55 protein-coding genes, 1 pseudogene and 1 riboswitch (2 of these 57 only partly in view) are annotated in these 55,089 nt (G+C 73.9%); of the genes and pseudogenes, 18 read left to right on the forward strand and 38 right to left on the reverse strand.

The window, feature by feature from the left end; genetic code table 11:
* A protein-coding gene (locus tag ACF068_RS03070; protein WP_392272393.1) for a methylmalonyl-CoA mutase crosses the window boundary here: on the reverse strand, positions 1-593 show its start. It extends 988 nt beyond the left edge of the window; only the first 593 of its 1,581 coding nucleotides appear in the window; it begins with the start codon at positions 591-593; the stop codon falls past the left edge of the window.
* 183 nt (positions 594-776) lie between these two features.
* Here ACF068_RS03070 and ACF068_RS03075 point away from each other — a divergent pair, with 183 nt between their 5' ends.
* Positions 777-1,619 (forward strand): L,D-transpeptidase family protein, encoded by an 843-nt coding sequence (locus tag ACF068_RS03075; RefSeq protein WP_392272394.1) that lies wholly within the window; start codon positions 777-779, stop codon positions 1,617-1,619.
* A gap of 241 nt (positions 1,620-1,860) precedes the next feature.
* Here the strand turns inward: ACF068_RS03075 and ACF068_RS03080 are convergent, their stop codons facing one another.
* From ACF068_RS03080 to ACF068_RS03130, 11 genes are all read right to left on the reverse strand, one after another.
* Positions 1,861-2,982 carry a hypothetical protein gene (locus tag ACF068_RS03080; protein WP_392272395.1) on the reverse strand — a complete coding sequence of 374 codons (1,122 nt, stop codon included), beginning with the start codon at positions 2,980-2,982 and terminating at the stop codon, positions 1,861-1,863.
* Positions 2,982-3,668, reverse strand: a complete 687-nt coding sequence (locus ACF068_RS03085) for an RNA polymerase sigma factor (protein ID WP_392272686.1) — start codon at positions 3,666-3,668, stop codon at positions 2,982-2,984. The genes ACF068_RS03080 and ACF068_RS03085 overlap by 1 nt, the downstream gene beginning before the upstream one ends.
* Before the next feature lie 263 nt (positions 3,669-3,931).
* Positions 3,932-4,945, reverse strand: coding sequence for a hypothetical protein (locus ACF068_RS03090; RefSeq protein WP_392272396.1), 1,014 nt, complete (start codon positions 4,943-4,945; stop codon positions 3,932-3,934).
* A complete protein-coding gene (locus tag ACF068_RS03095; protein ID WP_392272397.1) occupies positions 4,942-5,502 on the reverse strand; it encodes an RNA polymerase sigma factor in 561 nt (186 codons plus the stop codon). Before ACF068_RS03095 ends, ACF068_RS03090 begins: the two co-directional genes overlap by 4 nt.
* Before the next feature lie 76 nt (positions 5,503-5,578).
* Complete coding sequence (locus ACF068_RS03100) at positions 5,579-6,241, reverse strand: hypothetical protein (RefSeq protein ID WP_392272398.1); 663 nt, start codon at positions 6,239-6,241, stop codon at positions 5,579-5,581.
* Between the two features lie 148 nt (positions 6,242-6,389).
* The gene (locus ACF068_RS03105) at positions 6,390-6,671 is read right to left on the reverse strand and encodes a hypothetical protein (RefSeq protein ID WP_392272399.1); all 282 of its coding nucleotides are present in this window, start codon (positions 6,669-6,671) and stop codon (positions 6,390-6,392) included.
* 99 nt (positions 6,672-6,770) lie between these two features.
* Positions 6,771-7,793, reverse strand: coding sequence for a hypothetical protein (locus ACF068_RS03110; RefSeq protein ID WP_392272400.1), 1,023 nt, complete (start codon positions 7,791-7,793; stop codon positions 6,771-6,773).
* Between the two features lie 168 nt (positions 7,794-7,961).
* Positions 7,962-8,642 carry an SMI1/KNR4 family protein gene (locus tag ACF068_RS03115; RefSeq protein ID WP_392272401.1) on the reverse strand — a complete coding sequence of 227 codons (681 nt, stop codon included), beginning with the start codon at positions 8,640-8,642 and terminating at the stop codon, positions 7,962-7,964.
* A gap of 64 nt (positions 8,643-8,706) precedes the next feature.
* Positions 8,707-9,213 carry a hypothetical protein gene (locus tag ACF068_RS03120; RefSeq protein WP_392272402.1) on the reverse strand — a complete coding sequence of 169 codons (507 nt, stop codon included), beginning with the start codon at positions 9,211-9,213 and terminating at the stop codon, positions 8,707-8,709.
* Positions 9,214-9,271: 58 nt separating this feature from the next.
* Positions 9,272-10,000 carry a DUF4328 domain-containing protein gene (locus ACF068_RS03125; protein WP_392272403.1) on the reverse strand — a complete coding sequence of 243 codons (729 nt, stop codon included), beginning with the start codon at positions 9,998-10,000 and terminating at the stop codon, positions 9,272-9,274.
* A 208-nt stretch (positions 10,001-10,208) separates the two neighbouring features.
* A complete protein-coding gene (locus tag ACF068_RS03130; protein WP_392272404.1) occupies positions 10,209-11,852 on the reverse strand; it encodes a glycoside hydrolase family 20 protein in 1,644 nt (547 codons plus the stop codon).
* Positions 11,853-11,996: 144 nt separating this feature from the next.
* Between ACF068_RS03130 and ACF068_RS03135 the strand changes: the two genes are divergently transcribed.
* The 7 genes from ACF068_RS03135 (at position 11,997) to ACF068_RS03165 (ending at position 17,734) form a co-directional block, all read left to right on the forward strand.
* Positions 11,997-12,638, forward strand: a complete 642-nt coding sequence (locus ACF068_RS03135) for a 2-oxo-4-hydroxy-4-carboxy-5-ureidoimidazoline decarboxylase (RefSeq protein WP_392272405.1) — start codon at positions 11,997-11,999, stop codon at positions 12,636-12,638.
* Positions 12,639-12,773: 135 nt separating this feature from the next.
* The gene (gene sdhC / locus ACF068_RS03140) at positions 12,774-13,154 is read left to right on the forward strand and encodes a succinate dehydrogenase, cytochrome b556 subunit (protein WP_005313117.1); all 381 of its coding nucleotides are present in this window, start codon (positions 12,774-12,776) and stop codon (positions 13,152-13,154) included.
* A gap of 8 nt (positions 13,155-13,162) precedes the next feature.
* Positions 13,163-13,642, forward strand: coding sequence for a succinate dehydrogenase hydrophobic membrane anchor subunit (locus tag ACF068_RS03145; RefSeq protein WP_392272406.1), 480 nt, complete (start codon positions 13,163-13,165; stop codon positions 13,640-13,642).
* Between the two features lie 22 nt (positions 13,643-13,664).
* Complete coding sequence (sdhA, locus tag ACF068_RS03150) at positions 13,665-15,419, forward strand: succinate dehydrogenase flavoprotein subunit (protein WP_392272407.1); 1,755 nt, start codon at positions 13,665-13,667, stop codon at positions 15,417-15,419.
* Entirely contained in the window at positions 15,419-16,177 is a 759-nt protein-coding gene (locus ACF068_RS03155; protein ID WP_392272408.1) for a succinate dehydrogenase iron-sulfur subunit, read from the forward strand. Before sdhA ends, ACF068_RS03155 begins: the two co-directional genes overlap by 1 nt.
* Before the next feature lie 163 nt (positions 16,178-16,340).
* Positions 16,341-17,531, forward strand: coding sequence for a cytochrome P450 (locus ACF068_RS03160; RefSeq protein WP_392272409.1), 1,191 nt, complete (start codon positions 16,341-16,343; stop codon positions 17,529-17,531).
* A gap of 11 nt (positions 17,532-17,542) precedes the next feature.
* Entirely contained in the window at positions 17,543-17,734 is a 192-nt protein-coding gene (locus ACF068_RS03165) for a ferredoxin (protein WP_392272410.1), read from the forward strand.
* Positions 17,735-18,006: 272 nt separating this feature from the next.
* On the opposite strand, the gene ACF068_RS03170 is transcribed toward ACF068_RS03165, so the two are convergent.
* Positions 18,007-19,278, reverse strand: a complete 1,272-nt coding sequence (locus ACF068_RS03170; RefSeq protein WP_392272411.1) for a metallophosphoesterase — start codon at positions 19,276-19,278, stop codon at positions 18,007-18,009.
* 14 nt (positions 19,279-19,292) lie between these two features.
* Positions 19,293-19,544: an SCO4848 family membrane protein gene (locus ACF068_RS03175; RefSeq protein WP_392272412.1), complete on the reverse strand. Its 252-nt coding sequence runs from the start codon at positions 19,542-19,544 to the stop codon at positions 19,293-19,295.
* Between the two features lie 85 nt (positions 19,545-19,629).
* Here ACF068_RS03175 and ACF068_RS03180 point away from each other — a divergent pair, with 85 nt between their 5' ends.
* On the forward strand, positions 19,630-20,910 hold the full coding sequence (locus ACF068_RS03180) for a D-alanyl-D-alanine carboxypeptidase family protein (protein WP_392272413.1): 1,281 nt from the start codon (positions 19,630-19,632) through the stop codon (positions 20,908-20,910).
* On the opposite strand, the gene ACF068_RS03185 is transcribed toward ACF068_RS03180, so the two are convergent.
* The 4 genes and pseudogenes from ACF068_RS03185 to ACF068_RS03200 all read right to left on the reverse strand — a co-directional run bounded on the left by ACF068_RS03185 (position 20,843) and on the right by ACF068_RS03200 (position 23,701).
* Positions 20,843-21,745: a YihY/virulence factor BrkB family protein gene (locus ACF068_RS03185; RefSeq protein ID WP_392272414.1), complete on the reverse strand. Its 903-nt coding sequence runs from the start codon at positions 21,743-21,745 to the stop codon at positions 20,843-20,845. The genes ACF068_RS03180 and ACF068_RS03185 overlap by 68 nt on opposite strands.
* Positions 21,733-22,177 (reverse strand): annotated as a pseudogene (locus ACF068_RS03190) (GtrA family protein). The gene ACF068_RS03185 and the pseudogene ACF068_RS03190 overlap by 13 nt, the downstream one beginning before the upstream one ends.
* Positions 22,138-23,094: a decaprenyl-phosphate phosphoribosyltransferase gene (locus ACF068_RS03195; RefSeq protein ID WP_392272415.1), complete on the reverse strand. Its 957-nt coding sequence runs from the start codon at positions 23,092-23,094 to the stop codon at positions 22,138-22,140. Before ACF068_RS03195 ends, ACF068_RS03190 begins: the two are co-directional and overlap by 40 nt.
* Positions 23,045-23,701: a phosphatase PAP2 family protein gene (locus ACF068_RS03200; RefSeq protein WP_392272416.1), complete on the reverse strand. Its 657-nt coding sequence runs from the start codon at positions 23,699-23,701 to the stop codon at positions 23,045-23,047. Before ACF068_RS03200 ends, ACF068_RS03195 begins: the two co-directional genes overlap by 50 nt.
* Positions 23,702-23,888: 187 nt before the next feature.
* On the opposite strand from ACF068_RS03200, the gene ACF068_RS03205 reads away from it, so the two are divergent.
* Both ACF068_RS03205 and ACF068_RS03210 read left to right on the forward strand, forming a co-directional pair.
* Positions 23,889-25,283 carry an FAD-binding protein gene (locus ACF068_RS03205; RefSeq protein ID WP_392272687.1) on the forward strand — a complete coding sequence of 465 codons (1,395 nt, stop codon included), beginning with the start codon at positions 23,889-23,891 and terminating at the stop codon, positions 25,281-25,283.
* Between the two features lie 15 nt (positions 25,284-25,298).
* On the forward strand, positions 25,299-26,060 hold the full coding sequence (locus tag ACF068_RS03210; RefSeq protein ID WP_392272417.1) for a decaprenylphospho-beta-D-erythro-pentofuranosid-2-ulose 2-reductase: 762 nt from the start codon (positions 25,299-25,301) through the stop codon (positions 26,058-26,060).
* A gap of 87 nt (positions 26,061-26,147) precedes the next feature.
* On the opposite strand, the gene ACF068_RS03215 is transcribed toward ACF068_RS03210, so the two are convergent.
* From ACF068_RS03215 to glyA, 3 genes are all read right to left on the reverse strand, one after another.
* Positions 26,148-26,738 carry a 2'-5' RNA ligase family protein gene (locus ACF068_RS03215; protein ID WP_392272418.1) on the reverse strand — a complete coding sequence of 197 codons (591 nt, stop codon included), beginning with the start codon at positions 26,736-26,738 and terminating at the stop codon, positions 26,148-26,150.
* A gap of 124 nt (positions 26,739-26,862) precedes the next feature.
* A complete protein-coding gene (trpS, locus tag ACF068_RS03220) occupies positions 26,863-27,876 on the reverse strand; it encodes a tryptophan--tRNA ligase (protein WP_392272419.1) in 1,014 nt (337 codons plus the stop codon).
* A 163-nt stretch (positions 27,877-28,039) separates the two neighbouring features.
* Positions 28,040-29,317 carry a serine hydroxymethyltransferase gene (gene glyA / locus ACF068_RS03225; RefSeq protein WP_392272420.1) on the reverse strand — a complete coding sequence of 426 codons (1,278 nt, stop codon included), beginning with the start codon at positions 29,315-29,317 and terminating at the stop codon, positions 28,040-28,042.
* A 36-nt stretch (positions 29,318-29,353) separates the two neighbouring features.
* Positions 29,354-29,445, reverse strand: a riboswitch (ZMP/ZTP riboswitch).
* 107 nt (positions 29,446-29,552) lie between these two features.
* Between glyA and rocD the strand changes: the two genes are divergently transcribed.
* Positions 29,553-30,755, forward strand: coding sequence for an ornithine--oxo-acid transaminase (rocD, locus tag ACF068_RS03230; protein ID WP_392272421.1), 1,203 nt, complete (start codon positions 29,553-29,555; stop codon positions 30,753-30,755).
* 89 nt (positions 30,756-30,844) lie between these two features.
* Here the strand turns inward: rocD and ACF068_RS03235 are convergent, their stop codons facing one another.
* Positions 30,845-32,281 (reverse strand): PLP-dependent aminotransferase family protein, encoded by a 1,437-nt coding sequence (locus ACF068_RS03235; RefSeq protein WP_392272422.1) that lies wholly within the window; start codon positions 32,279-32,281, stop codon positions 30,845-30,847.
* 47 nt (positions 32,282-32,328) lie between these two features.
* Between ACF068_RS03235 and ACF068_RS03240 the strand changes: the two genes are divergently transcribed.
* Together ACF068_RS03240 and ACF068_RS03245 are read left to right on the forward strand one after the other, a co-directional pair.
* Positions 32,329-32,841 carry a carboxymuconolactone decarboxylase family protein gene (locus ACF068_RS03240; protein ID WP_392272423.1) on the forward strand — a complete coding sequence of 171 codons (513 nt, stop codon included), beginning with the start codon at positions 32,329-32,331 and terminating at the stop codon, positions 32,839-32,841.
* A complete protein-coding gene (locus tag ACF068_RS03245) occupies positions 32,838-33,563 on the forward strand; it encodes an isocitrate lyase/phosphoenolpyruvate mutase family protein (protein ID WP_392272424.1) in 726 nt (241 codons plus the stop codon). Before ACF068_RS03240 ends, ACF068_RS03245 begins: the two co-directional genes overlap by 4 nt.
* Here the strand turns inward: ACF068_RS03245 and ACF068_RS03250 are convergent.
* Together ACF068_RS03250 and ACF068_RS03255 are read right to left on the reverse strand one after the other, a co-directional pair.
* Entirely contained in the window at positions 33,542-34,621 is a 1,080-nt protein-coding gene (locus ACF068_RS03250; protein WP_392272425.1) for a GNAT family N-acetyltransferase, read from the reverse strand. The genes ACF068_RS03245 and ACF068_RS03250 overlap by 22 nt on opposite strands.
* A complete protein-coding gene (locus ACF068_RS03255) occupies positions 34,618-35,220 on the reverse strand; it encodes a GNAT family N-acetyltransferase (protein WP_392272426.1) in 603 nt (200 codons plus the stop codon). The genes ACF068_RS03250 and ACF068_RS03255 overlap by 4 nt, the downstream gene beginning before the upstream one ends.
* 184 nt (positions 35,221-35,404) lie before the next feature.
* Here ACF068_RS03255 and ACF068_RS03260 point away from each other — a divergent pair, with 184 nt between their 5' ends.
* Both ACF068_RS03260 and ACF068_RS03265 read left to right on the forward strand, forming a co-directional pair.
* Positions 35,405-35,902, forward strand: a complete 498-nt coding sequence (locus ACF068_RS03260; RefSeq protein ID WP_392272427.1) for an SgcJ/EcaC family oxidoreductase — start codon at positions 35,405-35,407, stop codon at positions 35,900-35,902.
* A gap of 44 nt (positions 35,903-35,946) precedes the next feature.
* Positions 35,947-38,871 (forward strand): SpoIIE family protein phosphatase, encoded by a 2,925-nt coding sequence (locus ACF068_RS03265; protein WP_392272428.1) that lies wholly within the window; start codon positions 35,947-35,949, stop codon positions 38,869-38,871.
* A gap of 69 nt (positions 38,872-38,940) precedes the next feature.
* Here ACF068_RS03265 and ACF068_RS03270 read toward each other — a convergent pair whose 3' ends face one another.
* Positions 38,941-39,420, reverse strand: a complete 480-nt coding sequence (locus ACF068_RS03270) for a hypothetical protein (RefSeq protein WP_392272429.1) — start codon at positions 39,418-39,420, stop codon at positions 38,941-38,943.
* Entirely contained in the window at positions 39,410-40,021 is a 612-nt protein-coding gene (locus ACF068_RS03275; RefSeq protein ID WP_392272430.1) for a DUF2867 domain-containing protein, read from the reverse strand. The genes ACF068_RS03270 and ACF068_RS03275 overlap by 11 nt, the downstream gene beginning before the upstream one ends.
* Before the next feature lie 105 nt (positions 40,022-40,126).
* On the opposite strand from ACF068_RS03275, the gene ACF068_RS03280 reads away from it, so the two are divergent.
* Entirely contained in the window at positions 40,127-40,687 is a 561-nt protein-coding gene (locus ACF068_RS03280; RefSeq protein ID WP_392272431.1) for a TetR/AcrR family transcriptional regulator, read from the forward strand.
* 76 nt (positions 40,688-40,763) lie between these two features.
* On the opposite strand, the gene ACF068_RS03285 is transcribed toward ACF068_RS03280, so the two are convergent.
* The 7 genes from ACF068_RS03285 to ACF068_RS03315 form a co-directional block, all read right to left on the reverse strand.
* Positions 40,764-41,726, reverse strand: a complete 963-nt coding sequence (locus ACF068_RS03285; RefSeq protein ID WP_392272432.1) for an ABC transporter substrate-binding protein — start codon at positions 41,724-41,726, stop codon at positions 40,764-40,766.
* Position 41,727: 1 nt separating this feature from the next.
* Positions 41,728-43,629: an ABC transporter permease subunit gene (locus ACF068_RS03290; RefSeq protein WP_392272433.1), complete on the reverse strand. Its 1,902-nt coding sequence runs from the start codon at positions 43,627-43,629 to the stop codon at positions 41,728-41,730.
* On the reverse strand, positions 43,626-44,726 hold the full coding sequence (locus ACF068_RS03295) for a glycine betaine/L-proline ABC transporter ATP-binding protein (RefSeq protein ID WP_392272434.1): 1,101 nt from the start codon (positions 44,724-44,726) through the stop codon (positions 43,626-43,628). Before ACF068_RS03295 ends, ACF068_RS03290 begins: the two co-directional genes overlap by 4 nt.
* Positions 44,726-46,288, reverse strand: coding sequence for a GMC family oxidoreductase (locus ACF068_RS03300; protein ID WP_392272435.1), 1,563 nt, complete (start codon positions 46,286-46,288; stop codon positions 44,726-44,728). The genes ACF068_RS03295 and ACF068_RS03300 overlap by 1 nt, the downstream gene beginning before the upstream one ends.
* Before the next feature lie 22 nt (positions 46,289-46,310).
* Complete coding sequence (locus ACF068_RS03305; RefSeq protein ID WP_392272436.1) at positions 46,311-47,807, reverse strand: aldehyde dehydrogenase family protein; 1,497 nt, start codon at positions 47,805-47,807, stop codon at positions 46,311-46,313.
* Positions 47,808-47,942: 135 nt separating this feature from the next.
* A complete protein-coding gene (locus tag ACF068_RS03310; protein WP_392272437.1) occupies positions 47,943-48,485 on the reverse strand; it encodes a hypothetical protein in 543 nt (180 codons plus the stop codon).
* Positions 48,482-48,736 (reverse strand): helix-turn-helix transcriptional regulator, encoded by a 255-nt coding sequence (locus ACF068_RS03315; RefSeq protein ID WP_392272438.1) that lies wholly within the window; start codon positions 48,734-48,736, stop codon positions 48,482-48,484. The genes ACF068_RS03310 and ACF068_RS03315 overlap by 4 nt, the downstream gene beginning before the upstream one ends.
* A gap of 106 nt (positions 48,737-48,842) precedes the next feature.
* Between ACF068_RS03315 and ACF068_RS03320 the strand changes: the two genes are divergently transcribed.
* Entirely contained in the window at positions 48,843-50,009 is a 1,167-nt protein-coding gene (locus ACF068_RS03320) for an acyltransferase family protein (RefSeq protein ID WP_392272439.1), read from the forward strand.
* Positions 50,010-50,072: 63 nt separating this feature from the next.
* On the opposite strand, the gene ACF068_RS03325 is transcribed toward ACF068_RS03320, so the two are convergent.
* From ACF068_RS03325 to ACF068_RS03345, 5 genes are all read right to left on the reverse strand, one after another.
* Positions 50,073-51,062, reverse strand: a complete 990-nt coding sequence (locus tag ACF068_RS03325; protein ID WP_392272440.1) for a malate dehydrogenase — start codon at positions 51,060-51,062, stop codon at positions 50,073-50,075.
* Positions 51,063-51,211: 149 nt separating this feature from the next.
* A complete protein-coding gene (locus ACF068_RS03330) occupies positions 51,212-52,429 on the reverse strand; it encodes a DUF2690 domain-containing protein (RefSeq protein ID WP_392272441.1) in 1,218 nt (405 codons plus the stop codon).
* Positions 52,430-52,819: 390 nt separating this feature from the next.
* Positions 52,820-54,040, reverse strand: coding sequence for an NADP-dependent isocitrate dehydrogenase (locus tag ACF068_RS03335; RefSeq protein ID WP_392272442.1), 1,221 nt, complete (start codon positions 54,038-54,040; stop codon positions 52,820-52,822).
* A 143-nt stretch (positions 54,041-54,183) separates the two neighbouring features.
* A complete protein-coding gene (locus ACF068_RS03340; RefSeq protein ID WP_392272443.1) occupies positions 54,184-54,885 on the reverse strand; it encodes a DUF3017 domain-containing protein in 702 nt (233 codons plus the stop codon).
* 23 nt (positions 54,886-54,908) lie between these two features.
* Positions 54,909-55,089, reverse strand: partial view of a bifunctional methylenetetrahydrofolate dehydrogenase/methenyltetrahydrofolate cyclohydrolase gene (locus ACF068_RS03345; protein WP_392272444.1) — the final stretch only. It continues 683 nt past the right edge of the window; 181 of the gene's 864 nt are visible here — the last part of the coding sequence; its start codon lies off the right edge, out of view; the stop codon is at positions 54,909-54,911.

Raw genomic sequence — 55,089 nt, forward strand, 5'->3', positions numbered from 1 at the left:
TCGGCCTTGCAGTACTTGAAGATGTCCGCGATCAGCCGCAGCGACGGCTTCGGCGGGAAGATGTACGTGCCGCGGGCGATGTACTCCTTGAGCACGTCGTTCTGGATCGTGCCGGTCAGCTTGTCGGCCGGGACGCCCTGCTCCTCACCGACGAGTTGGTAGAGCAGCAGCAGGAGGGCGGCGGGGGCGTTGATGGTCATCGACGTGGAGACCTTGTCCAGCGGGATCCCGCCGAACAGCACCCGCATGTCGTCGATCGAGTCGATCGCCACGCCCACCTTGCCGACCTCGCCGTGCGCGATCGCCGCGTCGCTGTCGTGGCCCATCTGGGTCGGCAGGTCGAAGGCGACCGACAGGCCCATGGTGCCGTTGGCGATGAGCTGCTTGTAGCGGGCGTTGGACTCCACTGCCGTACCGAAACCGGCGTACTGCCGCATCGTCCAGGGACGGCCGGTGTACATCGTCGGGTAGACACCGCGCGTGAAGGGGTACGAGCCCGGGTCGCCCAGTTTCTCCCCGGGCTCCCACCCGCTCAGAGCGTCCGGCCCGTACACCGGCTCGATGGGCAGTCCCGACTCCGTCTCGCGCGCCATGTGCTGTGCCTTCCGATGAGATCTACTCGCTGGTACCGACCCTCGCGACGGACTGTAGCGGCGGGCGTGCGGCCGGTGGAGGGCCGCAGGCTGGGACCTTGCTCACAGCATGCGCCGCCGGGCGCAACCAAGCACCCCCGCCAGGCATCCATTAGGTACAGGTCATCAACTCGGGGGGCTCACATGCACCGTACGTCCGTCATACGCAGAGCAGTACTCGCCGCGGCCGCCGTCGCGCTCGCCGCCACCGGCTGCACCGCCCAGGCCGTGGGGGCGGCCGGGGGGTCGGCGTCCTCGTCCGCCGCGCCCTCGGCGGAGGCGTCGCCGTCGTCCGGCGCGTCGGCCGCCGGTGGCGCCGAGCCGACGGGCGCCGCGCCGTCCTCGTCGCCCGCCGCGCGGGTGGTGATGGCGGAGGGCACGGAGAACGAGCAGGTGCGTGAGCTCCAGGCGCGGCTGCGGCAGCTCGGCCACTTCCACCGCAGCCCCACCGCCTTCTACGGCTCGATGACCGCCAAGGCGGTGTCGGCGTTCCAGGAGAAGCGGGGGCTGTCCGCGACCGGCAAGGTCGACGGGACCACCTGGGCGGAGCTGACGTCCGCCTCGCGCAAGCCGACCGCCGACGAGCTGCGGCCGCCGACCACCAACGAGCTGGACAAGCCGGACGCGCGGTGCATGACGGGCCGGGTGCTGTGCGTCAGCAAGGAGAGCCGGACCCTCGCCTGGATGATCGACGGCAAGGTCGTCTCGGCGATGGACGTGCGCTTCGGCTCGGAGAACACGCCGACCCGCGAGGGCACCTTCAAGGTCGATTCCAAGAGCCGTGACCACGTGTCGACGCTCTACCACACGCCCATGCCGTACGCGATGTTCTTCAGCGGCGGCCAGGCCGTGCACTACTCGTCCGACTTCGCGGCCCGTGGCTACAACGGTGGCTCGCACGGCTGCGTCAACGTCCGGGACAAGCAGAAGCTGTCGGCGCTCTTCGACCAGGTGAAGGTCGGCGACAAGGTCGTCGTCCACTGGTGATCAGGCGGGAGGGAAGAGAGGGCGCGGGCGGGACCGGGGGAACGTGTCCCGCCCGCGCCATGTGCGCTGAGCCGTAGGTACGGGGGGAACCCCGGCTCTTCGCGCTGCCGATGACCAGTCGGCTCACTCATTACTGCGCCGCCGGGCGGAAAAACGTCACACCCTCGCGGAAGTTTTTTTGAAACCGCTGGTCAGAGCCCTCTGAGCGAGCCTTCGACCACTCCGGACGGGGCCGTGCGGGTCAGAAGACCAGGCCGGTGGGGCGCACGGAGAGGGCGGAGGGCGGCGGCCGCCAGGAGACCGGGGGGCGGGCCGCCCCGGAGTCGCCGCCGTCACGGCCGTCGTCGTCACCGTCGCCCTCGCCGGAGCCGCCGTCTCCGCCGGTGCCGGTGCCCCCGCCGCTGCCGGAGTCGTCACCGGAACCACCGCTGCCGGTGCCGGCGGAGCCGCCCGGGCCACCGGGGCCGTTCTGCTGGACGACGGCCAGCACCTTGTCGCACAGGGTCCTGATGTGGGCCGCGCCCTTGGCCTCGGTGGCCAGCCGCTCCCGCCGGTCCCGGTCGAGACTGCCGTCCCGGTAGTCCCGGCAGTCCTCGGCGGTCCGCGCCAGCCAGCCCGCGCTCCAGCCGGAGGAACCGGACGGGCCGGAGGAGCCGGAGGAACCGGACGCGCCGGTGTCCGCGCCCGCGGAGTCGCCCGCGTCACCGCCGGGCCGGTCGCCCGGCTCGTCGTCACCGCCCCCGCCGTCCGTTCCCGGGTCCGGCCGGCCCGGCACGCGCTCCGTACCCGGCCCGGGCGTCGCCGACGCGGACGGCGGCACGCTCCCGGTGTCGCCGGGCGTACCGGACGCGGCGGCGCCGGGCTCCCCGGTCGACGCGCCCGGCTCGGGCACGTCCGGAGTGGCTGCGGCGGACACCGACGAGGCCGGCAACGGCCCGGCGTCACCGCCCAGGACCGGCAGCACACCGGTGCCGGCGCCCACGGCCACGCCGCCGACCGCCAGTCCGGCGACCGACGCGGCCAGGCCCCACCGCACGGGCCGCGCCCAGCGGGTGCGCCCGCCGGGACCGGACCGGTCGCGCGCCGTGCCGGGTCCCGTCCCGCGCGGGGCGGAGGCCGCCGGCATCGCGGCGCGCGTCCCGGACGCCCGCTCCGCGCGCGCGGCCCGGAAGGCCGCCAGCGCGGCCTCCTCGCCGGGCAGTCCGCCGGGGGCGGGGTCGCCGGCGGCGCGCAGGGCGTCCAGCGCCCGCGCCACCTTCCGGGCCCGCTCCCGCGCGTGATCGTCGACGGGGCCGACCGCTTCACCCCGCAGCAGGTTCTCCGCCGCGTCCTGGTCGAGCCATGCGTCCCGCTCGTCGGCCATCACATGTCCTTCTGCGTCCGCGAGCGCCATTGCGTCACACCGGCACGCACGGCGGAACCCGGGCGGCGCACCGGCTGTGGCGGTACGGCGCTGAGCGCGGTGGCAGGGATTCCGGCCGGTTCGTCCCCGTGGGCGGCGTCGGCGTCCAGCAGCTCGGCCAGCCGCTTCAGTCCCCGGTGGGCGGCGGTGCGCACGGCGCCGGGCCGCTTGCCCAGCGTCTTGGCGGCGCTCTTCGCGTCCAGCCCGACGACCACGCGCAGGATCACGGCCTCGGCCTGGTCCTGGGGGAGCTGCCTGATGAGGTCCATGGTGCGGCCGGTCGACAGGGCCTCCATGGCCTCGTCCGCCGTGTCGGACTCGGCAGGCTTTTCGGTGAGCTCCGTCTCGTCCCCGCCGACCGCGGGGCGCCTGCCCCGCATGCGCAGGTGGTCGAGGGCGCGGTTGCGGGCGATACGGGCCGCCCAGCCGCGGAAGCGGTCGGCGTCCCCACTGAACCGGTCGAGGTCGCGGGATATCTGGAGCCACGACTCGGACGCGACGTCCTCCGCGTCGGCGTCGCCGACCAGCGTGCGTATGTAGCCGAGCAGCCGCGGGTGCACGGCGCGGTACACAGCACGGAAGGCGTCCTCGTCCCCGTCCTGCGCCGCGAGCACCGCGGTGGTCAGCTCCGCGTCGTCCCCCAGCACTCCCACTACCTGTTCGTCATCGCGGCTGGTCACCGCCGTTGTCACGCCCGGCGCGCAGCAGCACGCTACGTGGTCGTCCGGCATCCCGTCCACGTCTTGTACAGCTTGCAACATCACACTGACCGAGAGCGGTGTGACAGAAAACGCACCCGCGGCGCTGTTAGGAGTACGGGGCCGTACCACGGACCCGTGGACGGCGACCGGGGCCTCTCCTGTGGGGGGTGGCGGCCCCGGTCGTCCTCCGCTCCGGACGTACGTGCGGGTCACGGTTTCCCGTCCGGGCCGCCGGCCCCCTGCCGGCCGCCCTGCCCACCGGAGCCGCCGGCGGCCCCGTCGCCGCTCTTCCCGCCGCTCGCGCCGCCGGTCCCGCCGGAGTGCTTCGCGCCGGAGCCGTTTCCGCCGGCGCCCTTCGCGCCGGAACCCTTCGCGCCGGAGCCGTGGCCCGGCTTCCCGGCGGTCTTCTTCCCGCCGGTCTTCCCTCCGGCAGCCTTGACCGGCTTCCGGTCGGCACCCTGGCCGGGCTTTCCGCCCGCGCCCTCGCCGGGCTTCCGGCCGGTCGTGTGGCCCGTCTCACCGCCGCCCTGTCCCGGGTGCGCACCCGGTTTCCGGCCCTCGGTGGGGCCGTTACCGTCCGGCCGGTGACCGCCCTTCGACGGGGAGTGATCCGGTCCGGACGGCCCGCCGGTCCTCCCGGTGCCCTTCCGCCCGTCCTCGTCCCCGTCACCGTGCCGGCCGGCGCCCTTGCCCTTGCCCTTTTCCCTGGCCTCGTCGTCCTGCCCCGAGGCGCCGGCGGGGCCCGTGCCGGCCGCCGGCGAACCGGCCGGCCGGGACGCCGGGCCGGGCCGGGCGCCGGGCCGCTCCGTGAGCGGCGACGGGGACGTGCCACCGGTCGGGGACACGACCGACGGCCGCGGCCCCGGCACCGCCCCGCCCTCCCCACCGCCGAACGGCGAGGGGATCGCCCCGGTCTGCGCCGCCATCGCGACACCGCCCAGCAGTACCGTCGCCGCGAGCCCCATCGCGGCGGTCCGCACCGTACGCCGCCGGTGCCGCATCCCGGCCGGCCGCCAGTCGTCGCGCCGCCGGGTCCGGCGCGCCGCGTGCGCGCCCTCGTCCCTGGCCGCCCGGAACGCCGCGACCGCCCGCTCCTCGCGGGCCGGGTCGACCTCGCCGTCCCGTACGACCGCCGCCAGCAGCGCGGCCGACACCGCGCCGGCGGCGTCCATCGCGTCACCGTCCGGGGCGTCACCGCCCCGCGGCCTCCTGTCCTTGCTCATCCCCTAGCTCCGCCCTGCGCCAGTCGCCCGGCGAGTTTTCTCAGTCCTCGGTACGCGGCGGTGCGCACCGCTCCGGGCCGCTTGCCCAGCACGCGCGCCGTCGCCCGGCCGTCCAGACCCACGACGACACGCAGGAGCACCGCTTCGGCCTGCTCGCGCGGCAGCCCGCGGATCATCGCGAGCGCCTGCTCCGTCGACAGGCTCTCCAGCGCCGCCGCGGCGGTGTCCTGACCGTCCGGCAGATCCAGTACGTCCTGTTCGATTAAAGCGGTACGGGGGCTCCGCTTCTGTTTGCGCAGGTGGTCGAGCGCCCGGTGGCGGGCGATGGTCGCCGTCCAGCCGCGGAAGCCGGCGCCGTCGCCCCGGAAGCGCCCGAGGTCCCTGGCGATCTCCAGCCAGGCCTCGGCGGTCACGTCCTCCGCGTCGTCGCCGACCAGCCCGCGCACATAGCCGAGCAGCCCCGGGTGGACCAGCCGGTACGCCCGCGCGAACGCGGCCTCGTCCCCCTGCTGGGCGCGCTCGACGGCAGCGCCGAGTTCCGTGTCGTACGCCCCCACACTGCCCTCTTCGCGCCGCCCGTCACACTTCCCCTGTACTGCTCTGCGTCCGCCGACGCGAAAGTGTCACACCCCGTCAGTCTCCCGCCACCGCCGCGTGCCAGCGCCAGGAGGCCGGCCGCTCCCGGCCCGGGAGGTCACCGCGGCCGGTCGCCCACAGCAGGGTGGGCCAGGCGGGGGTGTCCGCCGGCGCGTCGGGGAAGAGCCGCGCCAGCGCGCGGCGGCAGAGGCCGGGCGCGGGCTCCCAGGGCAGACCGAGCCCCTGGGCGATGTCGTACCCGTGCACCAGGGTCTCGACGACGCCCATGGCGGCGAAGCCCTCGGCGTCGGACACGCCGTACACGTGGTGGGCCCGGGCCTCCGGCGGGGTGACCCGCGCCATCGCGGCCAGCATCGCCCCGCACGCCTCCAGCACCTGGAGCAGCCCGGCCACCCCGGCCTTCCGGTCCGCGTAGGTCACGTTGGCCGGCCCGCCCGGACGGCGCGGCTCCCAGAGGAAGGGCACGTCGCCGTCGAGCGGTGGCCGCTCGGGGCCGAGCTGGGCGGCGTACGCGAACAGGTCGTCGGCCAGGTGCTCGGCGGTCTCCCAGCAGGTCCACTCCAGGGACCCGGCAGGGGCGTCCCAGTCGGACGCGCTCTCCGCCGGGCGGAAAGTGTCCACCGCCAGGCGCACCGCGCTCCGCACGTCCTCGGCGGTGACGGGGGCGGTGCCGGCGCCGGCCGGTCCTTCGGTGCTCATGGTGCTCCTCGCCGCACGACAGCAGTTCCGCCGAGCCCCTCCGCGCGGGCCCCGCGCCCGCAGTTTCGCACGGCGGCCGCCGGGCCCGCCGGTCGATTCCGGTGTCCCGCCCGGGGGTGCCCACCGCCCGGTGCTCCGGGCGCCGTGGTCACCGGACGGGCTCGGCCCAGGCGGCGTACGCGAGGACCGTCTCGCCGTCCGCCACGTCCAGGCGGGCCCGCGGGCCGTAGTGGACGCGGTAGACGAGCCCCTCGATCTCGACCAGCCCGCACTCCGTACCGCCCGCCGCCGGCTCCCGGAAGCCCGGGCTCTCCGTCACGTCCCACCCGGCCTCGCGGGCCAGGAACACCCACTCCTGGTAGGCCTCCTCGTTGCCGCCGGCGTCCGGGTCGGTGTCGCCCACCCGGACGAGGATCTGCACGGGATCCACTCGCCGCCCCTGCGCCATCGCCGCCGACCTCCCGCCGCTCCGGGGCTCTGCACCACCTGTGGCGACGAGTCCCCCGTCGAGCGCGGTCGGAACACCTCCCTAGGCGGCGTCCTCGGGGAGACCCTCTTCGAGGCCCTCTTCGGAGAGGTCGCTCTCGGCGAATTCCTCGTCCTGCATCATGGCGCCGGCGAAGCCGCCGAGGAGCTCCTCCAGGTCCAGCTCGGTGGCTCCGGCCGGGGCCGTGGGCTTGGTGCCCCCGCCCATCTTCAGCACCAGGCCGAACTTCTTGACCTTGGCGTTCTCGGCCAGCTTGGCGAGGTCGACGTACACCTCGGTCAGCTCACCGTTCTTGAGCGTGAAGTCGGCCGAGACCTTGGTGTCGGGGGCTTCCTTCAGGTCGCTGTCCGACGGCAGCTCCATGCCGGGCGGCAGGTCCTTCGCGAGCGGACGGATCTCGCCGAGCAGCTCCGTGATCAGCGTCCGGAACGGGGCCGTGGCGGTGATGTGCTCGGTGCCGTCCTCGCCGCCGGCGGTCTTGAAGTCGACCTCTCGGGCGATGACCTCGCGCACGGCCTCCAAGAGCTTCTTCTGGGTCTTGGCGTCCAGGGAAGGCTCGGGCGACGGCTTGGTGCCGGGCGCCTGGCCCATCTCCTGGCCGGCCTTCTCCATCTCCTCGGTGTTGAACCTGACCCACTCGCCCTCCATCGCCTTCTTGAGGCCCGCGGCCTCCGGAGGCAGCTCGTCGGCGGGCGGCATCGGGAAGGCCATCGCCTTGCTGAGGGCTTCGACGTCGGACCGGATGTAGGTGTAGTCGCCGACGACCCGGTACTCGACGAGGTCGCCGTCGGGGTTGCTGACCTTCATGGCCATACCGACGAGGTCCTTCTCCTCGGACTCGTCGATCGGCTTCTTCGACTCCACCGTGACGCTGATCTTCGCGCCGCTGATCAGCTCGGCGGCCTCGTCGGGAATCTCCTCGCCGGGCTCCGGGTCGGACTCGGCGTCCAGCTGCTTGAGGGTCTTGGCGTCGACATCCAGGTCCAGCTCGAAGGAGAGCGACTTCTCCTTGCCCAGCTTCTCGAAGGCCTGGTCCAGCTTCTTCCCGGCGGAGAGCTGCTCCACCGTGCCGCAGGCGGCCGAGCCCGCCAGGACGGCGCCGACGACTGCGGTGGCGGTGAGGGTCTTGCGTATGGCGGTGATGATGGTCTCCTCGTAGGTCCGATCACTGCGTGACCGTTCAGGAGACTCACAACTCCCCCACAGGGTTGCCCTGCTGTCGCGTTCCGGGTGTCATTCCCCGTCGAACCACGGTCTGCCCGCGGCCCAGTGGGCCACCCACGCGGCGAACCCCCCGCCGGCCGGTCCGGGGGCGTGACGGGGCTCCGCCGTGGCGGGTTCCGCCGTGGCGGGCTGTGCGGCGGGCCGCGCGGCGAAGGGGACCGCGCCCTCGCCGCTGATGTGCCAGACACTCCCGCGTCCGGGTCCGGTGATGACGAGGTGCCAGTACATGCCGCACCCGTCCGTCCCGAGGACGAGTGAGCCGTGGTCGAAGACCCGGTCGACGAGCGGCTCGATCTCCTCCTCGGGCCGTTCGTCGTCCTCCCAGGACCAGGCCTCGGTCAGCGGGAAGGGCCGGGAGAGGTCCCGCTCGGGCCGGTCGTCGCCCCAGCAGGCGGGCAGTTCGGCGAGCGCGGTCATCCCGTAGTCCGGCGGCCCGGCGGGCGAGCCGTCGGCCACCTCGGCGACGCACGTGCGGTACGGCTCGGGCAGGACGACCCCGTGCTCCGCCTCGAAGGCATGCACGGCCGCCCATCCCAGGGCCGGCGCGCCGCCGTCGCCCGCGCCGAAGGCCGCGCGGAGGAGGGCGAGGTCGGCCGGATCGGGCCGCTCGGCGTGCGGGGGCCGCTCGGCGCGTACGGACTGCTCGGCGCGTAGGGACTGGTCGGCCGGTACGGCCCGTTCGGTGTTCATGGCGCCCATGGATACCAGCCGGGTGTGACAGCGGGATCCGGCCGGCCACGCCGCGTCCGCCCGGTCAGGCGCCGCGTTCGCGCCGTGAGACCACGGCCCGCAGCACCCGCCGGCCCTCGGCCGCGGCGTCGAGCACCGGGCGGAGGCCGACGGGCCGGCCGTCCGCCGGGGCGTCCGCGAGGAGCTCCAGGACCTGGACCTGCCGCCGTTCCTCGGCGTCCAGCAGCGGTCCGCCGCCGAGCCGCCGGTGCAGCTCCAGCGCGGCGCCCGAGCAGGAGCCGGCCCAGACGCGCAGCGCCGCCGCGTCCCAGGCGGCCGGGGCGGCGGCCAGCATGGCGCGTACGGGTGCGGCGGCGTCCCCGCCTGCGTCGGCGGCCACCGCGGCGCGGACCTCCTCCAGCCGGCCGGTCCAGCCCGCCCCGCCCTCGGCCACGCTGCACCACAGCGGGCGCAGCAGGTCGTCGGGCGCGGGGCCGAGCAGGGGGAGGCAGCGGTCGAGGCAGGCGAGCGCGGCGGCGGCCAGCCCCCGTTCGCCTGCCCGGGCGATCAGTTCCTGCGCGCTCTGACTCATGGACGTCTCCCGTCGCGGACGCGGTACTCCCCTTACTGCGCCGCCTGGCCGGAATTCGTCACTCCGTGTGGCGGGAACCCATCGGTTGGGCGACGACGGGCACGGGCACGCCCAGCGCCTTGGTGTGCTGCATCGCCGTCAGCCGGCGGACGACGAGGACGGCGCACACGGCCGCCGCGACGCTCAGGGAGTCGGCGGCCACCATCAGCCGCGCGGCGGCCACGAGCCGCTCGGGCGAGTCCGCCTTGTCGTACGCCATCGCGGCCGCCCGCCCGACGAAGACCGTCAGGAGCCACAGCGCCCACCACACGTTCACCACGGTGGCCGGCTCCTCATCCGCATGGACGCCGTACGGGGCGCGCCCGCTCGCCCGCCAGCTCTCGCGGACGATCCGGCGCGGCATCCAGAGGTTGACCACCGGGACGAACCAGCCTCCGATCGCCCAGCCCGCGCCGCTGGTCGGGATGCCGGGGGCGAGCACGGCGGCGTTCACCCGTACCCGGTGGAGCCACACGACGAAGACGACGGCGGTGGCGACCAGCGTCAGCACCTGGGCCCGTCCGGCCGTGGTCATCAGCAGGTCGGCCCGCTCGGCCCGGACCTCCGCGCCGTCCCACCCGCCCGCCGCCACGTCGCTCATGAACCCGTACAGACGGAGGTCGGCGAACACCGCGAACAGGTCCGCGGCGATCACGGCGCACAGCAGGGTGACGACGGCGTGCCCGAGCCCCACGGGTGACCGGAGGAGGGGACCGCCGCCGCCGGCCGGCACCGGCGCGGGGCTCACCGGCGGTACGGAACCGGCCGCCGGCGCCGGCCGGGGCGCCGCGCCGGGCGCCGTCGCGGCGCAGTCGCCGCAGCGGCCTTCCTCGGTCGGAACCGCATGGGTTCCGCAGTGCACGCACGACATGGACCGATTGCCCCCCCGGACGACGGACGCCCCTCCCCCGGGGCGTCAGGTGCGCGGCCGGCCTCGGCCGCCCGCGCACCGTACCTCAGCCGCCGCCCAGCCGGTTCGCCAGTGCGCGGAAGTCGTCCCAGGTCAGCCGGGGCTTGGCCGGGTCCCAGAGCTTCTGGGCCGTCGCCCGCAGGGGCATCCGGATGCCGGCGGCCACCTGGGCGGGGGTCTGCGCGCCGGCCAGGTCGCACCAGACGGCGAACCGGCCGCCGAGGATCTGGTCCGCGTACCGGGCGGGCACCGCCGAGGAGCCGCGCAGCACCAGCGGCGTCCACTCCTGGTAGATGCGGCGGCCGGTGGGGTACGTGAACTGGTTCGGCTCGCCGAGCACGTAATAGAGGTACTCGTCGTTGAGGTTCACCACCCGGCGGCCCTCGCGCAGGTACTGCACGGGTTCGCGCGCGCCGATCTCCTTGCCGGTCCAGTACTCGACTTCGATGTCCTTGCCGGCGTCCACCACGCCCCCGGCGAAGAAGCCGTCGTTCCAGGCCTTGGCCCTCTTGCCCGCCGCGCCCACCACGGCCGCGCGGTCGTTCAGCCAGCCGGTCGCCAGGTCCTCGACGCCGGCGCCCGGCCCGTACCGCTCGCGGGCCGCCCGGGCGAGCTGCGGGTAGGAGGCGGCCGGGTCGCGCACGGTCAGCGCCTGGTACTCGTCGGCGCCGACGTGGAACCACCGGCCGGGGAACAGCGCGGCGTACTCCCGCAGCAGGTCGTCGACGATCCGTGCCGCCGCGGGCCGCGAGATGTCGATGGCGCCCTGCCGGGGCGTGCCCTGGACGTTGAGCAGCCGCAGCTCGGGGTGCGCCCGCAGGACGGCGCCGAGGTGCCCGGGCGAGTCGATCTCGGGGACGACGGTGATGTGCAGCCGGGCGGCGAGGGCCAGGATGCGGCGGACCTCGGCCTTGGTCAGGTGCTCGCGGGAGACGACCTCGGGGTGCGAGGCGGACTGGATGCGGAAGGCCTGGTCGTCGGAGAAGTGCAGGCCGAGCTGGTTGAGCTTGAGGTCGGCCATGTCGCGCAGCCGGTCCTCGATCCAGGCCGCGCTGAAGTGCTTGCGGGCGATGTCGAGGTTCAGGCCGCGCTGCGGCTTGCCGGGCCGGTCGCGGACGACGCCCTCCGGCACAATCCCGCCGGAGCGGAGGGCCTGTTTGACGGTGCGGGTGCCGTAGAAGACGCCGGCCTCGTCGGGGCCGGATATCCGGACCCGTCCGCCGCGGGTGGTGAGGGTGTACGACTCGGGGCCGCCGGCCTGCCCGGTGTTCAGGGCCAGCTCGATGTCGCCCGGGCGGGCCGGCGCCTCGCCGCGGTAGGCGGTCCCCAGCTCGCCGGCGAGGAGCCCGGCCTCGTCCGCGAGGGCGCCGCTGCCCTTGGCGACGACGACCGCGCTGCCCCGGCCGGGGCGCCAGCCGGGTCCGCGGGCGGGTTCGTGGTCGCGTACGGAGGGGATGGTGCGGGGCCACGTGGAGACCGGATACGTCCGTGTGGGTGATGGCGTGGGCGACGGCGTGGTCGATGCCTCGGGGGTCGGTGCCGTGGTCGCGGGGGTGGTGGCGGTGCCGGGCGCCGCCGTGCCCGGGTCGCCGCCGGCGTCCCCTCCGCAGCCCGCGACCGTGAGGGCGAGGGCCACGGCCGCGACGAGTCCCCCTGTGCAGTGCCGGTTCACGCGCTTACCTCCGTCCATGGGTGTCCATGGCTGTACGGAAACTCTCCCTTCCGAGTGAACTTCTCGCATCTCCCGTACGGCACACGCTCACCCTGGGTAATGTTGTGCCCCTTCCCTCACACCATCCGCACATCTCCCGCTGCCCTTGTCGAGGAGCCCACGATGGCCGGCGATCCCACCGCAGGTGCCCCGAAGCGACCGCCCGCCCTCCCGGCGAGGGCCGGGATGCCCGGCGCGGCTCCCGCCGGCACGGCCGGGGCCCGTCCGCGACACGCCCGGGCCATACCTGCCCAGGGGCACGGGGGCCACGCCCCGGAGAGCCTGGCGCTGTTCAACGCGGCGCCCGCCGGTGCCGCCGAGGCAGCGCTGCTGGCCTGCTGCGGCAGCCGCCACTGGGCGCGGACGATCGCCGCCCACCGCCCCTACCCGACGCTGGACGCCCTGCTCGCCGCCGCCGACGAGGCGGGGTACGACCTGGCCGGCGCCGATCTGGACGAGGCGCTGGCCGACGAGACGTCGGCGGGCCTGCCGCCCGGCACCCCCTCGGCCGCGCTCACCGCGTGGGAGGCCGCGCACACGGAGTACGAGAGCCGCTTCCACCACGCGTTCGTGATCTGCCTGGACGGCCACCGGCCCGAGGAGCAGCTCAACCATGCGCTGTCGGCCATCCACACCCGGATGAGCCACCCCCCGGAGAAGGAGCGCGCGATCGCCGCCGACGAGCTGCGCCGTCTGGCTCGTGCCCGTTTGTCCCGTCTGATCGGACGGGCCGACCCCCCGGGTAGCCCGTCCGTGCCTGTTTGATCACACCTGAGGACCCCGCGCGAGGGATCCGACAAGTCGTCGCTACGATGACCGGGGCCGGTGGACCGTACCCGGCCGGGTCAGACCGACATCGAAGCCGGCCGACCCTGATCCCCGCTCCCGGAGGGTTTTTCCGTGCCGGCTGGAACGCTGTACCGCGGCCGGGAAGGCATGTGGTCGTGGGTGGCTCATCGAGTCACCGGCGTCCTCATCTTCTTCTTCCTGTTCGTACACGTGCTGGACACCGCTCTCGTCCGCGTCTCTCCCGAGGCCTACGACGAGGTCGTCGCCACCTACAAGACGCCGATCGTCGCGCTGCTGGAGTACGGCCTCGTGGCCGCCATCCTCTTCCACGCGCTCAACGGCCTTCGTGTGATCGCCGTGGACTTCTGGTCCAAGGGCCCGCGCTACCAGAAGCAGATGCTCTGGTCCGTGATGGCCATCTGGTTCGTCCTGATGGTGGGCGCTCTCTACCCCGTCCTCGGCCACGCCGTACGCGAAGTGTTCGGGAGCTGATGTCCGAGATGTCCACTGACCTCACCAAGTCCGCCGTCGGCCCGGTCGAGGGCGCGAGCCTGTACGACGTCGACAACCCGGCTCCGTACATCGAGCCGCCCCGCAAGCGGACGGGGAAGACCCCGAAGTCGACCCGCGGCAACTTCGAGATGGCCGCGTGGCTCTTCATGCGCCTGTCCGGCATCGTGCTGGTCGTCCTCGTCATCGGCCACCTGCTCATCCAGCTCGTGCTGGACGGCGGCGTCTCCAAGATCGGCTTCGCCTTCGTGGCGGGCCGGTGGGCGTCCCCGTTCTGGCAGGTCTGGGACCTGCTGATGCTGTGGCTGGCGATGCTGCACGGCGCCAACGGCCTGCGTACCGTGATCAACGACTACGCCGAGCGCCCGAACACGCGCCTGTGGCTCAAGGGCCTGCTGTACACCGCCACGGTGTTCACCATCCTTCTGGGCACGCTGGTGATCTTCACCTTCGACCCGAACATCCGCTAGGCACGGGGCTGAGGAAATCCGCATGAAGATCCACAAGTACGACACCGTCATCGTCGGCGCCGGTGGCGCGGGCATGCGCGCCGCCATCGAGGCGACGAAGCGCAGCCGTACCGCCGTGCTGACGAAGCTCTACCCCACCCGCTCCCACACGGGCGCCGCGCAGGGCGGCATGGCCGCCGCGCTGGCGAACGTGGAGGAGGACAACTGGGAGTGGCACACCTTCGACACGGTCAAGGGCGGTGACTACCTGGTCGACCAGGACGCCGCCGAGATCCTGGCGAAGGAGGCCATCGACGCCGTCCTCGACCTGGAGAAGATGGGCCTGCCGTTCAACCGGACCCCGGACGGCACCATCGACCAGCGCCGCTTCGGCGGCCACTCCCGCAACCACGGCGAGGCCCCGGTCCGCCGGTCCTGCTACGCCGCGGACCGCACCGGTCACATGATCCTCCAGACGCTGTACCAGAACTGCGTCAAGGAGGGCGTGGAGTTCTTCAACGAGTTCTACGTCCTGGACCAGCTCATCACCGAGGTCGACGGCGTCAAGAAGTCCGCCGGTGTGGTCGCCTACGAGCTGGCCACCGGCGAGATCCACGTCTTCCAGGCCAAGGCCGTGATCTACGCGTCCGGCGGCACCGGCAAGTTCTTCAAGGTGACCTCCAACGCGCACACCCTGACCGGTGACGGCCAGGCCGCCTGCTACCGGCGCGGTCTGCCGCTGGAGGACATGGAGTTCTTCCAGTTCCACCCGACGGGCATCTGGCGCATGGGCATCCTGCTGACGGAGGGCGCCCGCGGTGAGGGCGGCATCCTCCGCAACAAGGACGGCGAGCGCTTCATGGAGAAGTACGCGCCCGTCATGAAGGACCTGGCGTCGCGTGACGTCGTGTCGCGCTCCATCTACACGGAGATCCGCGAGGGCCGCGGCTGCGGTCCCGAGGGCGACCACGTCTACCTGGACCTGACCCACCTGCCGCCGGAGCAGCTCGACGCCAAGCTCCCGGACATCACCGAGTTCGCGCGGACGTACCTCGGCATCGAGCCCTACACGGACCCGATCCCGATCCAGCCCACCGCGCACTACGCCATGGGCGGCATCCCGACCAACGTCGAGGGTGAGGTCCTGTCGGACAACACCACCGTCGTGCCGGGTCTGTACGCGGCCGGCGAGGTCGCGTGCGTGTCGGTGCACGGCGCCAACCGCCTGGGCACCAACTCGCTGCTCGACATCAACGTCTTCGGCAAGCGCGCGGGCATCGCCGCCGCCGAGTACTCCGCCAAGGCCGACTACGTCGACCTGCCGGAGGACCCGGCCTCCTTCGTCAAGGAGCAGGTCGAGCGCCTGCGCAACTCCACCGGCAACGAGCGGGTCTCGGTGCTGCGCAAGGAGCTCCAGGAGACGATGGACGCCAACGTGATGGTGTTCCGCACCGAGCAGACGATCAAGACGGCGGTCGAGAAGATCGCCGAGCTGCGCGAGCGGTACAAGAACGTGTCCATCCAGGACAAGGGCAAGCGGTTCAACACGGACCTGCTGGAGGCCATCGAGCTGGGCAACCTGCTCGACCTGGCCGAGGTCATGGCCGTCTCGGCGCTCGCCCGCAAGGAGTCCCGCGGCGGTCACTACCGCGAGGACTACCCGAACCGCGACGACGTCAACTTCATGCGCCACACCATGGCGTACCGCGAGGTCGGCGCCGACGGCTCCGAGACCGTGCGTCTCGACTACAAGCCCGTCGTCCAGACCCGCTACCAGCCGATGGAGCGTAAGTACTGATGGCTACCCCTGTACTGGACAAGGTCGAGGCGGACTCCGCCGCCTCCCCGTACATCACGGTCACCTTCCGGATCCGCCGGTTCAACCCGGAGGTCTCGGACGAGGCGCAGTGGCAGGACTTCCAGATCGAGATCGACCCGAAGGAGCGTGTGCTCGACGGTCTCCACAAGATCAAGTGGGACGTCGACGGCTCGCTGACCTTCCGGCGGTCCTGCGCGCACGGCATCTGCGGCTCCGACGCGATGCGGATCAACGGCAAGAACAGGCTCGCCTGCAAGACGCTGATCAAGGACATCAACCCGGAGAAGCCCATCACGGTCGAGGCCATAAAGGGCCTGACGGTCCTCAAGGACCTGGTCGTGGACATGGAGCCGTTCTTCCAGGCGTACCGCGACGTGATGCCCTTCCTCGTCACCAAGGGCAACGAGCCGACGCGTGAGCGGCTCCAGTCCGCGGAGGACCGCGAGCGGTTCGACGACACCACCAAGTGCATCCTGTGCGCCGCGTGCACGTCGTCCTGCCCGGTGTTCTGGAACGACGGCCAGTACTTCGGTCCGGCCGCGATCGTCAACGCCCACCGCTTCATCTTCGACTCGCGCGACGAGGCCGGCGAGCAGCGGCTGGAGATCCTCAACGACAAGGACGGGGTGTGGCGCTGCCGCACCACGTTCAACTGCACGGACGCCTGCCCGCGCGGTATCGAGGTCACCAAGGCGATCCAGGAAGTGAAGCGCGCGCTGATCACGCGCCGCTTCTGAGCCTCCCGGCACGCCGCCGAAGGGCCCGTTCCCCCCGGGGGACGGGCCCTTCGGGCTGTCCGTCGCCCGTACCGGTGGTTTGGCCGAACTAGGTGTAGACCGGATGGATGCCTGAGGCATGTAGTGGGGATCGGCCATCCGACTCTTCGCTTGCGAGGCCCCCATGACGGAAGCCGTGGCGTTCCCCCAGGACCGCACGTGTCCCTACCACCCGCCCACCGCCTACGCACCGCTGCGCGAGGCGCGGCCGTTGTCCCGGATCACGCTCTACGACGGCCGCTCGGTCTGGGTCGTCACCGGGCACGCCGCCGCCCGGGCACTGCTGTCCGACCAGCGGCTGTCCACCGACTCGACGCACGAGTCCTTCCCCATCCCCACGGAACGCTTCGCGGCCGTGCGCAGCCGCCGCCGGGCGGCCCTGCTGGGGGTGGACGACCCGGAGCACAACCTCCAGCGGCGGATGCTGATCCCCAGCTTCACGCTCAAGCGCACGGCCGCCCTACGTCCGCGCATCCAGCGGACCGTGGACGACCTGGTCGACGCCATGGTGGCGCAGGGACCGCCGGCCGAGCTGGTGTCGGCCTTCGCCCTGCCGGTGCCCTCCATCGTGATCTGCGACCTGCTGGGGGTGCCCTACGCCGACCACGAGTTCTTCGAGTCGCAGTCGCGCCGGCTGCTGCGCGGCCCCACCGGGGCGGACACCGAGGACGCCCGCGACCAACTGGAGGGCTACCTCGGCGACCTGGTTGAGCGGAAACGCGACAAACCCGGGAACGGTGTCCTCGACGACCTCGTCGCCCAGCAGCTCGCCCACGGCCACCTCGACAAGCAACTGCTGGTGGAGCTGGCCACGATCCTGCTCGTCGCCGGTCACGAGACCACGGCCAACATGATCTCGCTCGGTACGTTCACGCTGCTCCGGCACCCGGAACAGCTGGCCGAGCTGAGGGCGGACCCGGCGCTGATGCCGGCCGCCGTGGAGGAGCTGCTGCGGTTCCTGTCGATCGCGGACGGGATGCTGCGGGTGGCGACGGAGGACATCGAGGTGGCGGGGGTGACCATCCGGGCGGACGAGGGCGTCGTCTTCTCGACGTCCGTCATCAACCGGGACACCTCCGCGTACGACGACCCCGACACCCTGGACTGGCACCGGTCGGCCCGCCACCACGTGGCGTTCGGCTTCGGCATCCACCAGTGCCTGGGGCAGAACCTGGCGCGGGCCGAGATGGAGATCGCGCTGGGGACGCTGTTCGCCCGGCTGCCGGGACTGCGGCTGGCGGCCCCGGCCGGGGAGATCCCCTTCAAGCCGGGGGACACGATCCAGGGGATGATCGAACTCCCCGTCACATGGTGAGGACAGGACGCATGGACATTCTGATCGACAGGGCCCTCTGCATCGGTGCCGGGCAGTGCGCCCTGACCGCGCCCGGCGTGTTCACCCAGGACGACGACGGCTTCGGCGAACTGCTGCCGGGCAGGGAGGACGGCGCCGGCAGCCCCCTGGCCCGCGAGGCGGCCCGGGCGTGCCCGGTGGGCGCGATCAAGGTCTCGCCCTAGGGAGTGTCCGGAAAGTGTCGGCGTCCGCCCGGAGGGCGGGGGCCGCGGTGTCCGGTGCGTGCGATCGCAAGGCGGAGGAGAGAGTCGATGCGGAGCATCGGCGACCGACGACAACGCCGCGAGCGCGCGTGCAGGACACCGCGGGCCAGGCGAGACTTTACGGACACGACCTAGGAAAGTCCGTAAGGTTTCGGCTCCCCGCCGGAGGGCGGGGAGCCGGGACTGGAGGAGTTCCTGCCGGGGCGGCGCCGCGCCCGGGCCCGCCGCGGCGGCTACGCCCGCTTCGACGCCAGTTCCACGACCGTGATGTCAGACGGCGCGCCGACCCGGACGGGCGGACCCCAGGCGCCCGCGCCCCGGGACACGTAGAGCTGGGTGTCGCCGTACCGTTCCAGCCCGGCGACGGTGGGGTTGGCGAGCTCGGCGAGGTAGTTGCCGGGCCAGAGCTGGCCGCCGTGGGTGTGGCCGGAGAGCTGGAGGTCCACCCCGTGCTCCACCGCGTCGTGGATGACGACGGGCTGGTGGGCGAGCAGGACGGCGGCGCGCGACCGGTCGCGGTCGCCGAGGGCGGCGGTGAAGTCCGGTCCGTCGCCGTAGTTCTCCCCGGCGACGTCGTTGACCCCGGCGAGGTCGAACCCGGCCTTCTCGACCCGCTCGTTGCGCAGCGGGCGCAGCCCGAGTTCGCGGACGTGGTCCACCCACTGCTGGGCGCCGGAGAAGTACTCGTGGTTGCCGGTCACGAAGAACGAGCCGTCCCGGGCCCGGAGGCGGGCGAGCGGCTCGGCGGCCGGGCCGAGGTCCTCGACGTCCCCGTCGACCAGGTCGCCCACGACGGCGATCAGGTCCGGCTGGGTGGCGTTGACGGCGTCGACCACGCGCTGAGTGTGGGCGCGGCCCAGGACGGGCCCGAGGTGGACGTCGCTCACCACCGCGATCCGGTACCCGTGCGCCGCCCGGGGCAGCTTGGCCAGCGGCACGGTCACCCGCTTGACGCGCGGCCCCCGCAGGACGCCGTACGTCCCGTACCCGACGGTCCCGGCGGCCGCCGCGGCGGCGGCCCCGCCGACCACGCGCGAGACGAGCAGCCGCCGGGTGACGGCCGGGGCCGTGGGCGCGGCCGGGGGCGGTGCGGGGGCGTCGCCGGCGGGCGGCACCGGACCGGACGCGGGCGGTGCGGGGGCCGTGGCGGCGGGGACGGGGACGGGCGTGTCCGGGGCGGCGGGCGCCCGGCGGTCCAGGGCCCGGTGCAGCAGGGGGCGTACGGCCTCACCCACCGCCAGCGCGAGCACCACGTACAGCAGCAGCGCCAGCCACAGGAAGCCCGGCCAGGACACCGCCTGCTGGAGCGGGAACGGCGCGCCCGCGCGGCCCGCCGTCAGCGCGGCCACCGACAGCAGCGGCAGGACGACCAGGGCGATCGTGCCCAGTCGCCGCGCCCTGCTCCCCGGCAGGGTCACATCGCGCACCAGGCGCCGCCAGACGTACCAGTGCACCACCGCCAGCAGGCCGAGGACCCCGACGAGCACCAGCAGGACGAGCAACACGGGCCCCCCACCTCCTATTCGGCGCGCGGATCACGGCGCGAGGCGCGGACGCCACGCAACCCGATGACGCCCACGACCGTCCCCAGAACAAAGGACGTGAGGGCGAGCAGCAGATGAACCCAGAAGTAGGCCGTCGGGTCGCCCGCGTCGTCGAAGGCGAGACCGCTCCCGTCGTTCCAGAGATTCTTGACGAAAGTGATCCAGATGAACCAGCTCCACACCCCGAAGGCGAGCAGGAACCAGGAGGCGGAGCGGCTGAGCTTCATGGAGCCAGTATCGCCGCCGCCGGTCGGGGGCCTCCTGCGGGGTGTGGTGCCGGCTTCCGCGGACGCTCCCTGTACGTTCTCGACCGTGTCCGCTTTGAAGAAGACCGTCGCGGTGGTCGCCGCCGCCGCGCTGCTGCCCGTCCTCGCCGCCGCTCCGGCCCTGGCCGCCCCGCCGGCCGACGAGGGCGACAAGCAGCCCAAGCCGCCCGCCGCGATGTCGACGGTCGGCGGGACGAAGCTCGGCAGGCCCGGCACCCAGGTGAACCTGGCCCCGGGGGTGCCCGTGCTGCCCAAGGAGGTGACGGGCCGCTCCTGGATCGTGGCGGACGCGGAGAGCGGTGACGTGCTGGCCTCGCACAACGCCCACTGGCGGCTGCCCCCGGCCTCCACCCTGAAGATGCTGTTCGCGGACACGGTGCTGCCCAAGCTCCCCCGCACCAAAACGCACGTGGTCACCCCGCAGGACCTGGCGAAGGTCGGCGCGGGGTCCAGCCTCGTCGGGGTCAAGGAGAAGCAGTCCTATACGGTCCACGACCTGTGGCTGGGGGTCTTCCTCCGCTCCGGCAACGACGCCGTGCACGTGCTGTCGGCCATGAACGGCGGCGTCGACAAGACGGTGAAGGACATGAACGACCGGGCCGCCGAGCTCCAGGCGCTCGACACGCATGTGGTCTCGCCGGACGGGTACGACGCCGCGGGCCAGGTGTCGTCCGCGTACGACCTCACGCTCATCGCCCGCAGCGGCATGCAGAACAAGGACTTCCGGGAGTACTGCTCGACGCCCCGCGCGCAGTTCCCGGGGGAGGTCAAGCCCGGTAACAAGAAGCGCTCCACGTTCGAGATCCAGAACACCAACCGGCTCCTGACCGGTGACTTCGGCATCCCCGCCTACCAGGGCATCGCCGGGGTGAAGAACGGCAGCACGACGCACGCGGGCGCCACCTTCACCGGGGTCGCCGAGCGGGGCGGCAAGGTGCTGCTGGTCACCGTGATGAACCCGTCGGCGAAGGAGAGCCACGCGGTCTACAAGGAGGCGGCCCGGCTGCTGGACTGGGGCTTCACGGCGGCCGGGAAGGTGAAGCCGGTGGGCGAGCTGGTGCCGCCGACGTCGGCGGGGACCGGGGAGGGTACGGACGGCGGCGGCATGGCGCAGACCGGGCCGGGCGGCGGCGACCAGGCGGCCGGTGACGGTTCCGGGCGGGCGACCGTCGCGGCGGCCGGCGGCTCGAACGGCGCGGGGACGGCGCTGGCGGTGGCCGGCGGGGTGCTGGTGCTGCTGGCGGGCGGCTGGTTCGTGGTCAACCGACGCTGGCCGCTGCCCGATCTGGTACGGCGTCGTCGTCAGTCCGGGTCCGGGAGCGAGTAGCGGTCCAGGCGGCGCAGTACAGCAGCAGCTTGGCGGTGAAGTTGATCCACAGCAGGAGCGCCACCGGCACCCCGAACGCCCCGTACATCGACTTCGCCGCCACGCCCTTCATGTAGCCGCCGAGCAGCAGCTTGAGCGCCTCGAAGCCGACGGCGCCGATCAGCCCGGCGACCACCAGGCGGCGGCGCGGCGGCTGGACGCCGGGCAGCAGCGTCAGGACGTACAGCAGGATCAGGAAGTCGGCGACGACGGCGGCCGCCACGGCGGCGGCCTGGAGGAGCACCCCGCCGGCGCCGCTGCCGGAGATCCCGAGCCGTTCGGCGGTCCAGCCGACGGCGGTGGAGCCGAGGCCGGACGCCGCGAAGGACGCCAGGCCGGTCGCGCCGAGGCCGGCCAGGATCACGGCGTCCTTGCCCTTGCGCACCACGGGGTTGCCCTCGTCGCAGTCGTCGGTCCCCCACACGGCGCGCAGGCAGTCGCGCATGGAGCCCACCCAGCCGATGCCGGTGAACAGCAGCAGGGCGCCCGCGACCAGCCCGACGGTGCCGGCGTTGGCGACGAGCGCGTCGAGGTCGAGCTGGTCGGAGATCCCGGGGACCTGCTCGGCGATCTTCTCCTCCAGGTCACGGAGCTGCTGGTCGCCGAGCAGCGCGGCGCCGACGGCGGCGGCGACGGTGATCAGCGGGAACAGCGCGAGGAAGCTGGTGAAGGTGATGGCGGCGGCCAGGCGGGTCCAGTGGGCGCGGTCGAGCGTCTCGTACGAGCGCCAGGCGTGGGTGCGCGTCAGCCGGGCGGCCCAGGGGCCGATGACGGGGAGCTTGGTCAGCCAGTCCATGGCGTGCCCCTACCCCTTCGCCCCGAAGACCAGTGTGCGGGTCCCCCAGAAGCGCACGCAGGTGGCGAGGACCATGCCGACGCCGAGGCCGGAGACGGTGTCGGCGAGCGGGGAGGTGAGTCCGAGCCCGTAGTGCGAGGCGCCGAGGCACGCGAGCTGCACGGCGGCGCCCGCGAGGTTGACGGCGAAGAACGCCGCGTACCGGCGGAGGTGGAGCGCGCGGCGGCGGTAGGTGCCGAGGGCGTTGCCCAGGTAGGCGACCGTGCAGCCGGCGAGGAAGGCGAGGCCTTTGGCGGGCAGCGGGTCGAGGTGCGGCCGGAGGAGCAGGAACAGCGCCAGGTCGGCGGCGTACGCCACCCCGCCGGCGAGCAGGAACCCGGTGGCCTCTCGCCTCACGGGGCCGCGACCGCCATCCCGTACATCGCCAGCCACACCAGGCCGATGACGGCGAGGGGGCGGTCGCGCAGCACGACGTCCTCGGGTGCTCCGGCGGTGCCCCGGTCGGCGAAGACGGCGTAGCGGAGGACGGCGAGAATGAAGGCGATGGTGGAGAGCTGGCGCCAGGTGCCGCTGTGTTCCAGGGCCCAGAGGCAGTAGCCGAGCACGGCGACGCCGGCGGCGAGCTGCCAGACGAACCGCAGGTAGCCGGTGGTGTACTCGGTGAGCAGGAGGCGGGTCTCCCCACCCCGCCCGGCCATCTGCACGGCTTCGGAGTAGCGCTTGGCGGCGACCATGAAGAGGGCGCCGAAGCCGGTGGTGATGAGGAACCAGCGCGAGAGCGGGATGCCGAGGGCGACCCCGCCGATCATGGCGCGCATCACGAACCCGGTGGTGACGACGGCGAGGTCGACCACCAGGACGTGCTTGAGGCGCAGGCAGTAGGCGAGCTGCATGGCGAGGTACGCGGCCAGCAGCGCGGCCGTCAGAGCGTTGCACAGGGTGGCGGCGCCGGTGAGCGCCCCGAGCGCCAGCACGGCGCCGGTGCCGTACGCCACGGGCACGGGGACGTCCCCGGCGGCCACGGGGCGGCGGCACTTGACCGGGTGGGCGCGGTCGGCCTCGGCGTCCCGGGCGTCGTTGACGAGGTAGACGGCGGCGGCAGCGGCGGTGAACAGCACGAAGACGAGGCCCAGGTGCAGGGCGGTGTGCCGGGACACCAGCTGGCCGGCGGCGGCGGGGGCGGCGACCACGAGGAGGTTCTTGACCCACTGGCGGGGGCGGGCGGCCCGTACGAGGCCCAGCGGCAGCGCGGCGGCCGGGGGCACCGGGCGGGCGGCGGGCCGTGCCGCGACGGTCGGCTCACCCACGGCGGCGCCCCGGGGGGCGGATGCAGAAACGATCCGCCTCATGACCGGTCCCGAGGCGGCGGGCGCCCGCGCGATCCGGCTCCGGGCGCCCCGCCCCCGCCCGGGGCACCCCCGCCCCGCGCAGCACCCAGCGCTCGCCGAGCCGCGCGGTCACCGCCCCCAGCAGGGCGCCGGCCGCCACGTCGGTCGGATAGTGCACGCCCACCACCAGGCGGGACAGGCACATGGCCGCCGCCACCGGCGCCCCCACCCGCCGGGCGCCCGGGCGCAGCACGCCGAAGACGGCCGCCGCGGCGACGGCCGACGTGGCGTGGGAGCTCGGGAACGAATGCCGCCCCACCACCGCCCGGGCGGCACCGCCCCGGGCGGCGGCCGGGCGCGGCCGGGGACGGCGCACCAGCCGCTTGAGGGCCATGCTCGTCAGGTGGGCCGTGGCCGTCAGGGCCGTGGCCCGCAGCCAGGGGCCGCGCCGCGCGCGGTCGGCCGCCGCGCCGGCCAGCCCGGTCACGAGCCAGAGCGCACCGTGCTCCCCCGCGTACGACAGGGTCCGCGCGGCCGCCGCCACGACCGGCCGGCGGTGGCCGCAGCCGTGCAGCGCGTCCAACAGCCGGTGATCGGCGCCCTCCCACCGGGCGCCCGCGAATCGCATCCTCCGCCACCCCTTTCGTCGTCCCTGGACGGGTGCACCACGGGCGACTCTGGCGTGCCGCGCACCGGAGAACGCGGCAATCTTTGATGACACTCGTTTAATCACCCATTTCGGCGAGTTGGACGACGCAACCGACAAACCCCTCAAATGACCCAAGTGCGGCGATACGGTCGCCTCCATGCCGTCCATGCCGTCCGCGATCCCCGCGCCCGCGCCCGCCCCCGTCGGCCCGTTCATCGAGTCCGCCGAGCCGGTGACCGGCTGGGGCCGCACCGCTCCCACCGTCGCCCGCGTCCTGCGCCCCCGCAGCTACGAGGAGGCCGCCGCCGCCGTCCGCGCCTGCGGTACCCGCGGGGGCATCGCCCGCGGCCTCGGCCGCGCCTACGGCGACGCCGCGCAGAACGCCGGCGGCGCCGTGCTCGACATGACCGGCCTGGCCCGTATCCGCTCCATCGACGCGGACGCCGGGGTGGTGGTGTGCGACGCCGGGGTCAGCCTGCACCGCCTGATGCAGGTGCTGCTGCCGCTCGGCTGGTTCGTGCCGGTCACCCCCGGCACCCGGTACGTCACCGTCGGCGGGGCGATCGGTGCCGACATCCACGGCAAGAACCACCATGTCTCCGGCTCGTTCGCCCGCCACGTACGGGCCTTCGACCTCCTCACCGCCGACGGCACGGTCCGCACCGTCCTCCCCGGCACCGACCTGTTCGACGCGACCACCGGCGGCATGGGCCTGACCGGGGTGATCCTCTCCGCGACGGTCCGGCTGCTGCCCGTGGAGACCTCCCTGATGTCGGTCGACACCGAACGGGCCACCGACCTCGACGACCTGATGGCCCGCCTCACCGCCAACGACCACGGCTACCGCTACTCCGTCGCCTGGATCGACCTGCTCGCCCGGGGCGCCGCCACCGGCCGCGCCGTCCTCACCCGCGGCGACCACGCCCCCTATGACGCCCTGCCCCGGCGCGCCCGGCGCGACCCCCTGGCCTTCCGGCCCGGCCGGCTCCCGGCAGCGCCCGCCTTCGTCCCCGACCGGCTCCTCGGCCGCCCGGCGGTGGGCCTGTTCAACGAGCTCTGGTACCGCAAGGCGCCCCGCCACCGCACCGGCGAACTCCAGCGCCTGTCCTCCTTCTTCCACCCCCTGGACGGCGTCCCGCACTGGAACCGGGTGTACGGGCGCGGCGGCTTCGTGCAGTACCAGTTCGTCGTCGGGTACGGGCGGGAGGACACCCTGCGCCGGATCGTGCGCCGGATCGCGCGCCGGGGCTGCCCGTCGTTCCTGGCGGTGCTGAAGCGGTTCGGCGAGGGCGATCCCGGCTGGCTGTCCTTCCCCGTGCCGGGCTGGACGCTGGCCCTCGACATCCCGGCCCGGCTCAGCGGCCTCGGCTCGTTCCTGGACGAGCTGGACGAGGAGGTGGCGGGCGCGGGCGGACGCGTCTACCTCGCCAAGGACTCCCGGCTGCGTCCCGACGCGCTGCGGGCCATGTACCCCCGGCTGCCGGACTTCCTCGCCCTGCGCGCCGAGCTCGACCCGGACTCGGTGTTCACCTCCGACCTCGCCCGCCGCCTGTCCCTGTGAAGGAGTACGCCCGTCATGAAGGACGCCTTCGGCGCCCCCCAGTCCCTGCTCGTCCTCGGCGGTACGTCCGGGATCGCCCTGGCCACCGCCCGCCGTCTGATCGCGCGCCGGACCCGCACGGTCTGGCTGGCCGGCCGGCCCTCCCCCGCCCTGGACGCCGCGGCGGATTCCCTCCGGGAGCTCCGCACCGGTGTCGCCGTCCGCACGGTCCCGTTCGACGCCCTGGACCCGGGCGCGCACGAGGCGGTCCTGGGCAAGGTGTTCGCCGAGGGCGACATCGACATGGTGCTGCTCGCGTTCGGCGTCCTGGGGGACCAGGCCCATGACGAGGCCGCCCCGCTGGACGCCGTCCGCGTCGCCCAGACCAACTACACCGGCGCCGTCAGCGCGGGGCTGGTCTGCGCCGGCGCCCTCCAGGCCCAGGGCCACGGCTCGCTGGTGGTGCTGTCGTCGGTGGCCGGGGAGCGGGCCCGGCGGGCCAATTTCATCTACGGCTCCAGCAAGGCCGGGCTCGACGCCTTCGCCCAGGGCCTGGGTGACGCGCTGCACGGCACGGGTGTACACGTGATGATCGTCCGGCCCGGCTTCGTCCGGACGAGGATGACGGCCGGGATGCCGGAGGCGCCGCTGGCGACGACCCCGGAGGCGGTGGCGCACGCCATCGAGCTGGGGCTGCGGCGCCGCTCGGAGACGGTGTGGGTGCCGGGCGCGCTGCGGCCGGTGATGGCGGCCGTGCGGCACCTGCCGCGCCCGCTCTTCCGGCGCCTGCCGATGTGACGCTGCGGGGGCAGCCCGGGCCGGTCCGCACCGGGGCCTGGCCGGGTCCGGACGTGCTCCGGACGGGCCGGACCGGCGCCGGGTGCGTCAGCCCCGGGTGGTGGCCGGCTCGTCGACCGGTGAGCCCTGGGCGGGTACCGACGGCCCGGGGCGGCCGGTGCCGAAGTCGTACTCGGACAGCTTGCGCCACACCCCGTCCGCGCCCTGCTCGTACAGCGCGAAGGAGCCGACGGTCCACGCCGCCTCGAAGTCCGCCAGCTCCTCGTACGCCCGGTCCATCGCCTGCTCGGAGATGCCGTGCGCCACGGTGACGTGCGGGTGGTACGGGAACTGGAGCTCCCGCTCCAGCGGGCCGGAGGTGTCCCGGACCCGCTGCTGGAGCCAGGAGCAGGCCGCCGCGCCCTCCACCACCTGGACGAAGACGACCGGCGACAGCGGCCGGAAGGTGCCCGTGCCCGACAGCCGCATCGGGAAGGCCCGGGAGGCCGCCGCGACCTCGGCGAGGTGCGCCCGGACCGCGGGCAGCCGGGCCGCCTCGACCTGGGTCGGCGGGAGCAGGGTGACGTGCGTGGGGATGCCGTGCGCGGCGGGATCCCCGAAGCCCGCGCGCCGCTCCTGGAGCAGGCTGCCGTAGGGCTCCGGGACCGCGATCGAAACGCCGAGCGTTACGGTCCCCACGTCGTTCTCCTCATGTGTCGAATCGGTCGTCGTCGTCTTCCGCCGCCAGTGTGGCGGCTGGACCCGTCGCGTGGCCAGAGTCGTTGGTTCCGGCACCGGTGCGCCGGACCCCGCGGGGCGGGGCTCAGTGCTTGGCCGGCAGGAAGCCCACCTTCTCGTACGTCTGGGCGAGCGTCTCGCCGGCGACCGCGCGGGCCTTCTCCGCGCCCTTGGCCAGGATCGAGTCCAGCGTCTCGGGGTCGTCCAGATATTCCTGGGTGCGGGTCCGGAACGGGGTGACGAAGTCGACCATGATCTCCGCCAGGTCGGTCTTCAGCGCGCCGTACAGCTTGCCCTCGTAGCTCCGCTCCAGGTCGGGGACGGGGGTGCCGGTGAGGGTGGACATGATCGTCAGCAGGTTGCTGACGCCCGGCTTGTCGACGGGGTCGAAGCGGATCACGGTGTCGGTGTCGGTCACCGCGCTCTTCACCTTCTTCGCGGTCGCCTTCGGCTCGTCCAGGAGGTTGATCAGGCCCTTCGGGGTGGAGGCCGACTTGCTCATCTTGACCGCCGGGTCCTGGAGGTCGTAGATCTTCGCCGTCTCCTTCAGGATGTACGGAGCGGGGACGGTGAACGTCTCACCGAAACGGGCGTTGAAACGCTCGGCGAGGTCGCGGGTCAGCTCGATGTGCTGGCGCTGGTCCTCGCCCACCGGCACGTGCTCGGCCTGGTAGAGCAGGATGTCCGCGACCTGGAGGATCGGGTAGGTGAACAGGCCGACCGTGGCCCGGTCGGCGCCCTGCTTGGCGGACTTGTCCTTGAACTGGGTCATGCGGGAGGCCTCGCCGAAGCCGGTGAGGCAGTTCATGACCCAGCCGAGCTGGGCGTGCTCGGGGACGTGGCTCTGGACGAAGAGCGTGCAGCGCTCCGGGTCGAGGCCCGCGGCGAGGAGCTGGGCGGCGGCGAGCCGGGTGTTGGCCCGCAGCTCCGCCGGGTCCTGCGGGACGGTGATCGCGTGCAGGTCGACGACCATGTAGAAGGCGTCGTGGGTCTCCTGGAGCGCCACCCACTGGCGGACCGCGCCGAGGTAATTGCCGAGGTGGAACGAGCCGGCGGTGGGCTGGATCCCGGAGAGCACGCGAGGACGATCAGAGGCCATGTCCCTCATTCTCTCAGTTGCCGCCGACAGGTCGGGAACGCCGCCGGATGAGACGAGCGACACAGGTCCCCCGGCGGCCCGCCCCGGCGCCGACGGGCCGGGACGGGACGGGCGGCGGGGCGCCCGTCGGGGCCCGGTGCGGGGCCGGGCCCCGGCCGGGCCGTCAGACGGGGATGCCGGGGGCCGGGTGGGCAGCCATCAGCTCGGCGACCTCGGCCCGGACCGCGGCCAGGGCGGCCTCGTCGCCGGTACGGGCGGCCGTGACGCCCCGGTCGATCCAGCCGGCGACCGCCGCCATGTCCCCGGTGCCGAGCCCGCGGGAGGTGAGGGACGGGGTGCCGATGCGGATGCCGGAGGGGTCGAAGGGCTTGCGGGTGTCGTAGGGGACGGTGTTGTAGTTCACGACGATGCCGGCCCGGTCCAGGGCCTTCGCGGCGACCTTGCCGGGCACGTCCTTGGACGTGAGGTCCATCAGGACCAGGTGGTTGTCCGTACCGCCGGAGACCAGGTCGAAGCCACGGGCGATGAGCTCGACGGCGAGGGCCTTGGCGTTGGCGACGACCTGCTGCGCGTAGTTGCGGAAGGACGGCTGGGACGCCTCGCGGAGGGCGACCGCGATGGCGGCGGTGGTCTGGTTGTGGGGGCCGCCCTGGAGGCCGGGGAAGACCGCCTTGTCGATGGCCCTGGCGTGCTCCTCGCGGCACATGAGCATCGCGCCGCGCGGGCCGCGCAGCGTCTTGTGGGTGGTGGTGGAGATGACGTCGGCGTGCGGCACCGGCGAGGGGTGGGCGCCGCCCGCGATCAGGCCGGCGATGTGGGCGATGTCGGCGACCAGGACGGCGCCCGCCTCGCGGGCGATCTCCGCGAAGGCGGCGAAGTCGATGGTGCGGGGCAGCGCGGTGCCGCCGCAGAAGATGATCCTGGGCCGCTCCTTGAGGGCCAGCTCCCGCACCTCGTCGAAGTCGATCAGCCCGGTGTCCCGGCGCACGCCGTACTGGACGCCGCGGAACCAGGAGCCGGTCACCGAGACGCCCCAGCCGTGGGTGAGGTGACCGCCCATCGGCAGGGCCATGCCCATCACGGTGTCGCCGGGCTCGGCGAAGGCGAGGTGGACGGCGAGGTTGGCCGGGGAGCCGGAGTAGGGCTGGACGTTGGCGTGGTCGACGCCGAACAGGGCCTTGGCGCGGCCGACGGCGAGCACCTCGACCTGGTCGATGTTCTGCTGGCCCTCGTAGTAGCGCCGGCCCGGGTAGCCCTCGCTGTACTTGTTCTGGAGGACGGTCCCGGAGGCCTCCAGGACGGCCTGCGAGACGTAGTTCTCGCTGGGGATCAGCCGCAGCGTCTCGGACTGGAGCCGCTCCTCCGCGCCGACGAGCGCGGCGATCTCGGGGTCGCCCGCGGCGAGGGCGGGATGGTGCGCGGGAAGGGGAAGGCTGGTCATGGCGTCCTCCAGGGGGCCGGCAGCACGGACGAGGTCGTGGGGTGCCCAGGCGGGCGGCACCCTCGTGTGGTCTGCCGCGCACGGCTCCCCCGGGGTCGCTTCCCCGTACGCCAGTCGCCGTGCGTACCGGTCACCTTAAGGGGTGTCTCGCCGCGAGGTTTCCCCGTCCGTATGGCGAGCGACGATAGAAGGGGGCGCCACCACCGCCCCACGCCGCAGGACGAACGGAGACCCCGTGTCGAGAACACAAGAGGCGATCGCTTCCGCGGAGGCGCACAGCGCGCACAACTACCACCCGTTGCCCGTCGTCGTCTCCACGGCGGAGGGGGCCTGGATGACCGATGTCGAGGGGCGCCGCTACCTCGACATGCTGGCGGGCTACTCGGCGCTCAACTTCGGCCACGGCAACCGCCGGCTGATCGAGGCCGCCAAGGCGCAACTGGAGCGGGTGACGCTGACGTCGAGGGCGTTCCACCACGACCGGTTCGCCGACTTCTGCGAGCAGCTCGCCGAGTTCTGCGGCATGGAGATGGTGCTGCCGATGAACACCGGGGCGGAGGCGGTGGAGACCGCCGTGAAGACCGCCCGCAAGTGGGGGTACCGGGCCAAGGGCGTGCCGGACGGCATGGCGAAGATCATCGTCGCGGCGGACAACTTCCACGGCCGGACGACCACGATCGTCAGCTTCTCCACCGACCCCGAGGCGCGGGCGGACTACGGGCCCTACACGCCGGGGTTCGAGATCGTGCCGTACGGGGACCTGGCGGCGCTGGACCTGGCGATGACGGACAACACCGTGGCCGTGCTGCTGGAGCCCATCCAGGGCGAGGCGGGCGTGCTGGTGCCGCCGGCCGGGTACCTGCCGGCGGTCCGGGAGCTGACCCGGCAGCGGAACGTGCTGTTCATCGCGGACGAGATCCAGTCGGGCCTCGGCCGCACGGGCCGGACGTTCGCGTGCGAACACGAGGGCGTGGTCCCGGACATGTACGTGCTGGGCAAGGCCCTGGGCGGCGGCGTGGTGCCGGTGTCGGCGGTCGTGTCGAGCGCGGCGGTCCTGGGGGTGCACCGGCCGGGCGAGCACGGGTCGACGTTCGGCGGGAACCCGCTGGCCTGCGCGGTGGCCCTGGAGGTGCTGGCGATGCTGCGCACCGGCGAGTACCAGCAGCGGGCGGCCGAGCTGGGCGACCACCTCCACCACGAGCTGGGGCTCATGGTGGGCGGCGGCGCCGTGGAGGCGGTGCGCGGGCGCGGCCTGTGGGCGGGCGTGGACGTCGTGCCGGCCCTGGGCACGGGCCGGGAGATCTCGGAGAAGCTGATGGACCGCGGGGTCCTGGTGAAGGACACCCACGGCTCGACGATCCGGATCGCCCCGCCGCTGGTGATCGGCAAGGAGGACCTGGACTTCGCGCTGGAGCAGTTGCGCCAGGTCCTGCGGTGACGGCGGCCCCCGGCGGGGCGGCGGCCGGGCCCGGCGGGGCGGCCGGTAGGCCCGGCGGGGGGAGCCGGTAGGCCCGGCGGCGCGGCGGGTCAGGGCAGCGCCCGGCACAGCGCGTCCAGGGCGCCGGACCAGGCGCTGTCCGTCGGGGTGGCGTAGCCCACCACCAGCGCGTCGCGGCCGGGCGGCACGTCCGGGTGGCGGAAGCGGTCCAGGCCCTGGACGGCCAGGCCCTGCCAGGCGGCCGCCTGGACGACGGACCGCTCGGTGCCGTGCGGGAGTTCCAGCACGGCGTGCAGCCCGGCCGCGATGCCGCTCACCCGGATGTCCGGCGCCCGCTCGGCGAGCGCGGCCACGAGCTGGTCGCGCCGCCGGCGGTAGCGCAGCCGCATGCCGCGCACGTGCCGGTCGTAGGCGCCCGAGCGGATGAACTCCGCCAGCGTGAGCTGGTCCAGGGCGCTGGACACCCAGTCGGCGTGCCCCTTCGCCGCCAGCACGTCCCCCACCAGCGCCTCCGGGAGCACCATCCAGCCCAGCCGCAGCCCGGGCGTCAGGGACTTGCTCGCCGTACCGAGGTGGACCACCCGCTCGGGGTCCAGGCCCTGGAGGGCGCCGACCGGCTGGCGGTCGTAGCGGAACTCGCCGTCGTAGTCGTCCTCCAGGATCAGCCCGCCCGTGCGGCGGGCCCAGTCCACGGCGGCGGCGCGCCGGTCAGGTGGCAGCGCGCCGCCGAGCGGGAACTGGTGGGCGGCCGTGATCAGCAGGGCGCCCTGGCGGTCCAGCTCGCCGGTGCGGGTGCCGTGTTCGTCGTACGGCAGCGCGGGGGTGGCCAGTCCGGCCGCGGCGAGCAGGTTCCAGTGGATGTCGAGCCCGTACGACTCGACGGCGACCTCCCGCACCTTCCGCGCGCGCAGCACCCGGGCCATCAGCCGCAGCCCGTGGACGAAGCCGGAGCAGACGACGATGCGGTCCGGGTCGGCGTGGACGCCCCGGGCCCGTGCCAGGTAGTCGGCGAGGGCGGTGCGCAGTTCGATCCGGCCGTGCGCCCCGCCGTAGCCGAGCGCCTCGTTCGGGGCGGACGCCAGCGCGCGGCGGGCCGCCTTGAGCCACTCGCCCCGGGGGAAGGACCCCAGGTCCGGGGTGCCCGGGTGCAGGGTGTGCGCGGCCGGGCGGCGGGTGGACGGGCGGCGGGGCGGCGGCGGGGCGGACGGCGCGCCGCCCCGGGTGGGGGTGCGGGCCGGCGCGGCCCGGCCGGGACGGGGGGCGGCACGGTCGGCGACCCGGGTGCCGGAGCCCTGCCGGGCGGTGAGCCAGCCCTCGGCGACGAGTTCGGCGTAGGCGTCGGCGACCGTGTTGCGGGCCACGCCCAGGTCGGCGGCGAGCGACCGGGAGGACGGCAGCCGGCTCCCGGGCGCGAGCCGCCCGCTGCGGACGGCCTCCCGCAGGGCCTCCATCAGACCGGAGCGCAGTCCGCGGCCCCGTAGCTCCAGGTGCAGGTCGGCACCGAAAGTGGCCCAGGAATCCGTCATGGAAGTGGACCATACCGGTGCGCCACACGCCCCGTACGGTCGTAGCCATGACGACAGAGACGAAGACCACCGAGTACGCGAGCGAGCACACCCCCCGCCTCGCCTGGACCGACCACGCGCCCGAGGTGTTCAAGGCCATGGTCCGGCTGGACGCCGCGGCGCGGCAGGGCCTCGACCCGGTGCTCCTCGAACTGGTGAAGATCCGGGCCTCGCAGCTCAACCACTGCGCCTACTGCCTCGACATGCACACCAAGGACGCGCTGGCGGCCGGTGAGTCGGTGGAGCGGATCATCCAGCTCAGCGCCTGGGAGGAGTCGCGCCACTACTACACCGCGAGGGAACTGGCGGCGATCGAACTGACGGAGGCGGTCACGGTCCTGACGGACGGTTTCGTCCCCGACGAGGTGTACGAGAAGGCGGCGAAGCAGTTCGACGAGAGGGAACTGGCCCAGCTCATCGCCGCGATCACCGTCATCAACGCCTGGAACCGGTTCGCCGTCACCAGCCGGCTGGTGCCGGGCCACTACACACCGGGGCAGTTCGCCGGGACCGGCAAGTGACCGACGCCGCCGCGGCGTTCCGCGCCCTGCACCACGACCGCGCCCCCGGCGACCCGCTGGTGCTGCCGGGGCCGTGGGACGCGGCGAGCGCGCGGGCCTTCGAGGAGGCCGGCTTCCCGGCCCTGGCCACGCCCTCCGCGGGGGTGGCGGCGTCGCTGGGGTACGCGGACGGGGCGACGCCCGCCGGCGAGATGTTCGCGGCCGTCGCCCGGATCGCCCGGTCGGTGTCGGTCCCGGTGTCGGCGGACGTGGAGGCCGGTTACGGCCTGGCGCCCGGGGAGCTCGTCGCCCGCGTCCTGGACGCCGGCGCGGTCGGCGTGAACCTGGAGGACTCCCGCGCCGGCGTGCTCGTGGACCCCCGGGAGCAGGCCGAACTGCTCGCGGAGGTACGGGCGGAGGCGGGCGGCCGGCTGTTCGTCAACGCCCGGGTGGACACCTTCGTGCGGGGCCTGGACGACCCGGAGGACGCGATCGCCCGGGCGCGGCTGTACACCGCGGCGGGCGCCGACTGCGTCTACCCGATCGGCGTGCCGCCCGCGCACCTGCCGCTGCTGCGCGCCCGGATCGAGGGGCCGCTCAACGTGGCGCCGTTCCCCGGCGGCCCGGCGGTGGCCGAGCTGGGGCGCCTGGGCGTCACCCGGATCACCTTCGGGCCGTGGCTGCTGCACCGCGCGATGGCCGCGGTGCGGGACATCGCCGGTCAGCTCCGGCGCAGTTCGTAGACCACGCTCCCTCCGGTGTCGGCGGCCCGGGTGAAGCCGGCGCGGGTCACCACGCCGTGCGAGGGCGCGTTGTCGTGGTCGACGGTGGCGACCAGCACCGCCGGCTCCGGCCGGCCGAACGCCCAGCGGGTGAGGGCGCGCAGCGCCTCGGTGGCGTAGCCGTGGCCGCGGGCGCCCTCCACCAGGTCGTAGCCGAGTTCGGCCCGGCCGTCGGTGTCCGGGGCGGCGTGGAAGCCGATGGCGCCGATCGCCCGGCGGTCGGAGGCGCGGACGATGGCGTACGGGCCCCAGCCGGGGCGGTACGTCCCCGCCTCGCGGGCCCGGGCCACCATCCCGCCGGCGAACCGGGTGCCCTCCGGCGGACCCCCGTCCGCCCAGGTGAAACCGCCGTCGCCGCCGGCGTGCAGGTCGGCCCCGATGTTCGGGGACACCTCGCACAGCACGAGGCGCCCGGACCGGACCGGCTCGTTGTACCAGCGCCAGGCCGCCGGGCGGGTCCGGCGGTCCGGGCCGGCGCGGCCGGTGGCCCACAGCAGGGTCCGCCACGGGTCGCCGGAGCCGGGGACGTGCGGGAAGAGCCGGTCCAGGACGCGGGCGCACAACCGGCCGGGCGGGCGCCAGCCGGTGCCGTCGGCGCTGTCGGTCCCGTCGAGGGCGCCGAGGATGTCGTGGGTGTGCAGCAGCGCCTCGACGACGCCCATCGCCGCGAAACCGTCCGCCCCGGCCATTCCGGACGGGTGCCAGGCCCGTACGCCGGCGGGCGTCGTGCGGACGGCGGCGGACAGCAGCCCGCCGGTCGCCCCGATGACGCGGATCAGACCGGCCGGGGTGGTGCCGGGCTCGGCCCTGAGCCGGAAGGGCGCGTAGGAGTCGGTGGCGCGGCCGGTCAACTGGGTGGCGTAGCCGGTGAAGTCGTCGGCGATGTGCAGGGCCGTGTCGTGGCAGCTCCACTCCAGACCGGCCGCCCGCCCCGACCAGTCCCGGTCCGTCACGCCGCCCAGCGCCCGGACGACGACCGCGACCGCCTCGTCCACGTCGTGTGCGCCCATGGCCGTCATGCCGTCGGCCCCTGGTCGTGCCCGCGTCCGGGCGCCATCGCGTTCGGCGGCCCGGCGAGCCCGGGGAGCGGCCCGGCGAGCGGCCCGGGGAGCGGCCCGGGGAGCGGCCCGGCGGCGGGGGCCGCGTAGCAGTGCACCGTCACCTTCCGGCCCGGCCCCCACTCCTGCTCGCCGGTGCCGATCCGCCGCCACCCGAGGCGTTCGTACAGGGCGATCGCCGCCCGGTCGCCGGGCAGGACGTCCAGCACCGGGTGCGCGCCCCGCTCCCGCGCCTCGCGCACGGCCCGCTCCACCAGCCGGGCCCCGAGGCCGCGCCCCCGGGCGGCGGGGTCGACGAACAGCCGCCCGACCACGGCCGTGGGCCCGGCGCCCCGGAGCGCGGCGGCGAGGTCCCCCTCACCGGGTTCCGACAGCGCGACGTGCCCGACGGCGCGTCCGTCCAGGACGGCGACCCACGCCCCGGTCCGGCGGTCCGGCGTGAGCCAGCCGCCCGGATCGGCCGGCCAGTCGGCCGGGTACCCGTCGTGCGCGTGCACGTGTGCCAGGGCGCGCACACAGGCGTCGATGTCCGCCGGTTGCCGGGGGCGTACCTGATCCATCGTGGGATCCAAGCACACGGACCGCGGCCGGCGCGAGGGAACCCCTGTCGGCTCGTCACCCGCCGGGTGCCGACGGAACGGTGGGGCGCGCCACTCGACGGGGCCGCCCAACGGTGTTGACATCAAGCGTGGTTGAGGTCAGAGGCTGGGACGCGCAACGGACCACCACTCCCGGAGGAACATCATGAGCCCTCGAACCAGCGGCGTCGCCGTCCCGCAGGACGACGTGGAGGCCATCGTCGCGTTCGTCGCGGGCGTGCAGGACGCGCAGCAGAAGGCCCTGCCCGACGCCTTCCTGAGCGGCTTCCGCCAGGACGCGATCTGGACCACCGCGCACGGCAAGCGGCTGACCGGCCTCGGCGAGATCGACGCCTTCACGCGCGCGGTCCTGCCCCGCACCGCCGGGCAGGACCTGACGGCCACCTACGAGGTCGAGCACATCCTGTTCGTCCGCCCCGACGTCGCCGCCGTCAAGGTGCGCCAGCGCCCGGTCACCCGGGACGGCGAGCGGCTGGACGAGGTGTTCCGGGGGCAGGCCGACCCGGCGTCCCTGGTGGACTCCCATCCCGACGCGGTGCCGGGCTCGCCGCTGTACGTGCTGGCCAAGGACGACGGGGTGTGGCGGGTCGCCGCCGCCCAGAACACCAAGGTCATCGACCCGGAGACGCTCGCCGCCGGCTGACGCCCCGGGAGCACATGGGCGATTTGCCCGATTATCCTGGTTCTGTGGAAGATCGCGGTGAGCAGCGGCCGCCCGGCGGCGGAGTGCGTCCGGAGATTCTCGCCTCCTGGCAGCGCTCGCGGTCGCTCGGGATCGACACCGAGGGGGCGGCGCTGCCGGTCGAGGCCGACCTCGACCCGGAGTCCCGGCTCGTCCGGGCGGCCGCGCCGGTGCTGGACGCCCTGTGCGCACGGTTCCCCGGCCTGCCCGTCACGGTGACGCTGGCCGACGCCCGGGCCATCGTCGTGGACCGGCGGGGCGACCCGGCGGGGCTGGCGCTCATGGACGCCGCCTCCCTGGTCCCGGGCGCCAACGTCGACGAGCGGTTCATGGGCACCAGCAGCGTCAGCATGGTGCTCAGCACCCGCTCGCCCTTCGTGGTGGTGGGTCACGAGCACTTCCTGCACAACCTGAAGGAGCTGACCTGCATGGCCGCGCCCGTGCGTGACCCGGTGGGCGGCACCGTGCAGGGCGCGGTCAACCTCTCCGTACCCCGTGACCTGGCCGAACCGGGCATGGCGCTGGTCCTCCAGGAGGCCACCGAGCGCATATCGGAGCGCCTGCTGGAACTGAGCACGACCCGTGAGCGCAATCTGCTGAGCGCCTTCCTCCAGGCCCGGGAGCGCGGCGCGCACGCCCGGCTCCACCCCGGCTCCGGCGAGCTCGGCCGCCTGGGCGCGGGGGCGCCCCGGCTGACCCCCGAGGAGCGGCTGGCGCTGCTGGAGAGCGCCATCGAGCTCATCTCCGCACCGGCCTCCCCCGGCGGCGGGGCGTTCACCGAGGTGCCGCTGGCGGGCGGCCGGGTGGCCACGCTGCGCCGCCGGGAGCTGCGGCACGGCGACGCGGAGGGCGCGGCCGTCGAGGTGGGCTTCGGCGTCCGGGGCGGCACCGGCCCCGCCACCGGCTCCAGGACCGCCACCGGCCCAGCCACCGCCACCGCCACCGCCACCGGCACCGATACCGGCACCGGCACCGGCTCCCGGGGTGCCCGGGGCGGCGCGGCCACGGACGTCACCGGGGCCGCGACCCCGACCGCCACCGCCCCGGACGGCCGGGACGTGCCGCTGCTGGACCCCGGCGGGGCGCGGGAGGACGGGGCCGGCGAGTGGCCGCTGCTGGTCGGCGAGCCGGGCGTGGGACGCCTGGCCGCCGAGGCGCGGGGCCGGCTGTCGCTGCTGAACGAGGCGGGCGTGCGCCTCGGCGCCACCCTGGACATGCGGCGCACCGCCCAGGAGCTGGCGGAGATCGCCGTACCGCGCCTGGCCGACCTCGTGGTGGTCGACCTGCTGGAGGACGCCCTGGCGGGCGGGGAGCCCCCGCACGGGCGGCCCGGCCCCGGCACCGCGCTGCGGCGGGTCGTGGCCTGGACGGGCGAGGGTTCCGGCGAGGCCCGGACGGCCGGGGTGGACGAGCCGGTGCGCCATCCGGCCGGCACCCCGCAGGCGCGCTGCCTCGACACCGGGCGGCCGGCCGCGGACACGGTGACTGTCACCGGTCCGTCCGGGACGGCGGGCGGGGGGCCGGACGCGGCGGGCGGGCGGCCGGACGACGCCGGGCACCCGGCAGCCCTCCTCGGCGAGGGCGTGCACTCCTGTCTGGGCGCCCCGCTGTGCGCCCGGGGGGTCGTACTGGGCGTGGCGGGGTTCTACCGGCGGGGCAGGACGAGACCGTACGAGCAGGACGACCTGACGCTGGCGGGCGAGCTGGCGGCCCGTACCGCGATCAGCCTGGACAACGCCCGCCGCTACAGCCGCGAGCACGAGGCCTCGCTCACCCTCCAGCGCAGCCTGCTGCCGCGCGAGGTGCCCCGGCTGACCGCCGCCGACCTCGCCTGCCGCTACCTGCCGGCGGACGCCCGGGCCGGTGTGGGCGGCGACTGGTTCGACGCGATCCCGCTGTCCGGGCTGCGGGTGGCACTGGTGGTCGGGGACGTGGCCGGGCACGGGCTCCAGGCGGCCGCCACCATGGGGCGGCTGCGCACGGCGGTGCACACCCTGGCCGCTCTGGACCTGCCGCCCGAGGAGGTGCTGACCCATCTGGACGACCTGGTCAGCCGGGGTCCCACCGACACCGAGGACCCGGCTACGGCGGCGACCTGCCTGTACGCCGTCTACGACCCGGTGTCCTGCCGCTGCGCCGCCGCCCGGGCCGGCCACCCGCCCCCCGCGCTGGTGCCGCCGGACGGCGAGCCGCGCCTGCTCGACCTGCCGGCCGGCCCGCCGCTCGGTCTCGGCGGGCTCCAGCCGTACGAGTCCGCCGACGTCGAGCTGCCGGAGGGCACCCTGCTGGCCCTGTACACCGACGGCCTGCTGAAGGAGGGCCGCGCCTTCGGCGACACGGACACCGACGCCCGCACCGGCCGGTTCCTCGACGCGCTCGCGGGGCCGGAGCCGTCGCTGGAGCGCGTCTGCGACCGGATCACGGACACGCTGCTGCCCGACGGGCCCCATGACGACGTGGCGCTGCTGCTGGCCCGGGTGCGCGCGCTGCCCGACGAGCGGGTGGCGTCCTGGGAGCTGCCCTCCGACCCCGCGATGGTCGCCAGGGCCCGCGAGCTGACGCACCGGCAGCTCACCGAATGGGGCCTGACGGAGCTGGACTTCAGCACCGGACTGGTGGTCAGCGAGCTGGTCACCAACGCCGTGCGGTACGGGGGCCACGGCCCCGTGTCCCTGCGGCTGCTCCGGAACGGCTCGCTGATCTGCGAGGTCTCCGACCGCAGCAACACCTCACCGCGCATCCGCCGCGCGGCGACCACCGAGGAGGGCGGGCGCGGTCTGTTCCTGGTGGCCCAGTTCACCAAGAGCTGGGGCGCCCGGTTCATGCCCCAGGGCAAGACGGTCTGGGCCGAGCAGGTCCCCCGCTCCGGCCCGCCCGCCCCGGAACCGGACGAGGAGACGCTGCTCGCCATGTTCGACGAACCGGACTGACCCGGCCGCCCCGGCCCGCCATCCCCCGTGGGCCGTCCCCCGCCGTCTCCCTTGGGCGGTCCCCGCCGGCTATCCCGCGCGGGCGCCGGACGCCGCCGGCCGGGCCGTGGCGACCGCCACGCCGAACCCGACGCACGCCACGGTGAACAGGACGACGGGAGGGAGGGGCAGCAGCGCCACCGACAGGCCGAGCACCACCAGCGAGGCGGCCAGGGCCGGACCGCTCAGCGCGCGCGACCCGGTGATCAGGGCGGGGGCGGCGCGGGCCACGAGCAGGCAGATCAGCCCGCCGAAGACCAGGGCCGTACCCATGACCATCGACATGCCCAGGTCGATGTCGCGCAGGCTGCGCGAGACACCGCCGAGCCCGATCTCGTACGCCCGCATCGCCGCCACGGCGCGGGCCCGCCCGGGGTCCTCCGGGCGCAGCGCCATCACCAGCTCCAGGGTGAGGTGACCCGCGCCGGTGAGGATCCACGCCCAGGCCCCTGCGCGGAACGCGGCCGGTGCCCGGCGGGCCGCTCTCCCCGCTCCCGTTTCAGGCGGCATCCGTGCGTTCCTTCCACTCGCGTCCGATCATGCGGAGCATCGCCGGGTACACGCCGAGGTACCGGAACGGCTTGATGGCCGCCATGTAGGCGGCTCCCGCCCGGCCGTTGGGCTTCACCAGCACCGCCATGCGGCCGTGGTGGCCGCCCTTGCCGTCCGCGACCCAGCCGATGTGCATCACCGTGTGCACGGTCCGGTTGGCCATCTCGGCCGCCCACTCGTCGTGGGTCTGGTAGATCGAGGTGAACGACACCGTCCGGAAGTCCGGGCCCCGGGGGCCGTCGCGGAGGTCCGCCGGCAGCCGGTCCCGGAGGCTCGGCACGCGGCCGCCGACCCCGGAGGCGGGATCGTCCCAGCCGAGCAGGGCGCCCAGCTTCCGGCGGAGCGCGAAGAGCGCGCGGGGCACCGGGGAGGAGATCGGGCTCCCCGTGCGGTCGCCGTCGCCGCCCCCCTTCCCCTCGGCGAACTGGCGCACCAGCCGGTCGAGATCGTCCGGGCCGCCCGGTGTCGGCAGCTCCCACACGTCCTCGACCTGGAAGTCGCCGGCGATCTCGTGGATCCGCCAGGGGCGGGACGTGTGCGCGGCTTGGGGAAGTCTCATGGGGGTACCCCGATCCATCCGGTCTATACGATGGCGTACAGATCGACGATAGCCCCATCTGTACGGCACCGTATAGATGGGGTGGGACGTGAGAGGTGACACACCATGGCCGTGGCTCGTACGCCGCGCGGCAAGTGGATCGAGGAGGGGCTGCGCGCCCTCGCCGCCGGTGGCCCGGACGCCGTGCGGATCGAGCCGCTCGCGCAGGCGCTCGGCGTCAGCAAGGGCGGCTTCTACGGGTACTTCGCCAACCGGGAGGCGCTGCTCACCGAGATGCTGGACACCTGGGAGCGGGAGGTCACCGAAGCCGTGATCACCCACGTGGACGAAGGCGGCGGGGACGGCCGGGAGAGGCTGGAGCGGCTGTTCACCTTCGTCGCCGCGTCCGGCGACGAGGTTCCCCGCGGCCCGGTGCTCGATCTCGCCGTCCGCGACTGGGCCCGCCGCGACGAGGCCGTCGCGGAGCGGCTGCGGCGGGTCGACAACCGGCGCATGGACTATCTGCGCTCGCTCTTCGCGTCCTTCTGCCCCGACCCCGCCGACGTCGAGGTCCGCTGCATGGTCACCTTCTCGGTGCGCATCGGCGCGTACGTCGTCGCCGCCGACCACGCGGGCCGCAGCCGCGAGGAGGTCATGGACCTGACCAAGCAGTGGCTCCTGCGGTAGCCGAGGGCCGGTGACGGGTTCCCGCCCCGGGGGACGGGAGCCCGTCACCGGCCCCGGGGGGCGGGCCCGCCGGGGATCAGGGCAGCCACGGACGCCAGGTGGCTTCGTTGGCCTTGACCCACTTCTCGGCCGCCGCCTCCGGTGAGAGCTTCTGCTCGGCGATCATCAGCGCCACGTCGTTCTGCGCCTCGGTCGTCCAGCGGAAGTTCTTCAGGAAGGCGGCCGCCTTCCCGCCCTTCTCCGCGAAGTCCGCGTTGAGGAACTTCTGCAAGGGCGTGTGCGGATAGGCGCAGGCGACCTTCTCGGGGTCGGCGTCACAACCCTCCCTGTACGCGGGCAGCTTGACCTCCGTCATCGGCACCTTCTCGAACAGCCACTGAGGCTTGTACCAGTACGTCAGGAACGGCTTCTTCTCCTTGGCGAACTGCTTGATCTGGGTGATCTGAGCCGCCTCGGAACCGGCGAAGACGACCTTGTAGTCCAGGCCGAGGTTCTTCACCAGCGCCTTGTCGTTGGTGACGTACGACGGGGAGCCGTCCATGAGCTGGCCCTTGCCGCCGCTCTCCGCCGTGCGGAGCCGGTCGGCGTACTTGTTCAGGTTCTTCCAGTCGGTGACGTCCGGGTGCGCCTTCGCGAAGTACGTGGGGACGAACCAGCCGATGTGGCCGGTGACGCCCAGGTCACCACCGGGCGCGATGGTCTTCTTGTCCTTGACGTACCGCTGTTCCTGCTCGGGGTGGCCCCAGTCCTCCAGGAGGGCGTCCACCCGGCCCTGGCTGAGGGCGTCCCACGCGGGGACCTCGTCGACCTGGACGGTGTCGACGCGGTAGCCCAGTTCGTGTTCGAGCAGGTACTTCGCCACGGCGACGTTGGCCTGCGCGCCCACCCAGGACTGCACGGACAGCGTGACCGTCCTGGTGCCCTGGGCGGCGGCGTAGGGGGACGCCTGCTTGGTCATGTCGGCCGCGCCGCAGCCGGCCAGGGGGATGGTCAGCAGGGCGAGCGCCCCGGCTGCGGCGACCGTCGTACGCGTACGCACGTCAGGCCTCCTTTCCGGTCGGCTGGGTCACCCGGTCGAGCATCAGGCCCAGGCAGACGATGGCGGCGCCCGCGACCAGGCCGGTCGCCAGGTCGCCCTGCGCGAGGCCGAAGACGACGTCGTAACCGAGCGCGCCGCCGCCGACCAGGCCGCCGATGATGACGACGGCGAGGACCAGGACGACCGCCTGGTTGACCGCCAGCAGCAGTGCCGGCCGGGCCAGCGGGAGCTGGACCTGGCGCAGTTGCTGCCACGGCGTCGCGCCGAGCGAGCGGGCGGACTCCAGCGCGACCGGGTCGACGCCCCGCAGGCCCTGCGTGGTGATGCGGACGACGGCGGGCAGGGCGTACACCACGGCGGCGGCGACCGCCGGGGCGCGGCCCACGCCGAAGAGGGCGACCACCGGGATCAGGTACACGAACTGCGGCATGGTCTGGAAGACGTCCAGGACCGGCCGCAACACGCGCTCCACCCGCGTGCTGCGTGCCGCCGCCACCGCGACGGCGAAGCCCAGCAGCAGCGTGACGGCCACGGCGGCCAGCACCTGCGAGAGGGTGTCCAGCGACGCGTCCCACACGCCCAGGACACCGATGGCGGCCATCGCGGCGACGGCCGTCACCGCGGTGCGCCAGGTGCCGACGAGCAGCGCCAGCGCGCCGACCAGCAGCAGCAGCGCCCACCAGGGCAGGGCCTGGAGGCCGTCCCGTACGGGGTCGAGGACCCAGCCGGTGAAGTGGGCCGCCCAGTCGGCGGTGCCGCCGACGACGGGGACGCCCGAGTAGAGGTGGGCGGTCATCCAGTCGACGCCCCGGTTGACGGGCTCGGCGATGCCGACGTGCCACGCCTCGGGCCAGGTGGGCCCGCCGGCCAGGCGGCCGGCGAGGGCCGCGGCGGCCACCGCGACGACGGCGGTGATCCGCCCGCGTGCCGAACCGGACCGCGAGCGCGCGCCCGTGGCCGTACGGTCGAGCACGACGGCCAGCAGCACGATGGGGATGCCGGCGGCGAGGGCGGCGCCCACGTCGACGGAGGCGAGCGCCTGGTAGACGCGGTCGCCGAGGCCACCGGCGCCGATGACGGACGCGATGACGGCCATCGACAGCGCCATCATGATCGACTGGTTGACGCCGAGGAGCAGTTCCTTGCGGGCCAGCGGCAGCCGGGCGGTCAGCAGCCGCTGCCGGCCGGTGGCACCGAGCGAGGCCGACGCCTCCAGGACGCCGGGGTCGGCGGCGCGCAGGCCGAGCGCGGTGAGGCGGGCCATGGGCGGGGCGGCGTAGACGACGGTGGCGAGGACGGCCGCGGGGACGCCGATGCCGAAGACCAGGACGACCGGCAGCAGGTACGCGAACGCGGGCAGCACCTGCATGGTGTCGAGGACGGGCCGCAGGGCCCGGTGGGTGCGCTCCGACAGTCCGGCGGCGAGTCCGAGGAGGGCGCCGAGGGCGACGGACACGGCGACCGCGACGACCATGAGGGCCAGCGTCTGCATGGTCGGGACCCACATGCCGAGCAGCCCGCACACGGCGAACGCGGCGACGGCGAGGATCCCGAGGCGCGCTCCGGCGACCCGCCAGGCGATCAGGCCGGCGGCGGCGGTGACGCCGGCCCAGCCGGCGGCGAGGAGCACGAGGTAGACGCCGCGCACGGACAGGACGACGGCGTTGCTGACGTGCCCGAGGAAGTAGAGGAACAGCGGGTGGCTGTCGCGGTTGTCGACGATCCAGTCGCTGGCGTCGCCGAGCGGCCCGGACAGGTCGACCTGGAGCGCGGCCGGCCAGGTGCCGCGCCCGGCGAGGAGGAAGCCGAGCGGTACGAGGAGGAGTACGGCGGCCAGCGGCCAGTAGCGGCGTGCGGCGGCCGGTATCCGGGGGCGGGCGGGGGCGGTGACGGCCGCGGTCATGCCGCCGCCTTCCCGGCGGGGACGCCCGCGACGACCGAGAGCAGCCCCGCGTGGTCCACGACGCCCACGCAGCGGCCGGAGTCGACGACCCGCACCGGGCCGCCACTGCGGGCGACCGCCTCGATGGCCTCGGACACGGTCGCGCCGGGCGCGACGGCGGGGCCGGAGTCGGCTTCCCCGGCGCACGGCGGCCGCATGGCGGTGCGTACGGTCAGCACCTGCTCGCGCGGGACGTCCCGGACGAAGTCGCGGACGTAGTCGTCGGCGGGCGAGCCGACGATCTCCTCGGGCGTGCCGAGCTGCACGATCCGGCCGTCGCGCATCAGCGCGATCCGGTCGCCGAGGCGCAGCGCCTCGTTGAGGTCATGGGTGATGAAGATCATCGTGCGGCCCTCCTCGCGGTGGAGCCGGATGACCTCCTCCTGCATGTCGCGCCGGATCAGCGGGTCGAGCGCGCTGAACGGCTCGTCGAAGAGCAGGACTTCGGGGTCGACGGCGAGGGCGCGGGCGAGGCCGACGCGCTGCTGCTGGCCGCCGGAGAGCTGGCCGGGCCTGCGCTCCTCCATGCCCGCGAGGCCGACCTTGGTGACGACCTCGGCGGCCCTGGCGCGCCGTTCGGCCCGGCCCATGCCCTGGATCTCCAGGCCGTAGGCGACGTTGTCGAGGACCGAGCGGTGGGGCAGCAGGCCGAAGTGCTGGAAGACCATGGCGGCGCGGTGGCGGCGCAGTTCGCGCAGGCGCGAGGTGTCCATCGCCAGGATGTCCTCGCCGTCGATGGCGACGGTGCCGGAGGTCGGCTCGATGAGCCGGGTCAGACAGCGTACGAGGGTGGACTTGCCGGAGCCGGACAGGCCCATCACGACGAAGACCTCGCCCTTGCGGACGTGGAAGGAGACGTCACGGACGGCGGCGGTGCAGCCGGTGCGCTCGCGCAGTTCGGCGGCGGGGAGCTCGGCGAGATCGGAGCCGGGCACGCGGCCGGCCTTGGGGCCGAAGACCTTCCACAGGCCGTCGACGGAGAAGACGGGGGTGGGCGCGGACGTGCCGGGGGACGTGTCGGCGGGGGTCGGTGCGGGGGTACTCACGGGGGCGCTCATCAGGCACCACCTCCCAGTAGTTCGGCGGCCTTTTCGCCGACCATCAGCACCCCGATCATCGGGTTGACGGCCGGCATGGTCGGGAAGACGGACGCGTCGGCGATCCTGATGCCGTCGAGTCCGCGGATCCTCAGGTCGGGGCCGACCACGGCCCGCTCGTCGTCGACGGCGCCCATGCGGCAGGTGCCGGCGGGGTGGTAGACGGTGTGCGCGACCTTGCGGGCGTACTCGCTGAGCTCCTCGTCCCCGGTGACGTCGGGGCCGGGGCAGACCTCGCGCTTGAGCCAGCCGGCGAGCGGTTCGGTCCTGGCGATCTCGCGGGCGATGCGGATGCCGTCGACGAGGGTGCGGCCGTCGTAGTCGTCCTCGTCGGTGAAGTACCGGAAGTCGAGGGCGGGCTTGGCCTCGGGGTCGGCGCTGGTGAGGTAGAGCCGGCCGCGGCTGCGCGGCTTGGGGATGTTCGGCGTCATCGACACGCCGTGCGCGGGGCGTTCGTAGCCCAGCCGCTCGGGGTTGTCGGTGAACGGGATCTGGTAGAAGTGGAACATCAGGTCCGGGCCCCTGGACTCCGGGTCGCGCCGGACGAACAGGCCCGCGTCGCTGTCCATGGCGGAGTTGTCGGGGATGGGCCCGTCGGTCTCCCAGACGATGACCGACTCCGGGTGGTCGAGCAGGTTCTCGCCGACACCCGGCAGGTCGTGGACGACCGGGATGCCCAGCGCTTCGAGGTCCTTGGCCGGGCCGATGCCGGAGTGCAGCAGCAGCCGGGGGGTGTCGACCGCGCCCGCGCAGACGAGGACTTCGCGGCGGGCGGTGACGAGCCGCTCGGTGCCGTCCTTGGTCCGGACGTGGACGCCGCGGGCCGTGGTGCCGTCGAGCTCCAGCTTGTACGCCCAGGTCTCCAGCATCAGATGCAGATTGGGACGTTTGCCCATGATCGGGTGGAGGTACGCGACCGACGCGGAGGAACGCTTGTTGTCCTCCGGGTGGTAGGCGAGGTCGAAGAACCCGGCGCCCTCGTGGAACGGCTTGGTGTTGAAGCCCTCGACGCGCGGGACGCCCAGCGCGGCCTGTGCGGCGTCGACGAAGTCGCGGGCGATGGCGTTCCGGTCCTTCTCGTCGACCGGGACGATGTTGTTGAGGAGCTTGTCGAAGTACGGGTCCATGGCGGCGGCGTTCCAGCCGTGGGCCCCGGCCTCCTCCCACTCGTCCCAGTCGGAGGGCAGCGGCTTGAAGGAGATGAGCGTGTTGTGCGAGGAGCAGCCGCCGAGGACACGGGCGCGGCTGTGCCGGATGTGGGAGTTGCCGCGTGGCTGTTCGGTGGTGGGGTAGTCGTAGTCGAGGTCGCCGCCGAGCAGGCCCATCCAGCGGCGGAGGGTCAGGACGTCGGGGCGGTCGACGTCGGACGGCCCGCCCTCGATGACGGCGACGGTGACGCCGGGGTCCGCGGTGAGGCGGTGGGCGATGACGCTGCCGGCGGTGCCGCCGCCGACGATGACGTAGTCGTACGTGGTGGTGTCGCTGTCGCTCATGGTGGTGCCGCTCGTGGTGGTGTCGCTCATGGTGGTGTTTCCCTCGTCCTCGTCAGCCCGCGAACCAGCGCACGGGGCGCGGGGCGAGGTTCTGGTAGACGTGCTTGGTCTCGCGGTACTCGGCGAGACCGGCCGGGCCCAGCTCGCGGCCGATGCCGCTCTTGCCGAACCCGCCCCACTCCGCCTGCGGCAGGTAGGGGTGGAAGTCGTTGATCCAGACGGTGCCGTGGCGGAGCCGTCCGGCGACGCGCCGGGCGCGGCCGGGGTCGGCGGACCAGACGCCGCCGGCCAGTCCGTACTCGGTGTCGTTGGCGAGGGCGACGGCCTCGTCCTCGGTGCGGAAGGTCTCGACGGTGAGGACCGGGCCGAAGACCTCTTCGCGCACGACCCGCATCCCGCGGTGGCAGCGGTCCAGGACGGTGGGGCGGTAGAAGTACCCGTCGCCGTACGCCGGGCCGGTGGGGCGTTCGCCGCCGGCGCGCAGGACGGCGCCCTCGGCGAGCGCGGAGGCGACGTACTCCTCGGTGCGGGCGAGCTGCTGCGCGGAGACCAGGGGGCCGCACTCGACGCCCTTCTCGGTGCCGCGCCCGAGGCGGATCCGCTCGGCCCGGCGGGCGAGTTCGGTGACGAACCGCTCGCGCAGGGACTCCTCCACGATGAGGCGGGAGCCGGCCGAGCAGACCTGGCCGCTGTGGATGAAGGCCGCGTTGAGCGCCTGGTCGACGGCGGTGTCGAAGCCCTCGTCGGTGGCGCAGGCGTCGGCGAAGACGACGTTGGGGTTCTTGCCGCCCAGTTCCAGGGCGACCTTCTTGACGCTGTCGGCGGCGGCGCGCATCACCTTCGTGCCGCTGACGAGTCCACCGGTGAACGACACGAGGTCGACGTCGGGGTGTTCGGACATGCGGGCGCCGACCGGATCGCCGGGGCCGGTGACCAGGTTGGCGACGCCCTCGGGGAGGCCCGCCTCGGCGAGGAGCCGGATGAGGGCGACGGTGGTGAGCGGGGTGATCTCGCTCGGCTTGATCACAAATGTGTTGCCCGCCGCGAGCGCCGGGGCGATCTTCCAACTGGCCTGGAGCAGGGGGTAGTTCCAGGGCGTGATCAGCGCGCAGACGCCGACGGGCTCGTGGACGACGACGCTGTGGATGTCGGGTGACCCGGCGTCGACGACCCGGCCGCCGCCCTCGTTGATGACGAGGTCGGCGAAGTAGCGGAAGGCGTCGGTGACGCAGTCGACGTCGACGCGCCCTTCCTCCAGGGTCTTTCCGGCGTCCCGGCTCTCCAGGAGGCCGATCTCCTCGCGGTCGCGCTGGAGGAGGTCGGCGACGCGGCGCAGCAGCGCGGCCCGCTCGGCGACGGGGGTGCGGGGCCACGGGCCCCGGTCGAACGCGGCGCGGGCGGCGGCGATCGCGGCGTCCGTGTCCTCGGTCCCGCCTTCCGCCACGACGGCGAGGGTCGTGGCGTCGGCGGGGTCGAGGATCTCGCGCGTGGCGCCGGTGGCGGCCGCTCGCCACTCTCCGCCCACGTGGATGGTCTGTTGGTCCGACACGTCGCGTTTGCCTTCCGTTCCCGGTTGATTCGTCACCGACGGTGGTCGGCGACCCGGGTCCCTGCCCCCAAGAGGGGAAAGCATGCGCGAAAGTGGGCTTGCTCACTCCGTGCCGGACGAGCGAGATGATTACTCTCAGTGAGCGGCGGCGAGGTGCGGCACCTCGTCGATCTCGTCGGGAGCGTCATCCTGGACCCGCAGGCAGGCCACCCACGCCGGCAGCATCCAGTGCGTGACCAGCAGGGCGAACAGCACCGGGAACAGCGCGGTCCCGTCGAAGCGGACTCCGCCGAGCCAGGCGGCGCCCCCCGTCCCGGCCGCCCCCGCGCACAGCAGCCCGAGAGTGATCCGGTGGGCGACGGCCCGCACCCGGTCGCGCTCCACGAGCTGCCGTTCGTCCAGCATCCTGCCGCGCAGCTCCAGCAGCCCGCGGGTGCTGCCGTTGATGACGCCCATGGCGACGCACCACGGGGGGATCACCCCGAGGAGGGCGAACGGCGCCCACCGCGAGTCCCCGTGGACGCTGCCGAGCCAGAGCGCGACCTCGGCGGCGGTGAGCGCGATGTGCGCCGCCACCCAGGCGCGCCGGCGGCCGGCCGTACGGCTGAGCGCCCGCCCCTCCGGCCGGTTCATGATCGCGTACAGCCGCCGGTCGTAGCGCGTCGCGGTCGTGGTCATTTCTTCCTCCCGTGTACCCCGTAGACCTCTTCGGTGAGCGGCGGGAACGGCTCCAGGGAGAACAGCGCCTCCACGGGCAGCCCGAAGTGACGCGCCGCCTTCAACGCCAGGTCGAGGCTGGGGTTGTACTGCCCCCGCTCGATATAGCCGATGGTCTGATAGTGGACGCCGAGGGCGTCGGCGAGTGCCTGGCGCGACACCTTCCGCTCCGCCCGGATCACCGCCAGCCTGTTGTGCACCTGCTCGCTCATGTATAAGAAGTACTACATCTCATAGCGCTTTCGCAATGATCCGAATGGATGACCGGTACGGGCGTCGCTCCCCACCGGGACCGCCGGGCCGCCCTAGGGTGCGACCATGCGCAGCAGCGACGACCGCGTCTACCTCGCCCCCGTCGACCACCTGCGGGCCGTCGCCGCCGTGCTCGTCGTCCTCTACCACGGGTGCCAGTTGCTGAGCGCGCGCATCGAGGGCCGGCGCTTCGTCCCGGCGACGGACTGGCTGTACTCCTCCAACCCCGCCGCCACGCTCGTCTTCGAGGGCCACACCGGCGTGGCGCTGTTCATGGTCCTGTCCGGCTTCATCTTCACCGTCGGCACGTACGGCAAGCCGGTCCGCTACGGCCGGTTCCTCGCCAACCGGCTGCTGCGCATCTACCCGCTCTACCTGGTCGTCGCCGTCCTGGGCCTCGCCACCCAGGTCACCCTGCCCACGTTCCAGGACCTGCTGCGGATCCTGACCTTCGCGACACCGGCCCAGCCGTACGGGGGCGTCTTCTGGACGCTGTGCGTGGAGATGCAGTTCTACCTGGTCTTCCCGCTGCTGGGCCGGCTCCTCGCCGAGCGCGGCCCCGGCGCGCTGCTGCGGCTGCTGGCCGCGGTATTCCTGCTGCGGGCGCTGGTGTGGCTGAGCAGTCCGGCGCCCGGGCCGCACACCGCCTCGCTCTACCTGGGGCTGGCCGGGCGGATCGACCAGTTCCTGCTGGGGATGCTGGCCGCCTGGGTGTACGTCCACCACCGGGAGCGGCTGCGGGCGAGGTGGCTGCCGCCGGTCGCGCTGGCGCTGGCGCTGGGCCTGCTCTGGTCGTTCAACCAGGTGCACGGGTTCGTCTCGGACAGCCCGCTGAAGCTGGCCTGGAGCGGGGTGGAGGGGGCGGTGTGGGCCCTGGTGGTGGCGGCGTACGTGGCCGGCCACCGGAGCGCGGCCGACGGGTGGCCGTCGCGGGCAGCGGCCAGGCTCGGGGAGGTGAGCTTCTCCGTCTACCTCACGCACTTCATGGTGCTGACGGTGACCGGCGAGTACCTGGTCGGCGGGTCCGGGTGGTTCCCGGGCGGCCTGCCCCCGGTGTGGGCGGCCTTCCTGGTGACGCTGCTGGTGGCGCTCCCGCTGACGGTCGCGGTGTCGTTCCTGACGTACCACGCCATCGAGCTGCCGTTCCTCCGGCTGCGCCGCCCCTACCTCGGCGCCGGCGCGGCCGCGGAGACACCGCGCCCCCGGCAGCGCGAGGGCCACCGGGGGCGGTGAAAACGTGACCGTACGGACCGGACCCCGTCCATGGAGCGGGGGGTCCGTCCGCCGGGCGGTGGCTCAGATGAGGCCGAGACCGCGGACCGCGTCGCGCTCCTCGACCAGCTCCTGCACGGAGGCGTCGATGCGGGCGCGGGAGAACTCGTTGATGTCCAGGCCCTGGACGATCTCGTACGTGCCGTTCTTGCAGGTGACCGGGAAGGACGAGATGAGGCCCTCGGGGACGCCGTAGGAGCCGTCCGACGGGATGCCCATGGAGGTCCAGTCGCCCTCGGCGGTGCCGTTGACCCAGGTGTGGACGTGGTCGATCGCGGCGTTCGCGGCGGAGGCGGCCGAGGAGGCGCCACGGGCCTCGATGATCGCGGCACCGCGCTTGGCGACGGTCGGGATGAAGTCGTCGGCCAGCCACTGCTGGTCGGCCACGACCTCGGCGGCGTTCTTGCCGGCGATCTCCGCGTGGAAGATGTCGGGGTACTGGGTGGCCGAGTGGTTGCCCCAGATCGTCAGGCGCTTGATGTCGGTGACCGGGGCGCCGGTCTTCTTCGCGAGCTGCGAGATCGCGCGGTTGTGGTCCAGGCGGGTCATCGCGGTGAAGCGCTCGGCCGGTACGTCCGGGGCGGCGGCCTGCGCGATGAGCGCGTTGGTGTTGGCCGGGTTGCCCACGACGAGGACCTTGATGTCGTCCGCGGCGTTGTCGTTGATGGCCTTGCCCTGCGGCTTGAAGATGCCGCCGTTGGCCTCCAGCAGGTCACCGCGCTCCATGCCCTTGGTGCGCGGACGGGCGCCCACCAGCAGGGCCACGTTCGCACCGTCGAACGCGACGTTCGGGTCGTCGGTGATCTCGATGCCGCGCAGCAGCGGGAAGGCGCAGTCGTCGAGCTCCATGGCGGTGCCCTCGGCGGCCTTGAGGCCCTGCGGGATCTCCAGGAGGCGCAGCTTGACCGGCACGTCCGCGCCGAGCAGGTGGCCGGAGGCGATGCGGAAGAGCAGCGCGTAACCGATCTGGCCGGCCGCGCCGGTCACGGTGACATTCACGGGAGTGCGGGTCATGGCGATCTCCGTAAGACAGCTGGCGGTGGGGGTCCCTGCCCCTGGTGCTGGACGTCTCTCTCTGATCGATCTCTCGACATGAAGAGATATCCAGCGGTCAGGCTATCCGACCCGGGCCCCCCGCAACCCCCGCCCCCTTGTGTCGCGGCTCACTGCCCGGTCGTGCAGCCCTCCGTGCCGTCGGCCAGCGTGGCGCAGGCCTTCGGCTCGGTGCCGGTGGCCACCGCCACCATCGGCGTGTACGCGTCCTTGTCGATCTTCACCGAGCCGTTCTGCGCCTCGCCGCCCGCGCTGATCGTGACCTTGTCACCGGCCACCGCCCGGGTGATGCGGGCCCAGGCCGCTCCGCACGTCTTGCTGTACCGGACCTCGATCTTCGAGGCGCCGACGGTCGCCGAGGACGACGTCACGGCGTACTCGCCGCCGCAGCCCATGGCCTCGGGATCCTGGCCCGTGCAGTCGTCGCCGCTGCACTTCACTCCGGCGGGCAGTGCCTTGGGCGCGCTGGTGCTGGGGGTGGCCGCCGGTGACCGGGCGACGTCCTTGGCGGGGGCGTCGCCGCCCGAGCCGAGGTCGCTCAGCAGGACGGCCGCGGCTATCACCAGCAGCGCTCCGACGAGCCCGATGGCGAACATGGTCGCCTTGCGCCTGCCGCCGGAGGCCTTGGCCGGCCCCGGCGCGGGCGCGGAACCCGGCGCGTGCGCCGCCGGCCGGGGCGCCGGACCGCGGCGGGCCGGCCCGTTGGGGCCGCCGTCGGGCGGTATGACGGACGGGCGGCCGGCGCTCCGGCCGGGGCCCGTCACGGTGACGGCGGAGCCCCGGTCGTCGGCGCCCGGCGCGGAGGAGCCCGGTGCGGAGGAGGGCGCGGAGGAGCCGGGCGCGGAGGCCGCGCCCCGGTCGGTGTCCCGGTCGGGACCCGGGTCCGCGCCACGGTCCACGCCGCGGCCGGTGCCGCGCGCCCCGCGGCCCGTGCCCGGGGCCGCCTTGACCCGCGAGGAGCCGTCGGCCCCGGGTCCGGCGGTGCCGCCGAACTCGCCGAGCGCGGCGCGCGCCTGGGAGATCCGTATGGCCTCCATCGTCATGTCGTGGCGCATCTCGGCGCGGCTCCAGGCGCGCTCCGCGAGCTCCCACATGGTCGTGAGGTGCACCGGGTTCGTCCCGGTGACCTCGGCCAGTGCGACGATCGCTCCCTTGGGGGCGAGGAGCCGCCCGTTGAGATAGCGCTCCCACGATGTCTTGCTGTACCCGGTGCGGTCCGATACCGCGGCGATGCTCAGACCACTGCGGTCCACCAGCCGGCGCAGCTGACTCGCGAACTCCTTGACCTGCGGATCGAGTTCTTCCGGTAGCGCCTTCCAACGAGGCATTGCTTCCCCCTTGTCCCCCGTACGTGCCTGATGTGCTCCCCGCGCTGCGTGCCCCCTGACGCCTCCCGGTGCTCGCCGGGTGTTCACCCGGGAGTCCACCGAGAGGGATGCGCGGAGCCAGGATGACAGTTCCTGGAGCGGGGGCGCACGGGCGCATCCGGAACCTGAGCGTGCCCCCTTACGCGCCCCTGTCCCGAGTGCCGCCCCAGTTTCGCATCCGTTGCGGGTCGATCACACCATGCCGGAATGGTCACCTCCGTGCCACAGGCCCCGGACATGTCTTGATCCTGCTTGGCGGGTGCATGACGCTCTTGTGCAGGTCACGGCGCCCGTCCTGCTCGGGGGAGAGGACGGGCGCCGCGGCTCGCCCGGCCACGGGTGTCGTACGACTCACATCGACAGCATCCGCTTCTGGAACCCGGTGTCGAGGACGTCCAGGAACTGTTCCGTGGTCAGCCACGGATGCTCGGGAGAGATCAGCCCGGCCAGGTCCCGGGTCATCTGGCCGCCCTCCACGGTCTCCACGCAGACCTCCTCCAGCGCCCGCGCGAACCGCACCACCTCCGGCGTGCCGTCCAGGGCGCCGCGGTGGGCGAGGCCCCGGGTCCACGCGAACACCGAGGCGACCGGGTTCGTCGAGGTGGACCGGCCCTGCTGGTGGCGGCGGTAGTGGCGGGTGACCGTGCCGTGCGCGGGCGCCGCCAGGAGGGTCCGTCCGTCGGGCGTCATCAGCACCGACGTCATCAGGCCGGGGGACCCGAAGCCCTGGGTCACGGCGTCCGCCTGGACGTCGCCGTCGTAGTTCTTGCACGCCCAGACGAAGCCGCCCGCCTGCTTCGGGGCGGAGGCGACCACGTCGTCGATGAGCCGGTGCTCGTAGGTCAGCCCCGCCTCGTCGAAACCGGCCCGGAACTCGGCGTCGTAGACCTCCTGGAAGACGTCCTTGAACCGCCCGTCGTACTTCTTCAGGACCGTGTTCTTGGTGGTCAGGACGACCGGGAGGCCGCGGGTCAGGCCGTAGCGGAAGGAGGCCCGGGCGAAGTCCCGGACCGACGCGTCGAGGTTGTACATCGACAGCGCGATGCCCGCGCCCGGGAACGCGCACACCTCCAGCTCGACCGGGTCGGAGCCGTCCTCCGGCGTGAAGGTCATGGTGAGCGTGCCGGGGCCGGGGACCTTGAGTTCGGTGGCGCGGTACTGGTCGCCGAAGGTGTGCCGGCCGACGACGATCGGCCGCGTCCAGGACGGGACGGGCCGCGGCACGCCGTCCATGATGACCGGCTCGCGGAACAGCACGCCCCCGAGGACGTCCTGGACGGTGGCGTCGGGCGCCCGGTACATCGCCTTGAGGCCGAACTCCTCGACGCGCGCCTCGTCCGGGGCGATCGTGGCGCACTTGACGCCGGCGCCGTGCTCGGCGACCGCCTCGGCGGCGTCCACGGTCACCCGGTCGCGGGTGGCGTCGCGGTTCTGGATGCCCAGGTCGAAGTACACCAGATCGACGTCGAGGTAGGGCAGGATCAGCCGGTCCTTGATGAACCGCCAGACGATGCGGGCCATCTCGTCACCGTCGAGCTCGACGACGGGCCGGGCAACCTTGGTCTTGGGCATGGGGCGGTACGTCCCTCTCGCGCGGCGAGGCATCTCTCGCCGTCAAGGTACTCGCGAGGACGCACCCGGCCCCCGACACGCGGCGCGGCGCGCCGCCGGACACGCCCAAGGGCGTGTGTCGGCACCCGCCCTGTGGACACGCCCTAGCGGACCGCGAACCGGACGGCGTCCTCCAGGAAGGGGACCTCCAGCCAGGGGCGCGGCTGGGTCATCAGGGACAGCAGCACGATGCTGAGCCCGAGCACGCCGTACGCGGCCATGTCGGTGAAGCGGGAGCGGACGGCGAGCATGCCCACCGAGGGCAGGACGCGCCGCATGACGGCGCCGGTGAGCAGCGCGACGCCGATGAGCATCGCCCCGATGCGGGACGCCTGGGGGAACGGGTCGAACCCGACGACCAGCAGGCCGAGCGCGGCCAGCCCCAGCACGGTGAGCAGCGGCCACTGCCGGGCGGGCGCCGGCGCGTCCCCCGGCGCGGCCCGGCCGCCGCCCTCCGGCCGCGCGGTGTCCCGCGTCACGGTCGGCGGCCTCCGCGACCCCCCGGCCCGCCGCGCCCCCTCGGGGGCGGTGCCGGCGTCCGGTGCGGAGTCCGTGGGGCCCGCGTCCGGGGCGGGCGTCTGCCCGTCCGGCGCGGGGCCGGAGTCCGGGGTGCGGCCCGCGTCCGCGGCGGGCGCGGTCGCGGGCGCCTCCCGGTCGGGGGCGTCCGCGCCGGAGGCGGGGCCCCCGGCGGGCGCGGGCGCGGCGGGGGGGCCCGCCGCCTCCCGGCCGGTGCCGGGACCGGATCCGCGCCCGGCCGCGGACGGCCGGGTCGGGGTGGCGGAGTCGTCGTTCGCCCGTACGCCCATGGGGTCGCCCTCTCCGGTCCGGCTCAGCTCGCGGTGGCGGCGGCGCGCTCGGCCGCCTCGACGACGTTGACCAGCAGCTGGGCACGCGTCATGGGGCCGACGCCGCCGGGGTTGGGGGCGCGCCAGCCGGCGACCTCGTTGACGCCCGGGTGCACGTCACCCATGATCCTGCCGCTCTCGTCACGGCTGACGCCCACGTCCAGG

Source organism: Streptomyces sp. NPDC016309 (genome assembly GCF_043077235.1).
In the GTDB taxonomy this organism is placed as follows: Bacteria; Actinomycetota; Actinomycetes; order Streptomycetales; family Streptomycetaceae; genus Streptomyces.

What these genes read in the sequence shown, in the direction of transcription:
- ACF068_RS03205 (WP_392272687.1), top strand. Translation starts at nt 23,889, where the DNA reads ATGCCGTCCGCGATCCCCGCGCCCGCGCCCGCCCCCGTCGGCCCGTTC.
- ACF068_RS03145 (WP_392272406.1), top strand. Translation starts at nt 13,163, where the DNA reads ATGTCCACTGACCTCACCAAGTCCGCCGTCGGCCCGGTCGAGGGCGCG.
- ACF068_RS03090 (WP_392272396.1), bottom strand. Translation starts at nt 4,945, where the DNA reads ATGAGCAAGGACAGGAGGCCGCGGGGCGGTGACGCCCCGGACGGTGAC.
- ACF068_RS03240 (WP_392272423.1), top strand. Translation starts at nt 32,329, where the DNA reads ATGACGACAGAGACGAAGACCACCGAGTACGCGAGCGAGCACACCCCC.
- ACF068_RS03175 (WP_392272412.1), bottom strand. Translation starts at nt 19,544, where the DNA reads ATGAAGCTCAGCCGCTCCGCCTCCTGGTTCCTGCTCGCCTTCGGGGTG.
- sdhA (WP_392272407.1), top strand. Translation starts at nt 13,665, where the DNA reads ATGAAGATCCACAAGTACGACACCGTCATCGTCGGCGCCGGTGGCGCG.
- ACF068_RS03210 (WP_392272417.1), top strand. Translation starts at nt 25,299, where the DNA reads ATGAAGGACGCCTTCGGCGCCCCCCAGTCCCTGCTCGTCCTCGGCGGT.
- ACF068_RS03080 (WP_392272395.1), bottom strand. Translation starts at nt 2,982, where the DNA reads ATGGCCGACGAGCGGGACGCATGGCTCGACCAGGACGCGGCGGAGAAC.
- ACF068_RS03235 (WP_392272422.1), bottom strand. Translation starts at nt 32,281, where the DNA reads ATGACGGATTCCTGGGCCACTTTCGGTGCCGACCTGCACCTGGAGCTA.
- ACF068_RS03270 (WP_392272429.1), bottom strand. Translation starts at nt 39,420, where the DNA reads ATGCCGCCTGAAACGGGAGCGGGGAGAGCGGCCCGCCGGGCACCGGCC.
- ACF068_RS03100 (WP_392272398.1), bottom strand. Translation starts at nt 6,241, where the DNA reads ATGAGCACCGAAGGACCGGCCGGCGCCGGCACCGCCCCCGTCACCGCC.
- ACF068_RS03200 (WP_392272416.1), bottom strand. Translation starts at nt 23,701, where the DNA reads ATGCGATTCGCGGGCGCCCGGTGGGAGGGCGCCGATCACCGGCTGTTG.
- ACF068_RS03165 (WP_392272410.1), top strand. Translation starts at nt 17,543, where the DNA reads ATGGACATTCTGATCGACAGGGCCCTCTGCATCGGTGCCGGGCAGTGC.
- ACF068_RS03290 (WP_392272433.1), bottom strand. Translation starts at nt 43,629, where the DNA reads ATGACCGCGGCCGTCACCGCCCCCGCCCGCCCCCGGATACCGGCCGCC.
- ACF068_RS03115 (WP_392272401.1), bottom strand. Translation starts at nt 8,642, where the DNA reads ATGAACACCGAACGGGCCGTACCGGCCGACCAGTCCCTACGCGCCGAG.
- ACF068_RS03320 (WP_392272439.1), top strand. Translation starts at nt 48,843, where the DNA reads ATGCGCAGCAGCGACGACCGCGTCTACCTCGCCCCCGTCGACCACCTG.
- ACF068_RS03330 (WP_392272441.1), bottom strand. Translation starts at nt 52,429, where the DNA reads ATGCCTCGTTGGAAGGCGCTACCGGAAGAACTCGATCCGCAGGTCAAG.
- ACF068_RS03260 (WP_392272427.1), top strand. Translation starts at nt 35,405, where the DNA reads ATGAGCCCTCGAACCAGCGGCGTCGCCGTCCCGCAGGACGACGTGGAG.
- ACF068_RS03275 (WP_392272430.1), bottom strand. Translation starts at nt 40,021, where the DNA reads ATGAGACTTCCCCAAGCCGCGCACACGTCCCGCCCCTGGCGGATCCAC.
- ACF068_RS03120 (WP_392272402.1), bottom strand. Translation starts at nt 9,213, where the DNA reads ATGAGTCAGAGCGCGCAGGAACTGATCGCCCGGGCAGGCGAACGGGGG.
- ACF068_RS03155 (WP_392272408.1), top strand. Translation starts at nt 15,419, where the DNA reads ATGGCTACCCCTGTACTGGACAAGGTCGAGGCGGACTCCGCCGCCTCC.
- ACF068_RS03310 (WP_392272437.1), bottom strand. Translation starts at nt 48,485, where the DNA reads ATGACCACGACCGCGACGCGCTACGACCGGCGGCTGTACGCGATCATG.
- ACF068_RS03135 (WP_392272405.1), top strand. Translation starts at nt 11,997, where the DNA reads ATGGCCGGCGATCCCACCGCAGGTGCCCCGAAGCGACCGCCCGCCCTC.
- ACF068_RS03250 (WP_392272425.1), bottom strand. Translation starts at nt 34,621, where the DNA reads ATGACGGCCATGGGCGCACACGACGTGGACGAGGCGGTCGCGGTCGTC.
- trpS (WP_392272419.1), bottom strand. Translation starts at nt 27,876, where the DNA reads ATGGCCTCTGATCGTCCTCGCGTGCTCTCCGGGATCCAGCCCACCGCC.
- ACF068_RS03280 (WP_392272431.1), top strand. Translation starts at nt 40,127, where the DNA reads ATGGCCGTGGCTCGTACGCCGCGCGGCAAGTGGATCGAGGAGGGGCTG.
- glyA (WP_392272420.1), bottom strand. Translation starts at nt 29,317, where the DNA reads ATGACCAGCCTTCCCCTTCCCGCGCACCATCCCGCCCTCGCCGCGGGC.
- ACF068_RS03130 (WP_392272404.1), bottom strand. Translation starts at nt 11,852, where the DNA reads ATGGACGGAGGTAAGCGCGTGAACCGGCACTGCACAGGGGGACTCGTC.
- ACF068_RS03325 (WP_392272440.1), bottom strand. Translation starts at nt 51,062, where the DNA reads ATGACCCGCACTCCCGTGAATGTCACCGTGACCGGCGCGGCCGGCCAG.
- ACF068_RS03160 (WP_392272409.1), top strand. Translation starts at nt 16,341, where the DNA reads ATGACGGAAGCCGTGGCGTTCCCCCAGGACCGCACGTGTCCCTACCAC.
- ACF068_RS03335 (WP_392272442.1), bottom strand. Translation starts at nt 54,040, where the DNA reads ATGCCCAAGACCAAGGTTGCCCGGCCCGTCGTCGAGCTCGACGGTGAC.
- ACF068_RS03075 (WP_392272394.1), top strand. Translation starts at nt 777, where the DNA reads ATGCACCGTACGTCCGTCATACGCAGAGCAGTACTCGCCGCGGCCGCC.
- ACF068_RS03315 (WP_392272438.1), bottom strand. Translation starts at nt 48,736, where the DNA reads ATGAGCGAGCAGGTGCACAACAGGCTGGCGGTGATCCGGGCGGAGCGG.
- ACF068_RS03295 (WP_392272434.1), bottom strand. Translation starts at nt 44,726, where the DNA reads ATGAGCGCCCCCGTGAGTACCCCCGCACCGACCCCCGCCGACACGTCC.
- ACF068_RS03300 (WP_392272435.1), bottom strand. Translation starts at nt 46,288, where the DNA reads ATGAGCGACACCACCACGAGCGGCACCACCATGAGCGACAGCGACACC.
- ACF068_RS03185 (WP_392272414.1), bottom strand. Translation starts at nt 21,745, where the DNA reads ATGGACTGGCTGACCAAGCTCCCCGTCATCGGCCCCTGGGCCGCCCGG.
- ACF068_RS03195 (WP_392272415.1), bottom strand. Translation starts at nt 23,094, where the DNA reads ATGAGGCGGATCGTTTCTGCATCCGCCCCCCGGGGCGCCGCCGTGGGT.
- ACF068_RS03340 (WP_392272443.1), bottom strand. Translation starts at nt 54,885, where the DNA reads ATGGGCGTACGGGCGAACGACGACTCCGCCACCCCGACCCGGCCGTCC.
- ACF068_RS03255 (WP_392272426.1), bottom strand. Translation starts at nt 35,220, where the DNA reads ATGGATCAGGTACGCCCCCGGCAACCGGCGGACATCGACGCCTGTGTG.